Annotated in this window: 51 protein-coding genes (1 of these 51 running past the window's edge); 39 read left to right on the top strand and 12 right to left on the bottom strand. The window is 52.5% G+C overall.

Going from position 1 to position 57,671, the window contains the following annotated elements; all coding sequences use genetic code 11:
- The 9 genes from HMPREF1141_RS15765 to HMPREF1141_RS15725 form a co-directional block, all read left to right on the top strand.
- Nucleotides 1–304, top strand: the end of a protein-coding gene (locus HMPREF1141_RS15765; protein ID WP_009066364.1) for an alpha-L-fucosidase. It extends 989 nt beyond the left edge of the window; only the last 304 of its 1,293 coding nucleotides appear in the window; its start codon lies beyond the left edge, outside the window; its stop codon occupies nt 302–304.
- A gap of 14 nt (nt 305–318) precedes the next feature.
- Nucleotides 319–1,473, top strand: a complete 1,155-nt coding sequence (gene nagA / locus HMPREF1141_RS15760) for an N-acetylglucosamine-6-phosphate deacetylase (protein ID WP_009066414.1) — start codon at nt 319–321, stop codon at nt 1,471–1,473.
- A gap of 64 nt (nt 1,474–1,537) precedes the next feature.
- Nucleotides 1,538–2,140, top strand: coding sequence for a class I SAM-dependent methyltransferase (locus HMPREF1141_RS15755; protein ID WP_009066264.1), 603 nt, complete (start codon nt 1,538–1,540; stop codon nt 2,138–2,140).
- 293 nt (nt 2,141–2,433) lie between these two features.
- On the top strand, nt 2,434–3,297 hold the full coding sequence (locus HMPREF1141_RS15750; RefSeq protein ID WP_035317326.1) for a response regulator: 864 nt from the start codon (nt 2,434–2,436) through the stop codon (nt 3,295–3,297).
- A complete protein-coding gene (locus HMPREF1141_RS15745; protein ID WP_035317302.1) occupies nt 3,288–3,749 on the top strand; it encodes a chemotaxis protein CheX in 462 nt (153 codons plus the stop codon). The genes HMPREF1141_RS15750 and HMPREF1141_RS15745 overlap by 10 nt, the downstream gene beginning before the upstream one ends.
- A gap of 310 nt (nt 3,750–4,059) precedes the next feature.
- A complete protein-coding gene (locus tag HMPREF1141_RS15740) occupies nt 4,060–5,070 on the top strand; it encodes an FkbM family methyltransferase (protein ID WP_009066381.1) in 1,011 nt (336 codons plus the stop codon).
- Nucleotides 5,071–5,297: 227 nt separating this feature from the next.
- Nucleotides 5,298–5,912 (top strand): TetR/AcrR family transcriptional regulator, encoded by a 615-nt coding sequence (locus HMPREF1141_RS15735; protein ID WP_035317323.1) that lies wholly within the window; start codon nt 5,298–5,300, stop codon nt 5,910–5,912.
- Between the two features lie 60 nt (nt 5,913–5,972).
- Nucleotides 5,973–8,633, top strand: a complete 2,661-nt coding sequence (gene ppsA, locus HMPREF1141_RS15730) for a phosphoenolpyruvate synthase (RefSeq protein WP_009066332.1) — start codon at nt 5,973–5,975, stop codon at nt 8,631–8,633.
- Nucleotides 8,634–8,753: 120 nt separating this feature from the next.
- A complete protein-coding gene (locus HMPREF1141_RS15725; protein WP_009066297.1) occupies nt 8,754–9,356 on the top strand; it encodes a uracil-DNA glycosylase family protein in 603 nt (200 codons plus the stop codon).
- A gap of 183 nt (nt 9,357–9,539) precedes the next feature.
- Here the strand turns inward: HMPREF1141_RS15725 and HMPREF1141_RS15720 are convergent, their stop codons facing one another.
- The 5 genes from HMPREF1141_RS15720 to HMPREF1141_RS15700 all read right to left on the bottom strand — a co-directional run bounded on the left by HMPREF1141_RS15720 (nt 9,540) and on the right by HMPREF1141_RS15700 (nt 16,222).
- Nucleotides 9,540–10,568 carry a tripartite tricarboxylate transporter substrate binding protein gene (locus tag HMPREF1141_RS15720; RefSeq protein ID WP_009066480.1) on the bottom strand — a complete coding sequence of 343 codons (1,029 nt, stop codon included), beginning with the start codon at nt 10,566–10,568 and terminating at the stop codon, nt 9,540–9,542.
- Between the two features lie 71 nt (nt 10,569–10,639).
- Nucleotides 10,640–12,166, bottom strand: coding sequence for a tripartite tricarboxylate transporter permease (locus HMPREF1141_RS15715; RefSeq protein ID WP_009066460.1), 1,527 nt, complete (start codon nt 12,164–12,166; stop codon nt 10,640–10,642).
- Nucleotides 12,167–12,186: 20 nt separating this feature from the next.
- Nucleotides 12,187–12,696 carry a tripartite tricarboxylate transporter TctB family protein gene (locus HMPREF1141_RS15710; RefSeq protein WP_009066455.1) on the bottom strand — a complete coding sequence of 170 codons (510 nt, stop codon included), beginning with the start codon at nt 12,694–12,696 and terminating at the stop codon, nt 12,187–12,189.
- A 725-nt stretch (nt 12,697–13,421) separates the two neighbouring features.
- On the bottom strand, nt 13,422–14,618 hold the full coding sequence (locus HMPREF1141_RS15705; protein WP_009066383.1) for a CoA transferase: 1,197 nt from the start codon (nt 14,616–14,618) through the stop codon (nt 13,422–13,424).
- 47 nt (nt 14,619–14,665) lie between these two features.
- A complete protein-coding gene (locus HMPREF1141_RS15700) occupies nt 14,666–16,222 on the bottom strand; it encodes an acyl-CoA carboxylase subunit beta (protein WP_009066464.1) in 1,557 nt (518 codons plus the stop codon).
- A gap of 193 nt (nt 16,223–16,415) precedes the next feature.
- Here HMPREF1141_RS15700 and HMPREF1141_RS15695 point away from each other — a divergent pair, with 193 nt between their 5' ends.
- From HMPREF1141_RS15695 to HMPREF1141_RS15680, 4 genes are all read left to right on the top strand, one after another.
- Entirely contained in the window at nt 16,416–17,339 is a 924-nt protein-coding gene (locus HMPREF1141_RS15695; protein WP_009066309.1) for a LysR family transcriptional regulator, read from the top strand.
- A gap of 685 nt (nt 17,340–18,024) precedes the next feature.
- On the top strand, nt 18,025–18,390 hold the full coding sequence (locus tag HMPREF1141_RS15690; protein WP_009066421.1) for a DUF4180 domain-containing protein: 366 nt from the start codon (nt 18,025–18,027) through the stop codon (nt 18,388–18,390).
- Nucleotides 18,391–18,759: 369 nt separating this feature from the next.
- Nucleotides 18,760–19,950: a GGDEF domain-containing protein gene (locus tag HMPREF1141_RS15685; protein WP_009066373.1), complete on the top strand. Its 1,191-nt coding sequence runs from the start codon at nt 18,760–18,762 to the stop codon at nt 19,948–19,950.
- Between the two features lie 131 nt (nt 19,951–20,081).
- The gene (locus HMPREF1141_RS15680; RefSeq protein ID WP_009066449.1) at nt 20,082–21,140 is read left to right on the top strand and encodes a YdcF family protein; all 1,059 of its coding nucleotides are present in this window, start codon (nt 20,082–20,084) and stop codon (nt 21,138–21,140) included.
- 273 nt (nt 21,141–21,413) lie between these two features.
- Here the strand turns inward: HMPREF1141_RS15680 and HMPREF1141_RS15675 are convergent, their stop codons facing one another.
- The 5 genes from HMPREF1141_RS15675 to HMPREF1141_RS15650 form a co-directional block, all read right to left on the bottom strand.
- Nucleotides 21,414–22,517 (bottom strand): methionine synthase, encoded by a 1,104-nt coding sequence (locus HMPREF1141_RS15675; protein ID WP_009066307.1) that lies wholly within the window; start codon nt 22,515–22,517, stop codon nt 21,414–21,416.
- A 562-nt stretch (nt 22,518–23,079) separates the two neighbouring features.
- On the bottom strand, nt 23,080–25,017 hold the full coding sequence (locus HMPREF1141_RS15665; protein ID WP_009066426.1) for an ABC transporter ATP-binding protein: 1,938 nt from the start codon (nt 25,015–25,017) through the stop codon (nt 23,080–23,082).
- Nucleotides 25,010–26,761: an ABC transporter ATP-binding protein gene (locus HMPREF1141_RS15660; RefSeq protein WP_009066379.1), complete on the bottom strand. Its 1,752-nt coding sequence runs from the start codon at nt 26,759–26,761 to the stop codon at nt 25,010–25,012. Before HMPREF1141_RS15660 ends, HMPREF1141_RS15665 begins: the two co-directional genes overlap by 8 nt.
- Before the next feature lie 6 nt (nt 26,762–26,767).
- On the bottom strand, nt 26,768–27,217 hold the full coding sequence (locus HMPREF1141_RS15655; protein WP_009066274.1) for a MarR family transcriptional regulator: 450 nt from the start codon (nt 27,215–27,217) through the stop codon (nt 26,768–26,770).
- Between the two features lie 310 nt (nt 27,218–27,527).
- Nucleotides 27,528–27,920: a pyridoxamine 5'-phosphate oxidase family protein gene (locus HMPREF1141_RS15650; protein ID WP_009066341.1), complete on the bottom strand. Its 393-nt coding sequence runs from the start codon at nt 27,918–27,920 to the stop codon at nt 27,528–27,530.
- Between the two features lie 139 nt (nt 27,921–28,059).
- Here HMPREF1141_RS15650 and HMPREF1141_RS15645 point away from each other — a divergent pair, with 139 nt between their 5' ends.
- The 8 genes from HMPREF1141_RS15645 to trpA all read left to right on the top strand — a co-directional run bounded on the left by HMPREF1141_RS15645 (nt 28,060) and on the right by trpA (nt 35,447).
- Nucleotides 28,060–28,398, top strand: a complete 339-nt coding sequence (locus tag HMPREF1141_RS15645; RefSeq protein ID WP_009066267.1) for a helix-turn-helix domain-containing protein — start codon at nt 28,060–28,062, stop codon at nt 28,396–28,398.
- A gap of 570 nt (nt 28,399–28,968) precedes the next feature.
- The gene (gene trpE, locus HMPREF1141_RS15640; protein WP_009066303.1) at nt 28,969–30,456 is read left to right on the top strand and encodes an anthranilate synthase component I; all 1,488 of its coding nucleotides are present in this window, start codon (nt 28,969–28,971) and stop codon (nt 30,454–30,456) included.
- Nucleotides 30,440–31,006 (top strand): aminodeoxychorismate/anthranilate synthase component II, encoded by a 567-nt coding sequence (locus HMPREF1141_RS15635; RefSeq protein WP_009066326.1) that lies wholly within the window; start codon nt 30,440–30,442, stop codon nt 31,004–31,006. Before trpE ends, HMPREF1141_RS15635 begins: the two co-directional genes overlap by 17 nt.
- 14 nt (nt 31,007–31,020) lie before the next feature.
- Nucleotides 31,021–32,046 carry an anthranilate phosphoribosyltransferase gene (trpD, locus tag HMPREF1141_RS15630; RefSeq protein ID WP_009066288.1) on the top strand — a complete coding sequence of 342 codons (1,026 nt, stop codon included), beginning with the start codon at nt 31,021–31,023 and terminating at the stop codon, nt 32,044–32,046.
- Complete coding sequence (gene trpC / locus HMPREF1141_RS15625) at nt 32,043–32,825, top strand: indole-3-glycerol phosphate synthase TrpC (RefSeq protein WP_009066281.1); 783 nt, start codon at nt 32,043–32,045, stop codon at nt 32,823–32,825. The genes trpD and trpC overlap by 4 nt, the downstream gene beginning before the upstream one ends.
- Nucleotides 32,822–33,463: a phosphoribosylanthranilate isomerase gene (locus HMPREF1141_RS15620; protein WP_009066478.1), complete on the top strand. Its 642-nt coding sequence runs from the start codon at nt 32,822–32,824 to the stop codon at nt 33,461–33,463. Before trpC ends, HMPREF1141_RS15620 begins: the two co-directional genes overlap by 4 nt.
- Before the next feature lie 23 nt (nt 33,464–33,486).
- Entirely contained in the window at nt 33,487–34,671 is a 1,185-nt protein-coding gene (gene trpB, locus HMPREF1141_RS15615; protein WP_009066330.1) for a tryptophan synthase subunit beta, read from the top strand.
- Nucleotides 34,668–35,447, top strand: a complete 780-nt coding sequence (trpA, locus tag HMPREF1141_RS15610) for a tryptophan synthase subunit alpha (RefSeq protein ID WP_009066442.1) — start codon at nt 34,668–34,670, stop codon at nt 35,445–35,447. Before trpB ends, trpA begins: the two co-directional genes overlap by 4 nt.
- 179 nt (nt 35,448–35,626) lie before the next feature.
- On the opposite strand, the gene HMPREF1141_RS15605 is transcribed toward trpA, so the two are convergent.
- Nucleotides 35,627–36,817, bottom strand: a complete 1,191-nt coding sequence (locus tag HMPREF1141_RS15605; protein WP_009066283.1) for an MFS transporter — start codon at nt 36,815–36,817, stop codon at nt 35,627–35,629.
- 88 nt (nt 36,818–36,905) lie between these two features.
- On the bottom strand, nt 36,906–37,112 hold the full coding sequence (locus HMPREF1141_RS15600; protein ID WP_009066472.1) for a ribbon-helix-helix domain-containing protein: 207 nt from the start codon (nt 37,110–37,112) through the stop codon (nt 36,906–36,908).
- A 173-nt stretch (nt 37,113–37,285) separates the two neighbouring features.
- Here HMPREF1141_RS15600 and HMPREF1141_RS15595 point away from each other — a divergent pair, with 173 nt between their 5' ends.
- The 18 genes from HMPREF1141_RS15595 to HMPREF1141_RS15510 all read left to right on the top strand — a co-directional run bounded on the left by HMPREF1141_RS15595 (nt 37,286) and on the right by HMPREF1141_RS15510 (nt 57,655).
- Nucleotides 37,286–37,498, top strand: a complete 213-nt coding sequence (locus HMPREF1141_RS15595) for a hypothetical protein (protein WP_009066466.1) — start codon at nt 37,286–37,288, stop codon at nt 37,496–37,498.
- 146 nt (nt 37,499–37,644) lie between these two features.
- On the top strand, nt 37,645–42,192 hold the full coding sequence (locus tag HMPREF1141_RS15590) for a pectate lyase-like adhesive domain-containing protein (protein ID WP_009066340.1): 4,548 nt from the start codon (nt 37,645–37,647) through the stop codon (nt 42,190–42,192).
- A 261-nt stretch (nt 42,193–42,453) separates the two neighbouring features.
- The gene (locus HMPREF1141_RS15585) at nt 42,454–43,290 is read left to right on the top strand and encodes an aldo/keto reductase (protein ID WP_009066353.1); all 837 of its coding nucleotides are present in this window, start codon (nt 42,454–42,456) and stop codon (nt 43,288–43,290) included.
- Between the two features lie 116 nt (nt 43,291–43,406).
- On the top strand, nt 43,407–44,075 hold the full coding sequence (locus tag HMPREF1141_RS15580) for an isoprenylcysteine carboxylmethyltransferase family protein (protein ID WP_009066375.1): 669 nt from the start codon (nt 43,407–43,409) through the stop codon (nt 44,073–44,075).
- 37 nt (nt 44,076–44,112) lie between these two features.
- Entirely contained in the window at nt 44,113–44,979 is an 867-nt protein-coding gene (locus HMPREF1141_RS15575; protein ID WP_009066387.1) for an EamA family transporter, read from the top strand.
- Between the two features lie 331 nt (nt 44,980–45,310).
- A complete protein-coding gene (locus tag HMPREF1141_RS15570) occupies nt 45,311–46,036 on the top strand; it encodes a GntR family transcriptional regulator (protein ID WP_009066351.1) in 726 nt (241 codons plus the stop codon).
- A 155-nt stretch (nt 46,037–46,191) separates the two neighbouring features.
- Complete coding sequence (locus tag HMPREF1141_RS15565) at nt 46,192–47,418, top strand: BMP family ABC transporter substrate-binding protein (protein WP_009066285.1); 1,227 nt, start codon at nt 46,192–46,194, stop codon at nt 47,416–47,418.
- 37 nt (nt 47,419–47,455) lie between these two features.
- The gene (locus HMPREF1141_RS15560) at nt 47,456–49,003 is read left to right on the top strand and encodes an ABC transporter ATP-binding protein (RefSeq protein WP_009066447.1); all 1,548 of its coding nucleotides are present in this window, start codon (nt 47,456–47,458) and stop codon (nt 49,001–49,003) included.
- A 2-nt stretch (nt 49,004–49,005) separates the two neighbouring features.
- Nucleotides 49,006–50,082, top strand: a complete 1,077-nt coding sequence (locus HMPREF1141_RS15555; RefSeq protein ID WP_035317318.1) for an ABC transporter permease — start codon at nt 49,006–49,008, stop codon at nt 50,080–50,082.
- The gene (locus tag HMPREF1141_RS15550) at nt 50,079–50,993 is read left to right on the top strand and encodes an ABC transporter permease (protein WP_009066403.1); all 915 of its coding nucleotides are present in this window, start codon (nt 50,079–50,081) and stop codon (nt 50,991–50,993) included. Before HMPREF1141_RS15555 ends, HMPREF1141_RS15550 begins: the two co-directional genes overlap by 4 nt.
- A gap of 43 nt (nt 50,994–51,036) precedes the next feature.
- On the top strand, nt 51,037–51,612 hold the full coding sequence (locus HMPREF1141_RS15545; protein ID WP_009066371.1) for an isochorismatase family cysteine hydrolase: 576 nt from the start codon (nt 51,037–51,039) through the stop codon (nt 51,610–51,612).
- Nucleotides 51,599–52,552 (top strand): carbohydrate kinase family protein, encoded by a 954-nt coding sequence (locus HMPREF1141_RS15540; RefSeq protein ID WP_009066355.1) that lies wholly within the window; start codon nt 51,599–51,601, stop codon nt 52,550–52,552. Before HMPREF1141_RS15545 ends, HMPREF1141_RS15540 begins: the two co-directional genes overlap by 14 nt.
- Before the next feature lie 27 nt (nt 52,553–52,579).
- A complete protein-coding gene (locus HMPREF1141_RS15535) occupies nt 52,580–53,338 on the top strand; it encodes a nucleoside phosphorylase (protein ID WP_009066401.1) in 759 nt (252 codons plus the stop codon).
- Entirely contained in the window at nt 53,335–54,129 is a 795-nt protein-coding gene (locus HMPREF1141_RS15530; protein ID WP_009066482.1) for a BtpA/SgcQ family protein, read from the top strand. The genes HMPREF1141_RS15535 and HMPREF1141_RS15530 overlap by 4 nt, the downstream gene beginning before the upstream one ends.
- A gap of 69 nt (nt 54,130–54,198) precedes the next feature.
- Complete coding sequence (locus HMPREF1141_RS15525; RefSeq protein ID WP_035317316.1) at nt 54,199–55,341, top strand: iron-containing alcohol dehydrogenase; 1,143 nt, start codon at nt 54,199–54,201, stop codon at nt 55,339–55,341.
- A gap of 5 nt (nt 55,342–55,346) precedes the next feature.
- Nucleotides 55,347–56,069, top strand: a complete 723-nt coding sequence (locus HMPREF1141_RS15520; protein ID WP_009066291.1) for a tryptophan synthase subunit alpha — start codon at nt 55,347–55,349, stop codon at nt 56,067–56,069.
- A 302-nt stretch (nt 56,070–56,371) separates the two neighbouring features.
- Nucleotides 56,372–57,067 (top strand): MBL fold metallo-hydrolase, encoded by a 696-nt coding sequence (locus HMPREF1141_RS15515; RefSeq protein WP_009066366.1) that lies wholly within the window; start codon nt 56,372–56,374, stop codon nt 57,065–57,067.
- An 87-nt stretch (nt 57,068–57,154) separates the two neighbouring features.
- Nucleotides 57,155–57,655, top strand: a complete 501-nt coding sequence (locus tag HMPREF1141_RS15510; RefSeq protein WP_009066443.1) for a nitroreductase family protein — start codon at nt 57,155–57,157, stop codon at nt 57,653–57,655.
- The last annotated feature ends 16 nt before the right edge of the window (nt 57,656–57,671 follow it).

Here is a 57,671-nt window from a genome sequence, read left to right as displayed (position 1 = left end):
CATTACCGGCTGCCGCGCAGCGGAGTACGAAAAGCCGGAGTGGGGAAGATTTACTCAGGGCCGGGATCGGCTGTATGCGCATATTTTCGACAGGGGAATTGGCCCGGTGATTCTGCCGGGAATGGCGGGCAGAATCCGTTCGGCGCGCCTTCTGTGCGATGGATCGGAGGTCAGCGTCGCCCGGCCGTGGAACCAGCCGGACAATGACTCGGATGCGTTTCTGAATCTGCCCAGCGGCCCTATGCCGGACGAAAGCGACACCGTTGTTGTGCTGGAACTGGAAAAAGGCGAAAGCCTTTTGTAAAGGAGGGAATCAGCTTGATTTTAAAAAATGCAAAGCTCTTTAACGACAGCTTTGAGATCATACGGGCCGATGTCGAGACAGACGGGGACAAAATTGCGCAGCTCGGTCCCGAACTGACCGGGACAGAGCACAGTATCGACCTGAGCGGGTGCGTGATCCTCCCGGGTCTTGTGGATATTCATATCCACGGCTGCGCGGGGGCAGATACTTTCGACGGTACGCGGGACGCCATCGAGCGCATGGCGGCGCATCTGGTGCAAAAGGGAGTGACCTCCTTCTGCCCGACCACCATGACGGGCAGTGCCGAGCAGATCGCCGCCGCACTTTCCGCTGTTCGGGATTGTATGGATCGCCCGCCGCAGGGCGCGGCCGTTCTCGGCGCGCACATGGAAGGGCCCTATCTCTCCGCGGGGAAAAAGGGCGCACAGCGGGGCGATGCGCTCCGTTCGCCGGATTTTGCGGAATTCCTGCGGCTGTATCATGGCTGCGGCGGTGCTATTCGCTTGGTGGACGTTGCCCCGGAATGCGAAAACGCACACGATCTTATCACCCGGGCCTCTGAGTTCTGCACGGTGTCCGTTGCCCATTCTGAAGCGGACTACGACACGGCGATGCAGGGCTTCCAGTGGGGGATCACCCACGCGACGCATCTGTTCAACGCGATGACAGGCTTTCACCATCGGCAGCCGGGGATCGTCGGGGCTGTGTTTGATTCTGCGGATGTCCGCGCGGAGCTGATCTGCGACGGGCTGCATATCCATCCGGCAGTGCTGCGCACGGCCTTCCGTCTGCTGGGGGAGAAGCGGAGCATCATCGTCAGTGATTCCATGCGTGCGGCGGGCCTGCCGGACGGGGAATCGGAGCTGGGAGGGCAGAAGGTTTTTCTCAAAAATGGAGAGGCCCGCCTGGCGGACGGAACGATTGCGGGTTCTACGACAAACCTGCTGGACGAAATCAAAAACCTGGTGCGGTTTGGCATTCCGCTTCGGCAGATTGTGCGATCGGCCACGATCAACCCCGCCGCCGCAATTGGAATGGATGGCGAGATCGGCTCGATCCGGGAAGGAAAACGGGCGGATTTTACCGTTCTGAACGAAGCGCTGGATCTGCAGCTGGTCGTTGTCCGCGGAAAAGTTGCTTATGAAGCGCCGCCTGCCGTCTCTTTTTAAGCCCTGCGGGCCATCTGAAACAGAAAGCATGCGATTTTTATGAAAGCAGATGGGAGACAAAATCATGGGGAATACAGACAAGTTTGAAATGATAGCCGATGTGTATGACACTCCGGAAAGAATCGAAATCGCAAAAGCGTCGGCAGATGCCATCCGCGAATATTTGGTTGATTCCAAAGAGAAAAATGCCATTGATTTTGGGTGTGGAACGGGTCTTGTGGGAATGAACCTGTTGAACGATTTTAGTTCAGTGCTTTTTCTGGATACATCACAAAATATGATTCATCAGATCAAGCAGAAAATTTCCGATTCGAATATTCAGAATGCGGATACCTTATGCTTTGACTTTGAAAAAGACAGCCTTTCGGATCTGAAGGTGGATTATATTTTTATGGTTCAGGTTTTGCTCCATATTAGCGATGTGGAATTGGTTTTATCAAGATTGTATCAGGTTCTGAAAGAGGGCGGACATTTACTGATCGTAGATTTTGATCAAAACGAAAAAGTAGTTTCAGAGATGGTCCATAGCGGATTTGATCAGGCGAAGTTGACGGATCGCATGACTAAAATAGGGTACAAAGGAATTCAATCCAAAACTTTTTATACCGGGAGTAAAATATTCATGGGGCAGGATGCCTCTTTGTTTATTCTGGATTCTCAGAAATAGAGTCGGATATGGAATCATGAAACAGGCAGCACCGCAGGTTTGCCTTCGTATGCAAGTAAGGTCATATCAAAGCAAGCTGTCAAGGGTCGATATGCTTTTTAAGGCTTTTGTGTCTGTAATACAATTTGAAAATCAAGTACCCTTTCAATACCAAGTCCAATTATAAGAGCTATGTTTTTCAAAAGACGAAAAACATAGCTCTTTTTTTGAGAAATTTTTATAATAATATGGTGATTATTGTTGAAAAATGTGGTATTTTTAATAATATCATAAAAGGAAAGTCGGTGTATTCTATGGTAGGAACGAAAGTTGTAATTGTTGATGACTCCTCTTTCTCAGTGGCATTTATGAAAAGCATACTGCAGGAAAATGGGTTTGAAGTGGTTGGATCGGCGGGAACATTGGAAGAGGTCAAAGAGGTGGTGAAAGAAACGAAGCCCTCTTTGGTAACGATGGATATGACACTTCCCGGTACGGATGGCTTTGAATGTATTCGTGCCGTTCATGAAATTGATGAAAGCATTAAAGTGATCGTTGTAAGTTCCATGATGGACGACGAAATTGTGAAAGAAGCAAAGGATCACAATGTGTCCGCATATGTACAAAAGCCTGTTGATGCGGATGAACTGATTACAGCCGTCAATAGAGTGATGGCTTCTGAAGAGCTATATGAGCTTTTGCAAAAGGAATATTTTTCGGTATTTAAAGAAGCTCTGCTGGACGGATTAAACCGAATGACAAAAACTCTTCTTACATATAAGGATGAATATTCGGATAAAAAAGAGTATCAATCGGAAGGCATGACGATTATCATCGGGATCATCGGCAAATTTTCCGGCAGGATGTTATTTGATTTATCCAAAGAGTCCGCAAATAAAATGGCGGCTGCGATGATCAGAAAAGAACCGGCCGATCAGGATGAAATGATAGCCGCACTTGGAGAATTTGCAAATATCGTATCCGGAAATGCATGCTCCATATTGAATCGAAAGAATAAGGCGTTCGGTCTGCGCGTGGCTCCGCCGACTATTTTACATGGGGACAGTGTTCTGATATCTGCTCCGAGTTTTCCCACAACGACCGCAATCGCAGATACTGTGTTTGGCGAATTGCTGCTGAACGTCGGTTTTCAAAGGGGGGATGAAAAGTGGATGTAAGACATGTGAATCCCTTCATTGAGTCCTTTACAACGGTCATGCCTCAGCTTGGATTCGGCAATATACAGAGGGGGAATTTGAGCGTAAAAGGGCAGGAATTAACTTATTCAGGGGTCATCATTATTGTCGGCATCGTGGGAGCCATAAAAGGCAACGTGGTTTACTGTATCGGTATGGAAGCTGCGAAAAAAATTGCGTCCACTATGATGATGGGCATGCCTGTCGATACACTGGATGAAATGTCGCGAAGTGCCTTATCGGAACTGACCAATATGCTGACGGCCAACGCTGCCACCAGCTTTTTCAATGCCGGAATCACAATGGATATTTCCACCCCCACATTGCTTTATGGGGAGAACATCTCTGTTAAGATGAGTTCGAATCAGGTTTTATGTATTCAGCTGCTCGCTGACGAATATCCAATTGAAATTAATATCGCTTTTGAAAACTAAAAGATGCTGCTTCTTTGGTTTACAAAATGGATATTAACTGACAATATCATCATGGTTTTCTCTCAAGGCGTCAAGGGACAAAGATGCCGCGGGAGAAAAGAGGAATCGCCGAATATTTCTGTACTGAATCAGTATGTAAAATGCCGCGGATAGTTATTTTGCTATTCGCGGCATATATTTTACAGCGCGTCAATTCTGACAGAAATATAGCCATAGTCCATGCCGCCTTCCATCAAAACCGCGCCACACCATTTGGTTCAAAGCCACATATGATAACAAGAATACACAATTTTAAGGAGAATGATAGAGAATGTCCACTCAGTCAGAATCTTCAGCAGCGAATGATTTTAACGATATCGATCATGCTTCCTCACCGGAAACACCGAACCAAATCGATTTGGAATTTGAAAGTCTGATGGAGTTTATGGAAGGAAAAGACGTTTCTCAAATGGCGGAGGCCATCAAACGAAATTTAAAGTATTTCAGCACAACAAATAACCGGGTATACAATAACACGGTCAACTTTATTAATGAGCATAAGCTCTGGGGGACTTATTACCCGGAGCAGGAAGATTATGAGCTTGCAGAAAACAGAGCCCATGCCTTTGTGGAGCACAGGGAGGATTTCAAATGGCTTTATCAAATCCTGAACGACTATCGCTCCAAACGGATACTCGTCAATATCCTTTACTACTGGCTTATGTCAGATCCCAAAAGAATCGATCAGATATATGACAAAACCTTTTCCCAGTATTTCGATCTCGATATTGTAAAATGCAGCAAAGATGAGGTCTTTGTAGATATCGGGGGATTTATCGGAGATACCCTCGTCAGTTATGTACAGACTTTCGGAAATGACTGCTATAAAAAACTGTATTGCTACGAGATAGCGCCCGCAAATATTGAATATATCGAAAAGAATATCGAGCTTTTCCATATTGATCATGTTGAGATCAAAGAAAAAGGCGCGAGCGACAGAAACGGCACGATGTATCTTTCTTCCAATGAGCTGTCTTCCATCAACCAGCTTTCTGAAAGCGGAGAGATGACCGTCCCGATTGTAAAAATCGATGATGATATTGAGGAAGACGTAACCTTCATCAAAATGGATATCGAGGGCGGGGAAGAAAAAGCCCTTTTGGGCTGTCTGGAAAAAATAAAGAAAAATCATCCGAAGCTCGCGTTAAGCGTGTACCACAATCACAAAGACCTTTGGAAACTGACACGCATGATTTATGAAGCCGACCCATCCTACCATTTTTATTTACGTTACTATGGGTCGCCGGTGTTTCCCACCGAATATATTCTGTACGCAATTTAGGCAAACCCTTTGCACTAGAAAGAAGCAGAGAATAAATGCTTCAGCTGCTTTAAGGCCCTGTTACTTCCCCATAATCATCAAGCGGATGCAAGTGGGGAAAGAGAACGAAATCGAATCACAACAAATACGAAAATATTTTTATCAAATCTATTGACCGAATCGGTTTATAGTGCTATCTTTAGCGTTATAAACCGATTCGGTCAATTGTGTTTGGGGGGTAAATGGATTTGGAACGATTTTTTTGTTTGCCGGAAGAAAAACAGAATAGTATCATTGATGCGGCGCTCAAAGCCTTTGGCATCAATGGATATAAAAAAACTTCCGTCAGTGATATCGCTGCCGCGGCGAGGATTTCAAAGGCGATGGTATTCCATTATTTTGGCACAAAGAAAACATTATACCTGTACCTGGTCGAGCTGTGCGGCAGGACGATGATGGCTGAAATCGATCGTCATTTCGACAACAGCGTTACGGATTTTTTTGACAGAATGAAGATATCGTCGAACATTGAATTTTCGGTGATGAAACAGCATGCTGCGATGCCTGCTTTTTTAGCCGGTATGTATTTTGAAAACGACGAAGAAGTAAAGGCCGATATCAAGAATATCATTGACGGCGGGGAAGACTTTAGAAATAGAATCGTTCTTGAGGGCGTGGACGTTTCAAAGTTCAAGGATACCGTAAACCTGAAATCTTTGATCAGGATGCTTCAATGGATAGCGGACGGTTTTACAAAGCAGCTGAACGTGTCGGAGCCTGATTTTGACAAATTTGAAAAAGAATTTGATGAATGTCTGGATATGCTCAGAAACAACTTTTACAAAGAAGAATATGTGGGCTGAACGTAAGTCACTCTGCGGAATCCACATCGCTTTCCGCCGGTAATCGTGAGGAGCATCTGTATGAAATCATACGTATTCAGTTTGAAAGACATGGATAAAACGCAGCTGGCAGTAGCCGGCGGTAAAGGCGCGAATCTGGGAGAGCTGTCAAGAATCGAGGGGATTCAGGTTCCCGAGGGCTTCTGTATCACCACCGACGCCTATGTCCGTGCTGTAGAGAGCAGCGATGAATTCAATGCTTTGGTGGGGAAACTGTCAAACCTGCAGACCGGGGAGCTGGCAAAAATAAGCGAGATGAGCGGGAAAATCCGCGGATTGATCGAAGCCCTCCCGATCCCCGCGGAGATAGAAGAAGAGATAACGGCATTTCTTGAAAAGTTTGGGGAGAAGAACGCCTATGCGGTTCGTTCCAGCGCAACTGCGGAGGATTTGCCGACCGCTTCTTTTGCGGGGCAGCAGGATACTTATCTGAACATCATCGGCAGGGACGAAATCTTAAAGCACGTAAGCAAATGCTGGGCCTCTCTCTTTACGGACCGCGCGGTGATTTACCGCATGCAGAATCAGTTCGATCACCGTAAAGTATCTCTTTCCGTGGTGATTCAAAAGATGGTTTTTCCGCAGGCTTCGGGAATTCTGTTCACGGCAGACCCTATCACGATGAACAGAAAGGTCACGTCCATCGATGCGAGCTTCGGGCTTGGCGAAGCATTGGTCTCCGGTCTCGTAAACGCAGATAACTATAAGGTGCGTGACGGCAGGATCATTGATAAGAAGATACCCACTAAGAAGCTGGCGATCTATGCCCTAAAGGAAGGCGGCACACAGGAGAAAAAGGTCGCGGCCGAAAACCAGAACCGGCAGGCGCTGACAGACCAGCAGATTCTGGAGCTTGAGAAAACAGGCAGACGGATCGAGGCCTATTTCGGCCGTCCACAGGATATCGAATGGTGCCTGTATGAGCATCAATTCTTTATCGTCCAAAGCCGTCCCATCACCACGCTGTACCCCGTTCCGGACAGAAAGGACGGGAAAAACCATGTCTATATGTCCTTCAGCCATCAGCAGATGATGACCGATGCCATGAAACCATTGGGACTGTCATTTTTCCAGTTAGGGTTTCAGGATAAGCCGGAGAAAAAGTCCGAAGAGGCTTTGTTCCTTTCAATCGGAGGGAGGCTTTATTTCGATCTGGCACACGATTTGTCTTCTCCCACAGGACGAAAAATCGTGCTCGCCTCTATGGGCAAGATCGACCCTCTCGTGCTGAATATGCTCAAGAGCCTGGTGAAACGGAAGGATTTTCTGAAATCGTTGTCGCGCAGCGGAAAAGGGTTCTTCAGCATGGGAACAGGGTACTTTTCCTGGGGGCTGGTCGTTCAGTCGATCAAGATATCCCGCGACAACGATGCATCCATCGTTCCAACATTAATGTCTCAAAATGAGGCATCTATCAGAGAATTGCAGCACAGGATGGAAAGCCTATCCGGAGAAGAATTGTTTGCCGCTGTTATAAGAGAGCTCAAGCACATGAAGGAAGCGGTGTGCGACCCCAAAAGCATGGGAGCGGTTTATGCCGGAACATTGGCGTCCAGCTGGATCAATAAGAACATGGAAAAGTGGCTTGGTGAAAAAAATGCTGCGGATTCGCTTTCCAAATCAGCAGCGAACAACGTTACTTCCGAAATGGGTCTGGAGCTGCTGGATGTGGCGGATGTCGTTCGGCAATCCCCGGCAGTGATGGAGTATTTGGGGCACGCGAAAGATCAAACCTTTTTTGAGGACCTGAATGGGCTGGAAGGCGGAGACGCCGTCAGTAAATCCATACAGGCGTATCTTGAAAAATACGGCATGCGCTGCCCGGGCGAGATCGATATTACCGGACCTCGTTTCAGCGAACAGCCGACCGCCCTCGTCCCTTCCATTCTCAGCAACATCAAAAACTTTGGGCCGGGCGCTCATAGCACCAGAACGGAACAGGGCCAACTGGAAGCAAAACGGAACGAACAGGATCTCCTGAACCGTTTGGAACAATTGCCCGGCGGAAAACAAAAGGCCAAGAAAGCCAGGGAGAAGATCAGCGTTTTGCGCAACTTCATCGGCTACAGGGAATACCCGAAGTACCTGATGGTCAGGTATTACTGGATCATTAAGCAGGCCCTGCTGAGGGAGGCCGATAAACTCGTGCAAAAGGGCGTGATTCGGGAGAGGGAGGATATCTACTATCTGTCTTTTGAGGAACTTCGTGAGGCCGTTCGTACCAACCGGGTGGATTACGATATCATCACGGAGCGGAAAGAGGAATATGAAACCTACACGAAGCTGACGCCGCCCCGCGTCATGACTTCCGAAGGAGAGGCGCTGTCTGGTGAATACGATACCGGGAATATCCCGAAAGGGGCTTTGGCAGGCATTCCCGCTTCCTCCGGAACCGTGGAGGGACGGGCGCGGGTTGTCCTGAAAATAGAGGATGCCCACATGGAGGATGGCGATATTCTGGTCACAACGTTTACCGACCCAAGCTGGACGCCGGTGTTTGTGTCCATCAAGAGCTTGGTGGCGGAAGTGGGCGGGATGATGACCCATGGCTCCGTGATTGCCAGAGAATACGGTCTGCCCGCGGTTGTGGGTGTGGAAAACGCTACTAAGCTGATCAAAGACGGGCAAAGAATCCGGGTAAACGGAACAGAGGGATACGTGGAAATTCTATCGCAGGAATGAACCAATATTGAGAGAAGCCCGAAATCCCGGCGTTCAGAGATCGATTTTCTATTGCCGGTGCCGAAGAACTTCAAACGATCTGAAAGCATTGCTTATTTTTAAGAGAGAAAGAGGAAAGAGATGGAGCAAAAAGGAAATAAAAACAAGCTGATTCACTTGCAAAATCAAATCTTGCAGTGTCGCTCGTGTCAGAACGTATTCGGGTTCGAACCGCATCCCATCGTGCAGGGAAACCACAACGCCAAAATCATGCAGATCAGCCAGGCTCCGTCCAAAAGTGTGCATGAAACAGGCAGGCCGTTTAATGATGCCAGCGGAAGAAGGCTGCGCGGGGAATGGTACCGCATATCGGACGAGGATTTTTATAATCCGGATCATTTTTACATTGTGTCAATGGCACATTGTTATCCCGGCAAGGCTCCGGGCGGCGGAGACCGTCGTCCGCCCAAAATTTGCTCTGAACAGTGGCTGTTGCGGGAGATGGAGCTTGTCGATAACGACATTTATATTATCATCGGCGGAATCGCGGCAGAGTTTTTCTTCCCTCGTGAAAAAATTACTGCATTGGCTTTTGAAGATAAACAGATCAACGGGAAGCCTGCCTATGTACTGCCGCATCCGTCCCCGCTGAATATGAAGTGGTTTAAGGACTATCCCGAGTTTACAGAGAAAAGAATTTTCGAGGTGCAGAAAGAAGTGCACAGGATACTGGGGATTTCATAATAAAGAACCCGGGTCTTCAGGGGTGTAATGCCGCGGCATTCAAATTGAGAATAGAAAAAGCTAATTGGAGTGCTTCAAAAGAAGCACTCCAATTAGCTTTGCAGGGAATCTTCCAATAATGGGGGAAAGACAGAACGAAGAGAATCTGTTTTCCATCTGAGCTTAAGAGTATAGAGCGGAGGATTACTTCTTTACCAGGCTCAGGTAAGTGGTGTACTTCTCTTTCAGTCCGTTGGAAAATTCGGCATATTGTTTGTAGTCCATAAAGGAGTTTGTCATATTGTTGCTGTTGATGAACTGCTTCCAATCCTCGGTCTCTGAGACGCGCCTGAACAGGTCGGAATAGTAGGCCTGAACGTTCTCGTCCAAATCTGGGTTCATTACGATACCGCGGCTCTGCTGATGATTCATGTCAACACCCAGTTCAAGGAAGGTCGGCACATCCGGCAGAAGCGACAGGCGTTCATCTGCGGAAGCGGCGTGCGGTGTTAAAGTGCCGCTTTTCATATGCTCTATAGATTCTGCAGGCGTGAGCACGGCCAGCTCCACTTGCCCGCCCAGCAGTGCAGTGAGCATTTCCCCAGCGGAATCGTAGGGTACATAAACCAGATTGATATCGTACAGGTCGTTGAGCATCGCCATGATGATGGCGTCGTCGGAGGCGATCCCGGTACCGGCATATTTCAGCTCGCCGGGGTGTGCTTTTGCATAGGCCACAATATCATCCAGGGATTTGAAGCCGAGGGAAGCGACAGAGGTCAGCACAACGGGGTCCTTGCACAGGTGCGCCACGAAAGAGAAGCTTTTTTCATCCGGGGTAAAGGGGGAGTTGCCGGTCAGGGGTTGGGTGTAGAAGCTGGCGGATGTCGAGGCCAGCGCATACTCATAGCCCTTGCCCTTTGAGGACAGATAGGTATAACCGACCACGCCGGATCCGCCGGGCTTGCTGACGGGAACAACATTCACAGGGCACAGTTTGTTTCTTTGAATGATATCAATGATCTTTCGCACCATAATGTCGTTGCCGCCGCCGGCAGCGAAGGGAATTACAAACTCGATGTCTTTTGTGGGAACCCACTCCTCAGCGGTACTTGCCTCCGCAGCCTGTGAGCCGCCGCTTTGATTTGCAGTCTGAGCACCGCCGCAGGCAACCAAAGACAGCATCATGGAAACAGCCAGCAGTAAAAGTAACCCTCTTTTTATCCTTTTCATCTTTGACTCCTCTCCTTTGTAGGGGACAGATTTTTTATATACACAGTTAGAAATCAAACTGTATATAGCGTTTAGGAATGGACGGCATTTTTATTCTTGCGATTCAAAAACAGGTTTTTCAGGGGAGCACTGAAGGCCATGAGGACAACGAGTACCAGAATGACGGCCGTAATCGGGCGGGAAAGCATGTTCAGGAAATTGCTGTCGGCGATAATCAGCGCGCGGCGCAGGCTGGATTCGGTGAGGGCGCCCAGTACCAGCGCAAGAACCATGGGGGCTGCGGGAATACCCAGCTTCTTCATAAAATATCCGAGAACGGAGAAAAAGACGGTCAGCCCTACTGTGAACATGGAGTTCTGCAGTGTATACGCGCCGATCAGGATAAAGGCGAGAACAACCGCGTTGAGCGTATGGGGCTTGACGTTGAGGATCTTGACGAACAGACCCAGGCAGACGCAGGCCAGAACGACCATGATGATGTTGCCGATATACATCGAGGCGATCAGTCCCCAGGCGGTTTCGGGGTGATCACTGAACAGAAACGGACCGGGCGTTACATTCATCATCATCAGGGCGCCCATCAGAACCGCGGTTGCAGCGGAACCCGGGACGCCAAGCGTCAGCATGGGGATCAGGGCGCCCGAAACGGCGGAATTGTTGGCGGCTTCCGGTGCTGCCACTCCCTCAATGCAGCCGGTGCCGAACTCTTTGCCCCGGTGCGAGGTGCGCTTGGCAAGATCATACGCAAGAAATGAGGCGACGGTAGCGCCGTTGCCGGGGATCATACCGAGGCCAAAGCCCAGAAACGTGCCGCTCATGATATGCGGCATACAGATCTTCCACTCTTTCTTATTGGGGAACAGGTTCCGAATCTTGAGTGTCGCTTTGTCCACGTCGATGTGGATTTCGTCCGCCTTGCTGGTCAGCATCAGTTCGGTCATGCCGAACACGCCCATGGCCAGGGGAATGAAGTCGATGCCGGAATAAAGGTTGACGTTCCCGAAAACGAACCTTTGCTGGCCGGTAATCAAATCCAGACCGATGACGGAAATGAACAGGCCCATCAGCGCTGCCAGAAACGCTTTGGAGAGGGACTTGCCCGCCATGCCGGCAACGGAAGTCAACCCCAGAAGCATCAGTGCGAAAAACTCAGACGCACCGAAGGTCAGCGCATATTTGGCGATGAAAGGCGCAAGAAACATGAACATAATCGTTCCGATGGTGCCCGCGATGAAGGAAGAAAACGCCGACATGCCGAGCGCCTTGCCGCCTTCGCCTCTGCGGGCCATCGGGTAGCCGTCCAGCGTCGTGCAGACGGAAGCCGCGTCGCCGGGAACGTTGATCAGAATAGCGGTGATGGAGCCGCCGTACATAGCGCCATAATAGATGCCGCACAGCATGATGATTCCGGAGGTAGGGTCCATGCCGTAGGTGGCCGGCAGCAGGATGGCAATACCGCAGGATGGGCCAAGGCCGGGCAGGGCGCCGATGAAAGCGCCGAGCACAACGCCGGCGAAGCAGTAAAGCAGGATGATGGGGTCGGCCATGAGCTGGAAGCCCATGCTCATATTGGAGAAGACTTCCGATATGTAGTCCATTTCATAAACCTTCTTTCTCTTTATATTCCGATAAGGCTATTCGGCATGGGAATGTTCAGCCCAACCACAAAGCACAGATAGAAGGCAATCAATGTGCCCGCAGCGACAAGGAGGGACTTCTTCCATGTCTCCTTGCTCAGAAACCGGCAGACCACCAGTACCACAACAAACAGGCAGACAAGCAGGCCGATCCATCGGTAAGCGATCAGCGTAAAAACAGAGAGGCCGGTCACAAACAAAAAGTTTGTCAGCTCGTTTTCATCAACAAGATTCTTTTCCAGCTCTGGGTCCTGCGCTCTGATGCGCCGCAGCGTGTTGACTAGGATGCCGATCCCGCACAGGGTGATGGCCGCACCGCACAAAACGGGGAAGAATCCGGCCCCGGGCAGTCCTTTGCTGAACAGGCTCAGGCTTTGAAACTTCGTAAGGATCAGGATCACGCAGCCACCCAGCATGGCAACGATACTCAGAGCAAGGTTTCCGGTCTTTGCAGTGACCTTCAACTGGATTTTTGGTACTTCAAATTTCATAGTGCCGCCCCCTTTTTTTGATTGGGCATGAGGTGAAAGCTCAAAACCATGTTGAGGGATGCTTTCATTATGTAACTCATTTTTGCATCAATCTCCTTTCTCCTTATTTTCCGCTGCCAGGCAAAAAGTGGATATCACCGCATAAGCATCTGTCACGCCCCCATAGAATAAAAATCAAAATCCAAGAAATATGTTTCTAAGACAGGAGCAAGCGCAGCCATCCTTTGCTCAAATTGAGAATCAAGACAATGTCCGGTTGCCGCAGATGTCTTCTGCTGTCAGCGAAGCTGCCGCAAGCGCACGGTATCTGGTCGTAGTCAGCCGCCGCCAAGGGTAAGAACCGTTGAAACAAGCTTTCTAAGATTTAAACAGATCCTTCGAAAGCTGGACAGGGCTTGGAAAACGATGCGGAGAAGCAGCGTATCAGGGGGATTCCAAGCCCTGTCTGAGCAGGCGACCGCATACCAAATTATGTACAGCCTACCCTTCTGAAAAATGGAAGCCTTGTGCTTTTTTAAAATGCTTTCATTCGGCAGGTATCCAATCGTTTCGCCGGTTTTCTTCATCTTAATCGGGAAAAACTTACCTCGTCAATCAGTTTTTTCATATCGGGGTTACCAATTTTTTTCTGTATCCACGCTTTCGTCTTTTTACGCAAATTGGCTTGCCCAAAAACCGCAGGTGCTTCCGTCAGGCGATGTCCCTTTCGGGAAAGATCGTGCGATTTATTTGCACAAAGGCTGATGACCGGCCAGCAGGTCGTCAATTTCTGCCTGCGGCATGTGCAGATACTCAGTGAGAACCTGACGGGTATGCTGACCCAGCGTAGGGGCCGGCCCATATTGAGTTAGCGGGTACTGGCTGAATTTGATGGGGTTGCCGGCCATTCTATATTTGCCTGCCACGGGATGCTCCGCCTCTACAATCATTTCCCGTGCAGCGATCTGTGGGTCGGCGCAGATCATGGTCATCGTGTTGATGCGGCCGTTGGGTACATCGAATTTCTCCAGCATTTTCTCGCATTCATCCAATGTGTATTGGCTGGTGATTCTGCTGATCTCCTCGGTCAGCTGCGCCCTGTTTTGCCGGCGGGCTTCCGCTTTGGAAAAGCGCGGGTCGTCAATCATATCCTCGCGGTTCAGGGCTCTGCAGAGGTCATAAAATGCGGCATCGCGCGAGCAGGTGATGATGATCTCACCATCCAGAACGGGAAAGGTGCCGAACGGAACGCTGGTAGGATGACTGTTGCCCACCCGTGTGGGATTTTTACCGGTGATGCAGGTGTTGATCACGGCGTTTTCCAGACAGGAGAAGGTTGCGTCCAGCATCGCTACATCGATAAACTGACCATTGCCGGTCTTTTCCCGGTCATACAGGGCGGCCGCCATGGCCCCGAAAGCATACAGACCGCTGACCACATCGCTGATGGAGGTTCCGCAGCGCATGGGGCGGCCGTCCGGCTCGCCGCTCAGGCTCATCAGGCCGCTCATGCCCTGGATCACCATGTCCAGCGCACCCCGCTCACGGTATGGCCCTGTATAACCAAAGCCGGAAATCGCCATGTGGATGATGCGGGGATTGATGGAGGATACCACATCATAGCCGAAACCCATCCGTTCCATGGTGCCGGGCTTAAAGTTTTCTACCAGAATGTCCGCCTGACGAATCAGCTTCATCAGGACGCGTTTGTCCTTTTCCGCTTTCAGATTTAAGGTGATGCTTTTCTTGCTGCGCTGGATGGACAGGTCGTAGATCCGCTCGCCGTTCAAAAACGGGCCGCTGGCTTTTGGGCGGTCGGGACGTTCGATCTTGATGACCTCGGCGCCCAAATCCGCCAGGATCATCGTGCTCAGGGGGCCGCTCAGGAACTGTGTTAGATCCACCACCGTAATGCCACTGAGCGGGCCGTGTTTTCCAGTCATAAGGATTCCTCTTTTCTGTATCGGTTTCTTCTGCTTGCGCAGTGCTTTCACAGGGGAATGTTGCCGTGCTTGCGTGCCGGCAGAACAACTTTTTTGTTGCGGAACATCTCCAGCGCACGGATGATGATGTGCCGGGATTGTGCCGGCTCAACGATATCTTCGAATTTGCCGAATTCCGCCGCCTTATAGGGGTTGACGAACTCCCGGGTATATTCTTCAATATACTGCCGGCGCAGGGCGTCCACGTCCTCTCCGGCCTCCCGCGCGGCTTTCAGCTCCTTTTTGCGGCAAATATCCACGGCACTTTCTGCGCCGACCACGATCATCTGCGCGGAAGGCCACGCAAAAATGATGTCCGGATGCAGCTCCCACGAGCACATGGCTGGGCGTGCACCGCCGACGACCTTGCCCACCGCCATAACGATTTTGGGAACTGTGGCCTCAGACCACGCGTAGAGCATCTTGGCGCCGTGGCGGATGATGCCGCCGAATTCCTGATCGATGCCGGGCAGAAAGCCGGGTACGCTTACGATGGACAGCAGAGGAATATTGAAGCAGTCGCAGGTGCGGATAAATCGGGCCGCCTTGTCAGAGGCGTTGATGTCGATGCAGCCTGCCAGACTTTGCGGCTGGTTTGCCACAACGCCTACGGATTTTCCGTTCATACGGATAAAGCCGGTGACAATGTTGGTGGCATACATGGCCTGTCTTTCAAAAAAATCGTGGTTATCGGCGATCTCCAGAATAATATCCTTGATATTGTAGGTTTTTCTCTCGTTGTCTGGAATAAAGGTATTGAGCATCTCGCAGCGGCGGTCGGGAGCGTCGGTACAGGGATAGGCCGGCGGCGGCTCCCGGTAGTTGGGGGGCAGATAGCTCAGCAGAACCTTGATCTGTTCAATGCAGTCGACGTCGTCCTCGCAGAAATAGTGGGAAACGCCCGAAAGTGTGTTGTGCGTTCTGGCGCCGCCCAGCGTTTCCTCGTCCACGGTTTCGCCGGTCACGTTTTTGATCACGGAAGGGCCCGTAAGAAAAGAGCGGCTGGTCCTGTCTACTGAAAAAACGAAATCCGTCAGGGCGGGGGAATAAACCGTGCCGCCTGCGCAGGGGCCCATAACAGCGGATATCTGTGGGATCACACCGGAGGCCATCACGTTGTTGTAGAAGATCGCGCCGTAAGAGGTGGCGGGGCCTTCCTGAATGCGGCCGCCGCCGGAATCGTTCAGACCGACGAAAGGGACGCCGGCATCCAGCGCCAGCTCCTGTATGCGCTTGACCTTCATGCCCTGCATTTCTCCCATAGCGCCGCCCAGAACGGTAAAGTCGTGCGCAAAGGCAAACACGCCGCGGCCATTGACCAAGCCGTATCCGGTCACAACGCCTTCGGCGGGTGTGTCGACCTTTTCCATTCCAAAATCATGGCAGCGGTGCTTCATGAAAATGTTGTATTCCTGAAAAGTGCCGGGGTCGAACAACAGGTCCAGGCGTTCCCGGGCGGTCAGCTTTCCGGCGGCGTGCTGCTTTTGAACGCGCTGCGGACCCCCGCCCTGCATGATTTTCGCTTTTTTTTCCAACATTTCCTGAATCCTGGTTGTGTTTTCCATATGTAAGCAACTCCTTTGCGGCAGTTCATCTTCCGGATCATTGCTGCAACTTCAGCAAGAAACCAAGGAATCTTTTTGCATTTTTATTATAAATAACGGTTTGATAAGTTGCAATTTCAATTTTCTTATATTACAATAACGTCAAAGTTATCAATTCGAACATCAGATAAAGTACTATGAGGGGTGCTATCCAATGGAATTGACGCAGCTACGCTATTTTCAGGTTGTCGCGCGCTATCAGCACATGACTCGGGCAGCGGCGGAACTAAACATCTCTCAGCCGGCGCTGAGCACCGTGATCGCACGACTGGAGCAGGAATTGGGAATACCGTTGTTTGATCGCAACAGCCGGGCCATTTTCCTCAATCAAAATGGGGAAGCCTTTTTACGCCGTGTCAATCGCATCCTTATCGAGGTGGACGATTCCAAGCGCGAATTGCAAAACATGGCGCAGGATTCGGACATGCTCATCTCTTTGGCGGTGACCAGCCCGCAGTTTTTGCAGGGGATGGATGTCTTTATCCGGCAGCATCCTGATTTCAAATGGCAGCAGCGAGTGGAAGAGATTCAGAATATCCGGTTCATGCTGCTGAGCGGCCAGATCGATCTGGCCGTGTCATCCCCCGGAATTTACGACGAGGACTTGATTTCTACCCTGCTGCTGCGCGATAAATTCATGATCGCCGTGCATCCGGATCATCCCTTGGCCAATCGTAAAAGCGTCTGCCTGACAGAGATCGCCAACGAGCGTTTTATCATGCTGCAAAAGGGGCTGCCCTTTCGCACGCAGACAGATCAGCTGTTCGCTGACCTGGGGATCACGCCCAACTATATCATGGAATGCGACCATCTGCTGCGCAGGGAGCTGATCAATGCCAATGTCGGCATCGGCATTGCCTCCAGTTCAGCTCAATTCCGCCATCTGTACGATCCGCAGGTCCGCTTTTTGGAGATTGAGGACGTACGACGCACCCGCAACGTGGTCTTGACCTGTCGAAAGAACAAATATATGACCAGGGCCGCCCGCGAGTTTGCCGCTTATCTGCAAAATAAATTTCAGGGTTACCGTAAACAGTCTCTGCAGCAGTTTCAAACGGAAGAGGAAGCATCTTTATGACAGATTTGGCGCGCGCTGTTTGAAGCAGTTTAATAACTTTCAAGTTATGGATTCATTTGAAAAACCAGATGAAATTCAGGTTTGTTTATGTCATAGCAATGCATAAAAATAAGTTTGTCAGTACCTGATGGCACCGGCAAACTTATTTTTATACCTTCTTATCTGTTTTTCGCAATGCAGCCCAATATAGAGCTCTCTGACTGGGGGCATCCTATCTCTGGCTATTTCTATCGATTTGACCCCGTCGGGTTCTCAGCTAATTCGATCGGTGAAACCCATTGGTTCTTGATGTCATCTGTCATTTATCCGCTGAGGACGGATATCAGAAAACCGGATTAAAAAGGATTCGTTATACCCGCCGTGGCTTGAATCCCGCTCTGCTCTGCCAGAAAGCTTCTGCTTTCCAATTTGTCATCCCCATTTTTATCACTGTTTTATGATTTTGAAACTGCGTTTTTGAAATAAACAGCGTATTTCCTCCCGCAATTGACTTTACGCGAGAAAAGTGACATGATAAAATCATCCTACCAGTTTGCGCGGCAGGGCCGGATAACCCGTACTTGACCTGGAAATCGATGTGCTCTGGGGGAAGCTCAGCAGTGGGCCGAGGAATTCTTTCCTTATGAGCCGAAGAAAGCCTTTGCGCCGCGCAGGAGCAAAAAAATTGTAAACCAAAGGAGAAGTTATGAACATTCAAAGAAAAGAGCTTAACGGGCAGGACTATGCCCTGATCAATTCACAAAGCCAGCTGATTTCGGATGTGCAGTCTGCGCTGGACCTGATGATGACGGTACAGTACGAGACCGGGTGCAGCCGTATCGCAATCTCGAAAGAAGCCTTCCCGGAAGAGTTTTTTCAGCTCAGCACCCGTCTTGCCGGGGAGATTCTTCAAAAATTTGTCACCTACCATATCCAGATCGCGATCATTGGTGATTTTTCAAAATATACCAGCAAGGCCTTAAGGGATTTTGTTTATGAGAGCAATCAGGGCCGCAGTGTCTTTTTCGTCGCGTCGGAGGAAGAGGCGGCACAAAAGCTGTGCAGAGTGTAGGTTTGTGTGCTGCTATGCTCTCGCATTTTATTGATCAATTATTATTTTCTGGAAATTTATGGAATAAATGAAGATTAACAATCGATTTTATGTTGAAAATTTGGAAAATAATGGATATAATAAGAATCGGTTTTATTTCTCTTTCCAAAGGAAGAATTCGCATCATTTGCTGCTGCAAAGTGCAGAGCAGGCTTTGAATCTGACCTTAGACCGGTGAAGGTGATTCGCGGTATGAAAGACAGTGGTGCACAGCGCCATCAGGCGGCAGCCGGATCAGAAAACAGCCTTCCAAAAACGCAGCACAGGCTGCTGAAAAGCATGTGCTGATGAGAGCGTGCGGTTTTCAGGGCCTGGCCGGGAGGGAACAAAGTGGGAACACGTTTTCTGCCATATGGGCAGGAAGAGAAGCAGGATAGATCGAATATAGAAGAAATCAAAAAAGAATACTCGAAGGTGGACCATGACTGGCTTTTGCTGCACTATCAAATTTCCTTTGCGCTTGTGGTGTTCGCAATGCTTTGTGAGTGTGCAGCGGGTGTGATCTTGTTCCATTACGACCTGATTTCGATTTCTGTGCAGCGCTATGTCTACAAGTATGTCGTTTTGCCCAGTGCGGCGAACCTTGCCTTCATTGTACTGGAGACAGTGGTGGTAAGGTCAGAGAAAATTTCACAGATCAAGAAAATCTATACGGTATCGCTGACATATGTTGCGATTTCGTTTGTTCTGTATACAGTGCACTGTGTCTTCCCGGCAATGTACTACACCTTTGCGGGCGCCATTATGCTGACCATCATTTATGCCCGTTACCGCGTAACCGTGGTCACGGCGGTCGTGGGAATAGGTTGCTTTGTGTTTTCCGAATTCTTTACGGAATGGGACCCGGATAAGGTCAATGCTCTTTCAGACTCCTCACGGATGGGCAATGTTTTGACCGCTCTTTTCGTTCTGCTGGCGTTTTCCGCCGTGTGCATGGTGACGATTCGTTTTGAAAAGGAACGGAACCAGATCAGCATCCAGAATTCGGTGGAGCGTTACCAGCTTTGGGAGAGCGTGCGCACCGATGATATGACGGGGATTTTTAACCGCAAGGCGCTGCACAATGCGTTTAAGGACATGGAGGACAGCACGGAGGAAAAGGTCTATATTCTGGCTGTGGTGGATATTGACCATTTCAAGCAGATCAACGACTGCTGGGGGCACCGTGTCGGCGATAATGTTCTGGTCAGCTTTGCAGAGGTGCTTCGGGAAAACTGCGGGCCCTCCACGCCGTTTCGCTACGGCGGGGATGAATTCTGCCTCTTGTTCTGTGACGTCAGTATGACGGAAGCGGTAAACACCTGCAAAAAGATACAGGCAATGCTTGATCAGATGCCCTTTCCCGGTCATCCGGAATTAAAGCTGACGGCCAGCTTTGGCCTGGCGCCCTATTCTCTTCATATGGATGCGGTGCGTCTGTTTCTCAATGCGGATTATGCGCTGTATGAGGCAAAAAAGAAGCGTGATTCCATTCATGTATACGAGCAGAGCAGCGATCATTCCGGCCGCTTTTTTGAATGACCGGTGAAATAGAAAACCGACGGGGAATACTATATTATTTGGACTTTTGCTGTCGCGGCGGACCGTTTTGGCCGCCGTGATTTTAGGTTAGAGCGGCGGTACGATGTGGACCACCGGACGAGGAGACTTTTATGGATACCAGACTGATTCTTCTGCTCCCGATTTTGCTGGCTGCCGCTGCGGGAACAGCGTGGTTTTTGTGGCAGTACCGAAAGGAAAAGAGAAGCCTCTGGCTGGGGATTTCCTTTCTGGCGGCATTGCTGCCGGTATTGGGGCTGTGCGCCGTCATTTTACTGATGCTGGAGAGCCAGCCGTTTGCATGGGGAATTCTTGTCATCGGCGGGGTTGCGTTTTTGGCGGCAATTTTGCTGTTCCCGTTTGCGCTGATCACCACTCTGCTGATTTCCGGTATTCAGCTGATCCGCAGGGAGGGCTTTTCTCTTTCTCATCTGCTTTCGCTTGGATTTGGGGTGTGCTACATTGCATACCTGGTGGGTTGGCCCATGCTGAGCGACATTCGAAAGGATGATTTTTGGAATTTTCTGTACGCGTATCTTTCCTTTGTATTCTTTGTCACCCTTTCGATTTTTGCGCTGTATACGATCAGCAGCTTTTTGAATTTGCTCCGAAACCGCCGGAAAACATACCGGTATATCATCGTGTTGGGCTGCGGATTGATGAACGGCACCGAGGTAACGCCGCTTCTGGCGGGCCGGATTCAAAAGGGGATAGAGGCATACCGTCAGAATCCCGGCAGCCGGCTGGTATTTTCCGGAGGAAAGGGAAGCGACGAAGCTCTCCCGGAGGGAGAGGCGATGAAGCGCTATGCCATGGAGAAAGGCATTCCGGAAGAGGATATTCTGGTGGAAGACCAGTCTGTAAACACCAGAGAGAACCTGCAGTTTTCTGATCAGCTGATTCAGAAGGACGCACAGGGGGATACGGGGAACCTGCTGGTGGTCACAAACCGCTACCACGTGTTCCGCGCGCTGCTTTTGGCCAAGCATCTGGGGATTCCCTGCGATGGGCGCGGCTCACGCACGAAGCTGTATTTTGCGCTCAATGCCTTTATTCGGGAATGGATCGCTTATCTGGTATTCTGGCGCAAAACATATGTCACCGTTCTGGGAATTTCCTTTTTTGCGCTCGGTGCCGGTTATCTGCTGAGCTGGTATCTGCGTCACCTGTAACCATATGAAAGAAACCGCAAAAATTCTGCCTTAAGACTTTAGAACAAAAAAATTAGGAAGGCACCCGCCTTCCTTTTTTCCTGGGAGAGATGAAGCTTCCCCTGAACGCATTTCTGCCGCTGTGATGTAGAAAATGCCGTACATACGCTTTGAGGGATGCGTCAAAAAACGCGGGGTCTTTCCGAAAGGAAGAGACCCCGCGTTTGTTACTGCACTTTTGGTTTGTTCCGGCTCGAATGTATCGCTGAAAAACCGATCATGCGTTTCAGAAAATCATAAGAAATCCTTGCAGGAAACGAGCAGGTCTATCTTTTTCCACTGCGTTTCCTCGTCGATACAATTGCCTTCCTCAACAGAAGCAAATCCGCACTGTGGGGATAAAGCGATATTGTCGCCCACAACGGCCTTCGCCTCTAAATATCTCCTTTTGATGTCATCGTAGCTTTCCAAAACGGGGTTCTTTGTGGAAATCAGACCCGCTACAAAGGTGACGCCTGTTCCTTTCAACACCGACCAGGGGGCAAAGGAGCCGGAACGCTCGTCGTCATACTCGACGAAAAAGCCGTCATAAGGAATCTGGCTGATAATCGGCGCCACGGAATCGTAAAAACCATTAAAGAGAGGATGCCCCTTGAAATTGCCCTTGCAGAAGTGATTGGCAATGATCATGTCGGCGGGCTTTCCCTCAAGAGCTTTTGTAGATACGCGCTTGAACCACTCCAGAACCTCAGCCTTTTCATACCCCAGAGAAGATACTTTCTTTAAGAAGTTCTCATCAATCATATAGGTCCAGGAGGTATCGTCGATTTGCAGATATCTGCAGCCATGCGCATATAGATCCTGAATGGCGCACTGATAAGCGAGGGCAATGTCCTCAATGAGCGCATCAATGTTGCTGCCGTAGTATGGAACTTCTTTGATACCCATCTGCAGGTAATTATCGACGAGGATCATGTTGGGGCCGGAAATACATTTTTTTGCTGTGACGCCCGGATACTTCTTTGCTTCCTGAGCCAGGAAGTCGAAGGCTTCAATCTCTGCGTGGGCGCGTTCCGCGTTATAAGAAATCTTTCCGTTGATATAGCCCAATTCAATGTGATTGACGACGCCGTTGCGCTCTTTTTCCAAGTGCTGGGTGGTAAAGCCCTCGAACTCCTTGAGCCAGTCCAGGTGCCACCACCTGCGCCGGTATTCTCCGTCGGTTACAAATTTCAGGCCATGGGCAACTTCTTTGGCAACCAGCTCCGCAATCGCCGTATCCTCAACCTTCCGCAAGTCTGCCAAAGAGATTTCTCCGCTCGCAAATTGGGCTCTTGCCGTTTTGACCTGCGCGGGTCTTAAAAAAGAACCCACGATATCGGATTTGATGTTTAACATAAGTACCCCCCTGTATTTGATCTTCTTGGGTCATGATAAAAGAGAAACTGCCGGAGCGGCTTGCCCGCGGCCGGAGCTTCCAATCGCTTTCTCAACTTAGCTTTTATTATTATTCATTATATCATAGAGAGATGATTTTACGGTAATACAAATAAGATATGGATAGATATAGTTTTATGCTTTATAGGAACGAGCGGCGAAAGTGCGGCAGCCCTACCACCGCAAGGGAGAAAGAGGCTGCGAGACTTCTTTTCCCTTCATCGCAATCTCGCAGTATTTCATTGGAGCCGAAGATGTCCCTGGAATCATGGGAAAATGCGTCCTCCGAATCGCTCCTGAACCTGATTGTGCCGGTGGGCGGGAGAACGACAAGAAACAGATCGTCAACAGGCCGGTTCCTCTTGGGAGCGGAAAATAACCTGCACAGCGCCAACTGCTGTTGGAAAAAACACGGACTGATCCGCTGTTTCAGCTCCTCCGAACAATAACATATTCTTATAATGCGATATGCAAAAACCGGGGACGCTTCTAAGGGAAGCGGCCCCGGTTTTCTATGTGTGCTTTATTCCAGCTCGAATGCGCCGGTGTACAGCTGATAATATTTGCCGCGCTCGGCAATCAGCTGATCATGGCTGCCGCGCTCAATGATACGGCCGTGCTCCAGCACCATGATCACGTCGGCGTTCTGAACGGTGGACAGACGGTGGGCAATGACGAACACCGTGCGCCCTTTCATCAGAGCGTCCATACCCTTTTGCACAATCGCCTCGGTTCGAGTGTCGATGGAGGAGGTCGCTTCGTCCAGAATCATCACGGGCGGGTCGGCCACCGCGGCGCGCGCGATCGAAATCAACTGCCGCTGCCCCTGTGAAAGGCCGCTGCCGTCGCTTTCCAGCACGGTCTGGTACCCCTTCGGCAGCATCCGGATAAAGCCGTCCGCGTTCGCGAGCTTCGCGGCCGCGATGCATTCCTCATCCGTCGCATCGAGCTTGCCGTAACGAATATTCTCCATCACGGTGCCGGTAAACAGGTTGACGTCCTGCAGAACAATGCCGAGCGAACGGCGCAGGTCTGCTTTTTTGATCTTGTTGATATTGATGCCGTCGTACCGGATCTTTCCGTCGGCAATATCGTAAAAGCGGTTGATCAGGTTAGTGATCGTCGTTTTACCGGCGCCGGTCGCTCCAACGAACGCCACCTTCTGGCCGGGCTCCGCATACAGGGTGATGTTGTGCAGCACCGGCTTGCCCTCTTCGTATTCAAAATCCACGTCGTAAAAGCGGATGTCGCCGTTCAGGGGAGTGTAGGTGATGCTGCCATCGCTGTGCGGATACTTCCAGGCCCACATTTCGGTGCGCTCGCTGCATTCGGTCACCACTCCGTCGGTTACGCAGGCGTTCACGAGCGTAACGTACCCGTCGTCCTGCTCGCTTTCTTCATCCATCAGCTCAAAAATACGGGAGGCGCCGGCCAGCGCCATGATGACCATGTTGAACTGCATCGAGATCTGGCCAATGGGGTTGATGAAGCTGCGGGAAAGAGTCAGGAACGAAACGATGGTGCCGATCGTCAGCACATTGACCCCGGCCAGGCTCAGGTTCGGCAGACCGGCGATTCCCGCCGCGCCGCCGATCACCGCCAGCAATACATAGAGCATGTAGCCCATGTTGCCGACAACGGGCATCGTGATGTTTCCGTATTTGTTCGCTTCGGTTGCGCAGTAGCGCAGCTCGTCGTTTCTAAGGTCAAAATCTTCTTTTGTTTTGTCCTCGTGGCAGAATACCTTGATGACCTTCTGCCCATTGATCATTTCTTCAATGTAGCCGTTTACATTGCCCAGCGCCTGCTGCTGCTTGACAAAGAACGTACCGCTGCGCCCGACCAGGGTTTTGATGACCTTGAGCAGGAGCACGGCGAATACGGCGACAAACGCGGTCAGACCCACGCTGAGGTACAGCATGGAGAAAAACGCCGCGGCAACGGAAACGACAGAAGAAAGCATCTGCGGAAAGCTCTGTGAAATCGCCTGACGCAGCGTGTCGGTGTCGTTTGTGTAGCGGCTCATAACATCGCCGTAGGGGTGGGTGTCAAAATAGCGGATCGGCAGGCTCTGCATGTGGGTAAACATACTGTCGCGGATTTTTTTCAGTGTGCCCTGCTCCACGATGACCATCACCCAGTTATAGAACAGGGTGGAACAGATGCCGATCAGATACACGCAGCCGATGGAGAGAACCGCGCGGAACAGGCCGGAAAAGTCCGGGTTGACCTGCCCCAGCAGCGGAACAATATATTGATCGATCAAAGTCTGCAAAAACAGCGCAGAGGCCGCACTGGCGGCGGCGCTGATCAGAATGCAGATGCCGACGAGAATCAGGCGAAACCGGTATTCCGACATGTAAGAGAGCAGACGCTTGATGGTGCCGGGCTTAAAGCGCTGCATCGGCGGGTGCCCGGCCGGCTTTCTGCCGGTTTTGGCAGCGGCGGATTGGTTATTCATGAAGGGTTCCCCCCTTGTTCTGAGATTCATAGACCTCGCGGTAAATCGCGCAGGTTTCGAGCAGCTGTTCGTGCGTGCCGATCGCGTTGATGCGGCCGTCGTCCAGCACGATGATCTTATCCGCGTCCTGCACGGAGGAAACGCGCTGCGCGATGATGATTTTGGTGGTGTTCGGGATGTTCTCCCGGAACGCCTGACGGATCAGGCTGTCGGTTTTGGTATCGACAGCGCTGGTAGAGTCATCCAGAATCAGAATTTTCGGCTGCTTGAGCAATGCGCGTGCAATACACAAACGCTGGCGCTGACCGCCGGAAACGTTCGTGCCGCCCTGCTCAATATACGTGTCGTACCCGTCCGGGAACTCGCGGATGAAGCCGTCGGCCTGCGCAAGCTGACAGGCATGGATCATTTCCTCGTCTGTAGCCTTTTCGTTGCCCCAGCGAAGGTTCTCTTTGATCGTGCCGGAGAACAGCACGTTCTTTTGCAGCACCATGGCCACCTCGTTGCGCAGTGTTTCCAGGTCGTAATCCTTTACATTGACTCCGCCGACGGTTACAACGCCGCCCATCGGGTCATACAGGCGGGGAATCAGCTGCACCAGGCTCGATTTGGACGAGCCCGTTCCGCCGATGATGCCGACGGTCTGGCCCGACGCGATGGAAAACGTGATATCGTCGAGTACCGGTTTGTCGGTTTGCCGTGCATAAGAGAAGGTGACGTCCTCAAAGGTAATGGAGCCGTTCGGCACGGAATAAACCGGGTTCTCCGAGTTTTTCAGGTCGCTTTCCTCGGTCATCACCTCTACAATTCTTTCGGCGGACGCGCGGGAGATGATGATCATGACGAATACCATCGAGAGCATCATCAGGCTCATCAGAATCTGCATGGCATAGGTAATCAGACTGGCCAGCTCGCCGGTGGAAAGGCCGATCGCCGCGTTGTTCCCGCTGGCGACGATCTCTTGCGCGCCAAACCACGAGAGCAGCAGCATGCTGGCATAAAGACACAACTGCATCAGCGGCATGGTAAAGGCCAGACGTTTTTCCGCTTTTGTAAAGTCATTGAAGATCGTTTGAGAAACGTCGGCAAACTTCTTCTCTTCAAAATCCTCGCGGATATAGGATTTGACCACACGAATGCCGTGCAGGTTTTCCTGCACGATGTTATTCAGCCGGTCATAGGTGCGGAACACCCGCACAAAGATCGGGTGAACGCGCGACATAATCACGAACATGCCCAAACCGAGCACCGGGATGGTCGCAAGGAAGATCAGCGACAGCTGTGCGTCGATCCGGAACGAAAACATGAGCGCGAACACGATCATCATCGGCGCGCGCACGGCAAGACGCACCAGCATCTGGTACGCGTTCTGCACGTTGGTCACGTCGGTGGTCAGGCGGGTGATGATGCTCGCGGTCGAAAACTTATCGATGTTGGAAAACGAAAAGTTCTGTACATTGTAAAACATGTCGTGGCGCAGATTTCTGGCAAAGCCTGCCGAGGCGACCGCCGCGCTGCGTCCGGCCAGAATGCCTGTAACCAGCGAAAGCGCCGCGGCCAGGATGAGAACAAGACCCATCTTGAGCACGTAGGACATGTCCTTTTGATTGATTCCGTTATCAATCAAAAATGCCATGATAGTTGGAATCACAATTTCGAGGATGGATTCCAAAGTAACGTATATCGGTGCGAGAATCGTTTCCTTTTTATATTCCCGCACACTAGACAGAAGTGTTTTGATCATGGATTGTTATTGCTCCTCCTGCAGATTGGTTATGTTGGTTTTCATGCGTTCCAAATAAGAAAGCAGCGTTTTGATTTCCTCCTCCGTAAAGCCCTGGATGAGGGTATACTCCATTTTTTTGGCATCCTCCAGCATCAGTCCCCGGATTTCCAGCGCCTTTGGGGTCAGCACAATTTTTTTCAGGCGTGCGTCCTGCGCAACGGCCTGCCGCTCGATCAGCCCCTTTTGCTCCATCAGGCTCAGCACCCGGGAAGCGGTGGAACGGGTAATGGTGAAATAGTCCTCAATGTCTTTCTGGTAGATGTCCTGGCCGGCCCGGTCGGCGACAAAACTGATGATCCAGCCGTTATTGCCGGTAACGGTTTCAATCTCCTTCCGGTGAGATGAAAATTCAAAATAACGCCGGATCATATTGTTCAGAGAGCGAAGCTCCCGGCCGACCCTCATTTTATTCATGGGGCATATCCTTTCCAAAGTAAATTGTTTGATATAAAACTGTTGTGTGTACAACATTATATTCAAAATCAAATCATGAGTCAAGAGAAAAAGTGATAAAACATACGCCCCAAAATGAATTCTAATTTGTCGAAATAATACTGAAACGCAGAAGAATTCAGCAGGCTGATACAAGCAAAATCGGGTCTGCAGGGAGATGATGATTTTGCACAGGAAAATCAGGCTACTTTCTAGGATTACCGAATTGTTCCAATAAAAAACAGCAGGCCAATTTGGCCCGCTGTTTTTTATTGGAACATCGAAACGATGCTTAGAACTGAATCACTTTCGGCTCTTCGGTAAAGGAGCAAATGGTGGCGGTGGCATTTTCCAGGTAGAAAACGACCGTGTTGCCGTCATCGGCACTGTACATTTTTTTCAGAGAGGGGTATGCGTCCAGCATGTGCTGTCTTGCCTGTACGCGGTCATCTTCTACCGCGGTCGCTGTAAGGCGAATCCAGTTTCCGCCCGCCATGCCGCTGATTTCAATTTTGGGATTCTCTTTCATCTGGCGGTACACGTTTTTTACCTTGCCGGTTTGGATGTACAGCTTGCCCTCAAAAATCTCCGCCGTGCCAAAGGGGCGCACGCGCGGCTGATCGCCGTCGGTGGTAGCCAGATAATAGGTGCTGCATTGTTTCAAAAATTCGCATACTTCCTGCATGAGTCATGCCTCCGTTTTCTTTTGATTGACTTATGGTTTATTTCCTGCTACCATTGAAACATAGTACAAAACAGAATTCAAGTACGATCATTTTGTATCGTAAGTATCTTTTTAGATACTAAAAGGGAGCTTTGATAAAATGGATCAGGATTTGTTCGGCATCTGCCCCTATGTGACAGTGCAAAAGCTGCTGACGGGGAAATGGACGCTGTTGATTTTATATCATTTGAGCATGAAAACGATGCGCTTTAACGAGCTGCAGCGGGCACTGCCGCGCCTGACGCAGGCCACGCTGACAAAGCAGCTGCACATGATGCTGGAAAACGGCCTGATTGAGCGCACGGTGTACAACCAGATCCCGCCGAAGGTGGAGTATTCGCTCAGCCAGCTCGGCCGGGATTTTGAGCCGGTTCTGGACGCTGTGGGTGTGTGGGGGAAAGAGTATATCGCCTGCATCAAAGAAAAAGAGCTTCAGTAACAGTATTTCCAAACTCTGCGAACTTTCTTTGGGTGTTATTTTCGCGTTTTTTTGATTTTCTTTTACTTTGTGAAAGATGCAGAGAATCAATCGAAGATTTTTTTCTGGATTGGTCAATGCGTTACAGAAAAACTGCCCATGGAACAAAAAGCGGGGTTTTGAATATTGTATTCAAAAGAGTTCTCACTTCTCTTTTGTGAAACAGACTATTGACAGGGTTGTATTTTTGTGTTACTTTAAGTAAAAATTTGATAACCAAACCGTTGATGCGGAGATAACGGTGATCATGTTCTTACAGAGAGCCTGCGATGCTGAGAATCAGGCAGAAAACAAGTCATCAAATGGACCGCTGAGGGCGCAGTCAAAGGGGCAACCCGAGTATTCTGCGACGAGAAGGCATACGTTAGTTGCCGGGGATATGTTAGTATCCTGCTAAGAGCACGGTCGTTGTATCGTGAATCAGGGTGGCACCGCGAGCCTTTTAGCTCGTCCTTGACAAAGTAATTGTCAGGGGCGGGCTTTTTTGTCGTCTCTGGCAGAAAGTAATCTGACAGAAAGGCATGATGAAACATGGCAAATCCCGCGTTTTCAGAAGCAAAACGGCTGGCGCAGTCGGGCAATTTCAAAATCATCCCAATCAGCTGCGAGCTGTACGCTGACCGGATCACCCCCATGGAAGCACTGCGAAAGCTGAAAAATGTCAGCAGCCACTGCTACCTGCTCGAATCGGCGGAGAGCAGCCGCGTGTGGGGCCGGTACACGTTTCTTGGGTTTGACCCCGCGCTGGAGCTGAGCTGTACAGACGGCATGCTCACCCTGCGGGCCGGTTCCTCCATCACGATGGAAACAAAGCACCCGAAAGAGATCATACGGCAGGTGCTCGCGGATAACCGCAGCCCGCGTATGGAAAACCTGCCGCCCTTTACCGGCGGGCTCGTCGGGTATTTTTCCTACGATTACATCAAATACGCCGAGCCGTCCCTTGTGCTGGACGCAAATGACGAAGAGGGCTTTCAGGATGTAGACCTGATGCTGTTCGACAAGGTAATCGCATTTGACCATTTCCGGCAGAAGATCATCCTGATCGTGAACGCGCGGTGCGACCATATGGAAACAGAATACCGCCGGGCAGAGATGGAGCTGAAAAAGCTTCGCGAGCTTCTTCTGAACGGTGCGCCGAAGCAGGAGGCCCCCGGGCGGATGACCTCGCCGGTGCGCGCGTTGTTCGATGAGCCTGCCTACTGCGCCATGGTCGAGCGGGCGAAGGAGTACATCCGCGAGGGGGATATATTTCAGGTGGTGCTCTCGAACCGGCTCGACGCGGACTTTGAGGGAAGCCTGCTCGACACCTACCGCGTTCTGCGCACAGTGAACCCTTCGCCGTATATGTTTTATTTTTCGAGTGACGACATCGAGATCGCCGGCGCTTCTCCCGAAACGCTGGTGCGCCTGCAGAACGGCGTGCTGCACACCTTCCCGCTGGCCGGCACCCGCCCGCGCGGCAAAACGGACGAGGAAGACAAACGGCTGGAACAGGAGCTTCTTGCGGACGAAAAGGAATGCGCCGAGCACAACATGCTGGTCGATTTGGGGCGCAACGATATCGGCAGAATCAGCGAGTTCGGCAGTGTGCAGGTGGAGCAATACATGCAGATCGAACGCTTTTCCCACGTGATGCACATCGGCTCTACCGTGTGCGGAACGCTCCGAAAAGACCGTGACGCGGCGGACGCGATCGACTCGATTCTACCTGCGGGTACGCTTTCCGGCGCTCCCAAAATCCGCGCCTGCGAGATCATCAATGAGCTGGAAAACAACAAGCGCGGCATCTACGGCGGGGCCATCGGCTACATCGATTTTACCGGGAATCTCGACACCTGCATCGCGATCCGTATCGCCTACAAAAAGAAGGGTAAGGTGTTTGTCCGCTCCGGGGCCGGAATCGTGGCCGACAGCGTGCCGGAGAACGAGTACCGGGAATGCATTCAAAAGGCCAGAGCCGTCATCGGCGCGCTGGAGGCCGCACAGGGAGGGCTGAAACATGATTCTGCTGATTGATAACTACGACAGCTTTTCGTATAACCTGTATCAGTTTGTCAGTACGAATTATCCCGACATCCGCGTTGTGCGCAACGACGAGCTTTCGGTGGAGCAGGCAAGGGAGCTGGCCCCCTCGCACATCATTCTCTCGCCGGGGCCGGGCTACCCGGGGGATGCTGGCATCTGCGTCGAGGCCGCGAAAGAGCTGGGGCAGACGATCCCGCTGCTCGGCGTGTGCCTGGGGCATCAGGCGATCTGCGAGGCATACGGGGCAACGGTCTCCCACGCGAAACAGCTGATGCACGGCAAACAGTCCGTGGTGACGCTCGATACGGATTGCCCTCTGTTTTCCGGGCTTCCCAAACAGATCAAGGCGGCGCGCTACCACTCGCTTGCCGCCATACACGATACGATGCCGGAATGCCTCGCTGTTACCGCCGAAACCGACGACGGAGAAATTATGGCCGTGATGCACCGCGAGTTCCCGATTTACGGGGTGCAGTTCCATCCGGAATCGATCCTGACCGAAAACGGCATGCAGATTATTCAGAATTTTCTTGCACTGTGAAAGGAGCGCTTGTCATGATTAAAGAAGCAACCTCGAAGCTGATCGACCGAAAAGACCTGACCTACGACGAGGCCCGGGCCGTCATGGATGAAATCATGAGCGGCGGCACATCGCCGGTGCAGACCGCGGCGTTCCTTGCGGCGCTCTCCGCCAAGGGCGAAACCATTGAGGAGATCACCGCCTGCGCCGCCGGGATGCGTGCACGCGCGCTGCCCGTGGAATATACGGATGACCTGCTCGAGATCGTCGGCACCGGCGGGGACGGCTCGAACTCGTTCAATATTTCTACCACCTCCTCCATCGTCATCGCAGCGGGTGGGGTTCGGGTAGCAAAGCACGGCAACCGTGCGGCCTCCTCCCGCAGCGGCGCGGCGGATTGCCTGGAGGCGCTGGGCGTGAACATCAGCCTTTCTCCGGAACAGTGCGTTTCGCTGCTGCAAAACGTCGGCATCTGCTTTTTATTCGCGCAGACCTACCATTCTTCCATGAAATACGTCGGCCCCGTTCGTAAAGAGCTGGGCATCCGCACCATTTTTAATATTCTCGGTCCGCTGACAAACCCCGCTCATGCGAATTTGCAGGTGCTGGGCGTGTACTCCGAAGAGATGGTGGAGCCGCTGGCCCATGTGCTGCACAATCTGGGCGTGCGGCGCGGCATGGTGGTCTACGGGCAGGATAAGCTCGATGAAATTTCCCTGTCCTCGCCGACCACTGTCTGTGAATTCAACGGCGACGAGTTCACCACCTATGTGATTCACCCGCAGGATTTCGGCCTGACCCCGTGCGAGAAATCCGAGCTGGTCGGCGGCACACCGCAGGAAAACGCGCAGATCACGCTCGATATTTTAAACGGGGCAAAGGGTGCAAAACGCGATGCGGTGCTGCTCAACGCGGGCGCGGGGCTGTATGTTGCGGGCAAGGCCGCTTCCCTCGAAGCTGGAGTCCGTTTGGCGGCAGAGTTGATCGACAGCGGCAGGGCGATGGCAAAGCTGCAGGAGTTCATTCTGGAATCGAACCGGAAGGAAGAGGCAGCGTCATGATTCTGGATGAAATCGCGGCCTATGCCGCACAGCGCGTGGCACACGCCAAGAAGCTCGTTTCACCCGGGGAATTGCGTGAAGCGGCACTGAAACTGCCCAAGGGCGATTTGAGATTTACAAAGGCCCTGCAAGCAGATGGGATGTCCCTGATCTGCGAGGTGAAAAAAGCTTCCCCCTCCAAGGGGATTATTTCAGAAGAGTTTCCGTACCTTGTCATCGCAAAGGAGTACGAGGCTGCCGGGGCGGATTGCATCTCCTGCCTGACGGAGCCAAAGTGGTTTTTGGGGTCGGATGATATTTTCCGCAACATTCGAAATACGGTTTCTACTCCGATGCTGCGCAAGGATTTTACGGTGGACGAATACCAGCTTTACGAGGCCAAGGTTCTGGGGGCCGACGCGGTGCTGCTCATCTGCGCGCTGCTCGATACGAAAACCATTGAGCGGTATCTCGGCATTTGCGATGCGCTGGGCCTTTCCGCTCTGGTTGAGGCACACGACGAAACGGAAATCGAGTCGGCAGTACAGGCCGGGGCGAAAATCATCGGTGTAAATAACCGCAATCTGAAAAACTTTACGGTTGATTTTTCGAACGCCGCCCGCCTGCGGGAGAAGATCCCGGCAAGTGTCCTGTTCGTCGCTGAATCCGGCGTTACGGGAGCGGCGGACATTGCCCGGCTGAAAGCGTCGGGGGCCGACGCGGTTCTGGTGGGCGAAGCGCTGATGAAAGCGCCGGAGCGCCGCGCGGCGCTCCGGGAATTCAGGAGGGCTGCACAATGACGAAGATTAAAATCTGCGGGCTGTTCCGCCTGTGCGACGCCGAATACATCAACGAGGCCATGCCGGATTACGCGGGCTTTGTCTTCTTTGAAAAAAGCCACCGCAACGTGACAATGCAGCAGGCTGCACAGCTCAGAAAGAGTATTCATCCATCCATACCGGCTGTCGGAGTATTTGTGAATGCCCCGCAGGAGCAAATCATATCGCTGTGCCGCGAGGGAGTGATCCAGATCGTCCAACTGCACGGCGGTGAAAGCGCGAAATATATCGGGCGGCTGAAAGCGCTGATTCCCGGCGTGCCGATCTGGCAGGCCTTTCGCGTGCGTACGCCGGAGGATTTGACGGTGGCACAGCAAAGCACAGCCGACCTGATTTTACTCGACAACGGTTATGGCACCGGCGAAACGTTCGACTGGTCGCTGATTTCGGGCATGACCCGCCCCTTCCTTTTGGCAGGAGGATTAACACCGCAGAACATCCCGCAGGCGATTGCGCGCTTTGCACCCTATGCGGTGGATATCAGCTCCGGCGTGGAAACGGAGAAGCAGAAAGACCGCGATAAAATCCTCGCCGCCGTCGCTGTGGTGCGCGGGACAGGGAATGAGGATACGGAAAAACCACAAAACCAGCCGGAGTAATCCGGCGAAAAGGAGTGAGCAGAATGTCTAAAGGAAGGTTCGGAGTTTACGGTGGCCAATATATTCCCGAAACGCTGATGACCGCCGTTATCGAGCTGGAGCAGGCTTATAACCATTATAAAGACGATCCGCAGTTTAACGCGGAGCTGACAGAGCTATTCAACAATTACGCAGGGCGGCCTTCTCTGCTGTACTTTGCAGAGAATATGACCAAGCGCCTCGGCGGCGCGAAGATTTACCTGAAGCGTGAGGATTTGAATCACACGGGCGCGCACAAGATCAACAACGTGCTGGGGCAGGTGCTTCTGGCGAAAAAAATGGGCAAAACACGCGTGATCGCCGAAACCGGTGCGGGCCAGCACGGCGTGGCCACCGCCACCGCAGCCGCGCTGATGGGTATGGAGTGCGAAATCTTCATGGGTGAAGAGGACACGAAGCGCCAGGCGCTGAATGTGTACAAAATGCGCCTGCTTGGCGCGAAGGTGAACCCCGTCACGAGCGGCACGGCAACACTCAAGGATGCCGTTTCGGAAACGATGCGCGAATGGGTGGGCCGGATCGCCGACACACACTATGTACTCGGCTCTGTGATGGGCCCGCACCCGTTCCCCACGATCGTGCGCGATTTTCAGGCGGTGATTTCCAAAGAGATCAAGGAACAGATTCTGCAAAAGGAAGGGCGTCTGCCGGACGCGGTTTTGGCCTGTGTGGGCGGCGGCTCCAACGCGATCGGCGCGTTTTACCACTTTATCGGGGATTCTTCCGTACGGCTGATTGGCTGCGAGGCCGCCGGGCGCGGCGTGGAATCCTTTGAAACGGCGGCGACGATCGTCACCGGCAAGCTCGGGATTTTCCACGGAATGAAATCGTATTTCTGCCAGGACGAATACGGGCAGATCGCGCCGGTCTATTCGATTTCCGCCGGGCTCGATTACCCGGGTATTGGGCCGGAGCATGCACACCTGCACGACATTGGCCGCGCGGAATATGTAGCGATCACCGACGACGAGGCCGTGGAGGCATTCGAGTACCTCTCCAGAACGGAGGGCGTGATTCCCGCCATCGAGAGCGCGCACGCCGTCGCGTATGCGATGAAGCTTGCGCCGACGATGGCAAGGGATCAGATCATCGTCGTGAATCTTTCGGGCCGCGGCGATAAGGATTGCGCGGCCATTGCGCGGTACAGAGGGGAGGAGCTGAGCGAATGAGCAGATTAAAAGAGGCATTTGCAGGCGAGAAAGCATTTGTGGCGTTTCTCACCTGCGGCGATCCCGATTTGGAAACGACAGAGCGGCTGATTCAGTCCATCGCCGAAGCGGGCGCGGATGTGATCGAGCTGGGGATTCCCTTTTCCGACCCAACGGCGGAGGGACCCGTCATTCAGGCGGCAAACCTGCGCGCACTGTCAAACGGAGTGACAACGGATGACATCTTTCAGATGGTGCGCCGCGTGCGAAAGACAGTTTCGGTTCCGCTGGTGTTCATGACTTACGCGAACGTGGTGTTTTCCTACGGCACGGAGCGCTTTCTCAAAACCGCCTCCGAAATCGGGATGGACGGCCTGATTCTGCCGGATGTGCCGTTTGAGGAAAAGGAAGAGTTTGAACCAGTCTGCAAACAGTACGAGATGGATTTCATCTCGTTCGTTTCGCCTACCTCCCACGACAGAGTCAAACAGATTGCAAAAGAGGCTGAGGGGTTTTTGTACTGCGTATCCTCTCTGGGCGTTACGGGAGTCCGATCAGAGCTTTCGTCTGGGATTGGCGAAATCACCGCTCTGGTTCGCGAGGTGACGGATACCCCCGCCGCGATCGGCTTCGGAATCTCCACCCCCGAGCAGGCGGAAAAAATGGCAGCGATCTCCGACGGTGTGATCGTCGGCTCGGCCATTGTCAGAATCGTCGGGCAATATGGAAGGGGAGCCGCTCCGCATGCGGCAGAATATGTAAGGCAAATGAAAGAAGCGGTTTGCCGTTTGGGCTGAACTGCCCTACGTTCCAAACGCGTTGCTGTAAAACAAATTTTTTATTAAAAGAAAATATAAAAGAAAAAAGCATGCCCCGATTCGGCTGATAAAGCCGTTTGAGGGCATGCTTTTTTTGCCACAGCGGGCAATGTGTTTTGATAATGACCGTTACCGATCGATCCCGCAATCAGCCTTTTTTAGGAATGCGAATTCTGTGCAACTTTTTCTTTTTTGTCCTCTTTCGACAAAGTGTACGACATCACCGCCGGTATAATAGAAATCGCAGTGATGGCATAAATTGCCGCCATCAGGCCGAATTTGTCGGCCAAATGCCCCAAGAAGGGCGCCACCATTCCGCCGATGCTGACCGAAAGGCCCAGGGTAATTCCCGAGGCCAGGCCCATGCGGTTCGGCAGATATTTCTGCCCCAGTACCACCGTCAGGCTGCTGGGGGAATACAGCGCGTATGCAACCGGAATCAGAAGCAGAACCGCCGGCGTAATAGCACGAACCATTGCCAGAGCAGCCAGTGCCGGCAGCAGCAGGGTGAAGCCGATACGTGTGATTTTAACAAATCCAAAGCGGTCGCCCAGCCGGCCGCCGATCAGTGTGCTGGCGGCTCCGATTATAAAATAGAAACTCAGCAGGGTGCTGCCCATGGATTCGGACTGCTGCAGTACCTGAATAAAAAAGAGCGGAAGAAACGTGTTCAGCCCGCAGAACACGATGGAACGGCCAAACAGAAGCAGGCTGAGCAGGGTAAAGGGAACCCATCTGTCCGGCTCGGCCGGTTTTTCGGGAATGATTTCCGAAGAGCCCTGTTCCGATGGGGCCTGATTCATTTTCTTGATCTGAGACAGAATCGTGATCGCCATCAAAACACAGGGAACCGCAAGGATCGCTGTCCCCTTGAGCCCAAACAGCGAAATCGACACCGTAGCCAGAATCGGCCCTACGGCAAATCCTGCGTTGCCGCCGAACGAAAAGATGCTGACGCCCGTTCCCTTTTTTTCGCCGGAGACTTTATTTGCCATTCGGGCGCCTTCCGGGTGGAATGCCGCAACGCCGACGCCGCTGATCATAATCGACACGAACAGAAGCCGGAAGTCAGAGAGAAAACCGGCTGCCGCCATTCCTCCGCCGGCCAGCAGTACGCCGATTGCCATCATCCATGGCCGGGGCGTTTTGTCGGCAAGATTCCCGAATACTGGCTGTATGATGGACGAAACCACGGTGGAAGCCAGTACAAGCGTTGCGACCTCCGCATAGTTAAAATGGTAAGCCGCAATTAAAAAAGGAAGAATCGCAGGAAGTGCCCCCTGGTTCATGTCGGTAAATAAATGTCCTGCAGAAAGTAAATATATGTAGCGGCTGTGATTCTGCTGCAATAAAAGACCCCCTTTTGCTGATGAAATACGGAAAAACCAATTCCTAAAGCCATCACTTTGCCTTGCGGCAAAGTGATGAAGATAAGAGTTATTTTGATTGGTCGGTTTCTGATACCTCAGGAACTGCTTTTTGTTGCTTTTCACGCTCTTTCCGCAAAGATTCCAGACCCAGGCGAATGAGCTCTACAGTTGCTTCCGAACGGGTCTGAAAGCGGTGCTCAAAGCGAAAATCTTCAATTTGCTTGAACAGGTCATTGTCAACAGAAACAGAGTACCGCGGCCTGTCAGTAGCCATTTTGATCACCTCATGCTGATTATACACCAGTGAACCAAAGCTGTAAAGATATCTGAACTTTTCTGGAATAAGTTGGGAAGATACCACACCAATAGTTGACAGTGAATCAGTGAACCTATATAATGAGGGAAATTATAGGTTCAGTGAACCACCGGCGAGAGGGGGTGGTAGATATGGCTGTGGAAAGAAAGCGCTACACAATTTCTGTTCCTCTGGAGGTAGAAGCGGAATTAAATGAGCTCAAAAGGGATAGGTACTGCCAGACAACAAGAAATGAGATGTTTCGCGATTTACTGGTACGTGGATTAAGCACCTTGCAAATGGAACAAATAGGGGAAAAGACGATTCAGGAAAGAACGCCTGAAAGCAAGATCACCGAAGGGTGAAATCAACTGCTACAAAAGAAGCTTGCTTTTGTATGAATCATTTTGTTCGTGTTCTAAGGAACACGGATGTAATCTGCACGTTTTGTTTTTGATGAAAATGCTACTCTTCGGCAATGCCGAAAAAATAAAAGCAAGGAGTGTGTTAAATGAAGAAAAAATTGGCCAAGCCGCTGTCAGTGCTTTTGGCAGCAGCTATGGTGGCAGGTGTCGCCCAGACGGGCTTCCCTCGTGTTTATGCGGCGGTGGGGGGCGACGAGGACGCATCCGTATGGCCCGCAGCGGATTGGGACGGCCCGGCGGGGGATTCAGATGGAGTTTTGATTGGGAATACCGAGCACAAATTTTCTTTTTCCTTTGAGGCAACGGGTAGTGCGAAGCTGACCGAACTGGAGCTCGACATTTATCTGAATGACGACGCAAAAGAGATCCCTGACGACAAGGACGACAAGGAGGGACTTCTAGGGAAAGATTACGAAAAGGCTATAAAATTCAACCTTCCCAGTTTTGAGGAGAATAAAGACTTTTCTTCAAAAGAAATTGAAGAACTGATTACACATTGGCTGGGGAAAATGAAAAATGATGATTCAAGAGCCAATACCATCACTTTTCTGAAGGCCGCGGGCGTTACGTTTAGTGGAGATAAAGGAGAGGAGAAAGTCAGCTCTGCAGCCGGGGTAGACATTTCTTATGAAGGCGACAAAACCAATGGAACCTGGTCATTTACGCTCGACACAACCCAGTTGAAGAAAATCGAGTTCCTCGTAGAGGCGCATACAGATAATGAGGATATCTTCTGGGGTAACAATAATTTTATGCTTTTCGATGGGACTGAGGCTTATCTCTATACAATTGAGGAGGGAGAAACCGAAACGGAGGTCGGTACTGCAGCTGATCTGAAAAGCGCGCTGGAAGATGGCAATTATGATACTATCCGGCTGACGAAAGATATAAAAATACCGGCCGGCGAAAATCTTGTTGTGACAAATCCGGTTACGATTGACGGACAATCTCATAAGTTGTCTTTTACTGGATTGGATAACCAACCGAATGATGTAAATGACGCATTGGTGATTGCGGCAGAAGATGTAACCGTGAAAGACCTGGCTGTGGATGCGGGTCTGGGAGAGCTCAAATTAAAGTGGAAAGGTGTGTATGCTATTCAGGCATATGACACCACAGGTGTAACACTTGAAGGAGTTACTGTTTTCGGCGCAAACAGGGGAATCTATGTCAACAGCTCCGAGGTTACACTTGAAGGAGAGATCGATGTTTCTGGCAACGGCTTTGGCGGCATCGAAGTTTCCAATGGGCAAAATGTTGCGGGCAACCCTGAATTGACAGTAAATGATGGCACAACCATTGTTAACAATGATGAAGCCTACGGAATGCCCACTGTTTTGGTAGACGAAATCACAGCCCTTGGTGGTAAAGATGCGGCATCCGGCTGTGTGAAGCTTCCGAACGATTTTGAGGTGCTTCCAACCATCATTCCCGAACTGCCGGACCAGCTTCATTATTATCTGGACGAAGTTCATATGTATGATCCAAAAGCAGTTGCAGCAGTTAGTACTGAAGATGAACTAAAAAATGCACTTAAAGAGGACAGTATTGATTTTATCAGGCTGACGAAAGATATCACAGATATTTCGGGCAGCATTACGGTAAAGCAAGAAGTTGTCATTGACGGCGACGGGCACACACTGTCTTTTACCGGGTTAAAAAAATCTGATACGGGTGCCGATGATGCACTGATTATCGCAGCAGACAATTCAATCGTGAAAAACCTGACTGTGAATGCGGGTCTGCAAGATCCGAAAACCTGGAGCGGTATTTACGCGGTTCACGTGTATAATGCAAAAGATATTATTTTAGAAAATGTAACGGCAGCCGGCGCGAATGGCGGCATTTTGGTCAACAGCTCCAATGTTTCGCTGGAAGATAATATCAATGTTTCCGGCAACGGCTTCGGCGGCATTGAAGTCTCAAAAGGAGCTCATTCTGTTGGCGACCCGCTGTTAAAAGCGGAAAGCGCATATTTCATCAATGAATCGGAAAAAAACGGACTTCCGACGATTTGGGTGGACGATACAAATGATATTGGTGCAGCGGCAGAACTGGTAGAAGTGCCAGACGACACCTTTACAACGGTTTCATTCGCCGAGGGTAACACAAAGCAGGTTCATTATTATTTGAATGAGGCGAATACCAAAGCCCCACAAAAAGTAACGAATGCGAATGAACTGAACGCGGCACTGAATAACCCGGAAATTGCGGTGATTCAGCTGGAAAATGACATTTCCCTTTCCGGTGGGGCGTACCTGGATATTGCACGCCCGGTGGTGCTGGATGGGCAGAATCATGCACTAAGGTTCTCCGGCCTAGAGGCTCTGGATGCGGCTGATCATAATGACGATGCTGTGATTATCCGAGCAGCAGCTGAAGGCACCAAAATTCAGGATTTGACCGTGGACGCAGGGCTGAAAACTCCCAAGGCTTGGGTCGGCACTTATGCAATTCACGCTTATAATACAAGAGAGGTCACTCTTTATAACGTGAAAGCAACCGGGGCCAACGCCGGTATTCTGGTGAATAGTTCCGACGTTACGCTCAAAGGAGAGATCGATGTTTCCGGCAATGGCTTCGGCGGCATTGAGATTTCCAAAGCGAATGAATCGGCAAAGGATCCTTATCTCAATGCGGAGGAAGATGCATCTTTTGTCAATGGTACAGAAGCGTATGGGATTCCCACCCTTTGGGTTGACGGTACAGCGGACGAGGAAGATGCAGGAAAATGGCTGGCCGTTGAAGAGGATACTTTTACAGCGGTTTCCGTTTCCGGCGATAGCAAACAGCAGGTTCACTATTATCTGGATCCGGCACATTCCGAACCTGTTCAGTCTCCGAAGATTACAATAGAAAGTATTCCAGAGGACATGGTGCCCACAGAGAGTAAAATAGCGGAAACCGAAACGGGGAAGATCGATGTATTTTCAAATAATGGTCGTACGCCCGTTCAGGTATCGCTCACCAAGGGCAGTGAAAATTACAGCCACGTGCGTGTCGTCGTATCCCTTGAAAAAGATGGGAGCAAGGCGACCGACGGGATTCAGTTAATCGCTCAGGATACAAATCATGCTTGGTGGAATATTGTAAAAAGCGGCTGGGGCCCCGGTGCGGGCTTCGAATTACCGGACAAGAAAACCACAACCGATGTGTATCTGGTGGCGTATGAGCCGGGAGAATACACGGCCAACATCCAACTGATCGATGTGAGCGATAAGAATAATGTTGTTGTTTTAGCAGAGAAAAGCGCCTCCATTACGGCGGTGGCTCCTGAAATTCTCCACACCGTAACTCTGACGAATGGCGGAACGGGCTCTTCGGGAGGCGGCTCTTATGCAGCCACTGCGACGGTCTCCATCAATGCCGGTACCCGCAGTGGATATAGCTTTAACGGATGGACTGCGTCTCCTGCAATCACATTTGCCAATGCGGCGAGTGCAGTCACAACCTTTATTATGCCGGCTGGAGATGTCACCGTCACAGCAAACTGGAAATCCAACAGCAGTTCCAGAGACGATGACGACAGCAGTTCCGGCGGCTCTTCCTCTAAACCGTCTGCCGGTAATCAGGATACCTCCGGCACAGTAACCACGAACCCTGCCCCGGGCGGCGGCACGGTAACGACCGTTACCACTCAGCCCAGCAGCACGGTGGTAACCGGCGGTGCGGCACAGATTACCGCAGCGGTGCCCGACAGTGCGGCGGCTGCAATTGCTTCGGCCACACCGCAGAGCCCCGCGCAGGTAAGCATTTCCGTTCCCACAGCCGCTGTAACGCAGCAGCTGCAGAATGCAGAAGTGACTAGAGCTTCTCTTACGATTACCGTTCCTCCCGCTGTTGCGAACAACACCAACGCCAACGCACAGGTTGTTGTAAATGCCGATGCGGGCCTTCTGAACGCAGCGCGGGTTGCGGGGAAAGATCTGGAAATTACCATTCAGAACGCACAGACCGGCAGAACGGCCTATGCGTGGAGTTTCAGCGGCTCCGCTTTGGCACAGGCCACGGAAATCAGAAGCCTGAATCTGGCGCTGTCGGTACAGCCTACCTCCAGCGTTCCGGCTGCGCAAAGTGCTGCCCCCTCCAGTGCGGGGATTGTGCTGCGTTTTGCGAATAACGGTCAGTTGCCGGCTCCGGCCACCGTTACGGTCGATGTCAGCAGCCAGGGCTATCAGCCCGGCCAGGTGCTGTATTTCTATTACCTGAATCCCAATACAGGCAGGCTGGAGGCAATGAACAACGCGCAGCCGGTCACTGTGAATGCGCAGGGGTATGCGACCGTTACGGTTACGCACAATTCCGATTTCGTTCTGCTGCCGAAGAAGCCAGGCTCTTTGACGCTGGATACAGTCAGCTATACCCTGCCCAAGGGAGAAGCATACGAGATCGGAGCAAAACTGGCAGGGGAAGGCGCGACTTTGAAGGTGACCCCCTCCAGAAGCGGAATTGTGAAGATCGAAAATACCAAGAGCGGCAATTATAAGGTGATCGGCCTGACAAACGGAATCACGTATGTGTCGTTTGATGTGTATTCCGGCGGGAAGCTGGTTTCCCACTCTTCCGTCAAAATTACGGTGCAGAGCAGCGGCAAGGCCCAGGGCGTGGCCGGCCGCCGCGTAATGAATTTCTAAATTCCATTCAAAGCATTTGATTCAGGCAGGCCCTCCCGAATGCCCGGGGGGGCCTGCCTTCTGCTTGACCAGAACGGCAGCGTTTGAAAGAAAAGGTAAAATTTCAGCAGAGGTTGGAATCCCCTTTTCAAACTCTTTCCGTTCAATTTCCAATTTCTGTTATGTTTGCTCGTTGACAAACGCTTTTCTCGTTATTATACTGAATGTGAAAAATGGATGTGGCTCCCAAAAGGGAGACAAACAATTCAGGAGGTGTCTGTTATGAAAGCAAAAGAGTTTATCCTGAACGACGGTATGAAACTTCCGCCCATCGGCCTTGGTACTTACAGGCTTAACGGAAGAGAGGGAGTGAAGGCGATTCAGCGTGCTGTGGAAATCGGTTACCGCTTGCTGGATTCTGCATTTAACTATGAAAATGAAGGTGCTGTAGGCGAGGCGGCCAGAACCAGCTGTGTGCCGAGAAGCGAGCTGATCGTTACCTCGAAGCTCCCCGGTCGTCACCAGAAATACAGGGAAGCCCTGCTGACCATTGAGGAATCGCTTTACCGCGGGGGACTTGATTATTACGACATCTACCTGATTCACTGGCCGAATCCGAAAACGGGCTTGTACGTAGAAGCCTGGCAGGCAATGATCGAGGCGAAAAAGCGCGGCATGATCCGTTCGATCGGCGTGTGCAATTTCCTGCCGGAGCATCTGGAGCGCCTGACTAAAGAAACAGGAGTCACGCCCAGCATCAATCAGATCGAGCTGCACCCCTATTTCAATCAGGAGGAGCAGCGGGGGTGGGATGCAGCCCACGGCATCGTGGATGAGTCGTGGAGCCCCCTCGGGCGTGCGAACAGCGTTTTGCAGGACCCGGTGATCGGGGAAATCGCGAAAGCGCACGGCAAGAGCATTTCGCAGATCATCCTGCGCTGGCACGTTCAGCTCGGTGTGCTGCCGATCCCGAAGTCATCCGACCCTGCCCGTCAGAAGGAGAATCTCGAGGTGTTCGATTTTGTCCTTTCTGAGGAGGAGATGCAGAAAATCTGCGCGCTCAGCCGCCCGGACGGCCGAACCGCCAATCAGGACCCCAGCGTCTACGAGGAATTCTGATTTTACTGGGAAACATAGAAAACGCCGCACAGGGGCATGCTTTTGCCTGCGGCGTTTTCGTTTTCTTTCTCACTCAAAAGGATAACTTTGTACAGAAAAAGAGGGGGAGTGAAGAATTGGTTGGAAAAGCGTTTTGCGGCGCCTTGTTTCTGCTTGCTGTTCTGGGGGCACTGCTATTTGTTCCGGCGGGCACCTGGAACTACCCGGCCGCATGGATTTACCTGGCTGTGTTTGCTCTGTCCGTACTGTGGATTACCGTGTATTTGTTCCGAACCGATACCAAGCTGCTCGAGAGCCGGCTTCATGTGGGGCTCATGGCGGAGCAGGAAGCAAGCCAGAAGGTGATTCAAAGCATTTCGGGCCTGTGCTTTTGCTCCGTTTATCTGCTGGCCGGGTTTGACCATCGATTTCACTGGTCGGCGCTTCCTTTGGGTGTCAGCATTGTGTCAGAGCTCTTTGTTCTGATTGGCTTCGGGATCGTTTTTCTGGTGTTTCGGGAAAACACCTATACCTCCGCGGTGATTGAAATACGGCAGGATCAGAAGGTGATTTCTACCGGCCCCTACGGAGTAGTGCGTCACCCGATGTATACCGGGGCCAGCCTGATGATGCTGTTTTCCGCGCCGGCGCTCGGCTCGCTTTGGGCCCTGGCGGGAGTTCTGGGGCTGATTGCCGCGATCGTTGTGCGTCTGTTGGACGAGGAGCGGTTTTTGCTCCAAAACCTGCCCGGCTACCGGGAATACTGCCAAAAAATACGGTACCGTCTGATCCCCGGGCTTTGGTGAGCCAGGCGATGCTTTCGCATGAAAGGGAGAAAATACCATGTGGGTTCTATTCGCATTTGGTTCTGCTCTGTTTGCGGGCATGACGGCCATTCTGGCAAAGATGGGTCTGCAAAAGGTGGATTCCGACCTGGCCACGGCCCTGCGCACGGTGGTTGTGCTGCTGTTTTCGTGGCTGATGGTTTTTCTGGTCGGTTCTGAAAGTACGCTCACGCTCGTTTCGGGGCGCAGTCTGGTATTTCTGATTTTGTCCGGCGGCGCAACCGGGGCTTCCTGGCTGTGCTATTTCAAAGCGCTGCAGCTCGGTTCTGTCAACCGGGTGACACCGATCGATAAAAGCAGCACGATCCTTACCATCGTGCTGGCGTTTTTATTCTTGAATGAGGTGCCCGGAACGTGGAAGCTGATCGGCCTTGCGCTGTTGGCTGCCGGAACGATTCTGATGGTTCAGCGCACAGGCGGGCAGGAAGCAGAACAGGCCAGCACGGGGAAATCGTGGATTTTTTACGCTGTGCTTTCCGCTGTGTTTGCCGCCCTGACGTCGATTCTGGCCAAGGTGGGAATCCAGGGGATCGAATCGAATCTCGGCACGGCGATTCGCACGATTGTGGTTCTGATCATGGCGTGGGGGATCGTGCTGCTGCGCAAAAAACAGGAGCATCTGCATACGATCGACCGCCGCAGCTGGCTTTTTATCGTGTTCTCCGGCCTTGCAACGGGATTTTCCTGGCTGTGCTATTACCGCGCTCTGCAGGAAGGCCCCGCCAGTGTGGTTGTACCCATCGACAAGTTAAGCATCCTTGTGACAATCGCTTTTTCACGCGTATTTTTGCAGGAGCGCCTGCCGAAAAAGGCGCTGGCCGGTCTGGTGCTGGTGGTTGGCGGAACTCTTTTGATGTTATTTTGAATCTATGCCCGCAAAAATGCCCCAGTGGTGAAAATTTTCACCACTGGGGCATTTTTGTCTGATAGGTACTATAGTACCACCCGCAGCAACGCTGGGAAAATCGGCGGATTTTAGAAAAGCAACAGGATATAGAAAGGCGGATTTTGGGAAATTAAGCAGCGGTTTTCATGGTTTTCATTTGCTTTTGCGATCTTTTCTATAAAAATATTACAAAAACATATTGACTTTTTGCATCTGCTTTACTATAATAAGCCCATACAACTGGTCATGACAACATGACGACATATCAGCATAATATGGCAGATTACAGAGGCGGAGCAGAGGGGTTTCTATGAGTGAGAGAGCGCTGAAATATTCGGTACTGAAGCATACCATCGTGGAAAATATCAATAACGAGGAATATAAAGTCGGGGAGCTGATCCCCAGTGAACGCGAACTGATGGAGATGTTCTCCGTCAGCAGGATCACTGTGCGCAAGGCGATCGACGACCTTGTGAATGAGGGCTATCTGTATCGGGTGCAGGGCAAGGGCACCTATGTCAAAAGCGAAGAGATGTCGCACGACCTGTTCTCCATCACCAGCTGTACGGAGGACATCAAGGCCCGCGGCATGACGCCCAGCACCAAGGTGGTCAGCGCTGTGGTGCTCCCGGCAGACCGCCGGCGTATGCGCACGCTGCAGATTCCGCAGGACAGCCTGGTGTTTCGGCTTGAGCGTATCTATTATGCAGACAATTCCCCCATCAACTACACGACCACCTGTCTGCCGATGGACCTGTTCCCCGGGCTGGATCAGTATGATTTCGGCAAGGAATCGCTGTATTCCGTCATCGAAAAGAAGTATGGGGTGAAAATCACCCACGCCCGCCGCATGCTCGAAGCGGTTCTGGCGCATGACAAAACCGCCGAGTATCTTGGGGTAAAGGCGGGCGAGCCTCTGATTCTGTTCCGATGCAATACCTATGGGGAGATCAATGGACAGGAACGGGTGATCGAGACCTTTAAGTGCGCGTACCGCACCGACCTTCATAAGTTTTATATCGATCAGGTCCGCTAGCAGAAAGCGGAAAGATCATCCGGAATCCTGGCAACTTTGTGGAAATCGGGCCGTTAAAGTAGAGTATCTCGGGGAGGCGTGCTTTGGCGGCCGTTTTCATATTTTCACGGCATACATAAAACAAATTGAATTGATGTTCAGGAGGTTATGAGAGAATGAAACGCAGTAAAAAAATCCTTTCCGCAGTTCTTGCCCTTGTAATGACTGCCTCGGTAGGCTTTACGGGGTGCGCTTCTCAGTCGGGTACGGCATCCTCCGGAGGAGCTTCCTCCACAGCAGCACCGGCCGCAGACAAAAAGGTGGCCCTTCTCTGCTCCGCAGCGGGCGCAAACGACAACGGCTACAACCAGACGGCGATCAACGGCCTCAATCAGCTCAAGGATGAGCTTGGCGCAGACGTCAAGGTTGTCGAAGCGACCACAGACTACCCCGGTACACTCAAAACCCTCGCACAGGCGGGCTACAAGCTGATTTTCTCCCTGGAATACGACTTTACGGCGCTGATTGAAGGCGTCGGCGGCGAAAAGCCCCTGGCAGAACAGTTCCCCGACACCACCTTTGTGGTATTCAACGCCAACCCCAATTTGGATAAGGACGGCAAGGTCATTCACAAGAACGTGATCTCCGTCATGTTCAACGTCAATGAGGCTTCGTTCCTGGCCGGCGTTCTCAGCGTGGCGGTGAACGAGAATGCTTCGGTTCTGCTTGATCCCTCCAAATACTCCTTTACCGCTGTGCCCGACGGCCGTAAGGTCGGCTTTATCGGCGGCACGCAGTCTGCCGGTATCGAGGTATTCAGTTACGGCTTCGCCGAGGGCGTAAACTACGAGGCGAAGAAGCTGGGCAACGACGTGATCTACACCATGTATTCCACCTTTGACGCCGGTTTCTCCGACACGGCGAAGGGCGCCACCACAGCCGGTACCTATTACGGTGAGGGAGCCAACATTGTCTATACAGTAGCCGGTTCCGTCGGCGACGGCGTGGACGCCAAGGCCAAAGAAGTCAAGAAGCTCTCCATTCAGGTAGATGCCAACAAGGATGCGTCGCAGCCCGGATACGTGATGACCAGCGTGCTCAAGAACACCAACGTTCCGGTTTATGAGCTGGGCAAACAGTATGTGGAAGGCACCATCGGCGAAAACGGCGGCAAAGAGATTTCTTACACGCTGTCTTCCGGCGCGACGGGAATCACAGACCTTTCCACCTTTGAAGCTGCGCTGAAAACAGACGACGCCGCAAAAGCCAAATGGAGCGAGATCAAAGCGGAGCTCGCGGATGCAGCCAAGAAGATCACCGACGGTTCGATCAAAGTGACGAACGCGCAGATCGGCGAAAAACTGGATCTGTCCACGCTGAGCAACGTGAAGCAGCCGAAGTAATTCCGTTTAAGTCGATACTGGAAAGGGCGGAATCAAAATGAACGTCATTGAAACGGTAGGCATCACCAAAAAGTTTGGGGAGTTCATCGCGAACGACAGAGTCGATCTCGCAGTGAAAAAGGGTGAGATCAAGGCGATCGTCGGCGAAAACGGCGCGGGCAAAACCACCCTGATGAACATGCTCTACGGCCTTCTCACGCCTACCAGCGGCAAAATACTGATCCAGGGACAAGAGGTTCATTTTTCATCGCCCCTTGACGCGATCAAAGCCGGTTTAGGGATGGTGCACCAGCATTTTAAGCTGGTGCCCAGCCTTACGGTGTGCGAGAATATCGTTCTGGGCATTGAAATGAATCGAGAAGTAAAAGGGGTGCGGCTGCCGTTCCTCAACGGCAAAAAGCAGCTGCAGCAGGTGCAGCAGGCGATCGACCGGTTCGGCTTTTCGCTGAACGCCGCCGACCGTGTGGAGGATTTGTCTGTTGGACTGAGGCAGCGGGTCGAAATTATGAAGATGCTCTATCGGGACGTGGATATTCTGATTCTCGACGAGCCGACCGCGGTGCTGACGCCGCAGGAGGCCGAGGAGCTGATCCAGAACCTGAAGGAGCTGAAAAAGCAGGGCAAAACCATTATTGTCATTACCCATAAGCTCGGCGAGGTGATGAGCCTTTCCGACAGCGTTACCGTGATCAAGCGCGGTAAGGTGGTGGGGAATGTGGATACGAAAGACACCAGCGAGCGCGAGCTGGCACAGATGATGGTCGGGCGCGACGTGGTGCTGCGTGTCAGCAAGGAACAGCACGAAATCTCCTGCGAGTCGGTGTACGAGATGAAAGACGTCACCACCACCGATTTGTCGGGAAAGGAAATCCTCAGCGATATCAGCCTGTGTTTACATAAGGGCGAAATCCTCGGCATCGCCGGAGTGGAGGGCAACGGCCAGAGCGAGCTGCTCAAGGTGCTGACCGGGCTGATGACGGTGACAAAGGGCCAGATTCTGCTGGAATGCGGTGATATTACCAACTGGTGGCCGGCAGATATCCGCGGGGCGGGCGTGGGGATGATCCACGAGGACCGCTACGCACAGGGACTGTGCCGCACCATGAATCTGAAAGAAAATGCGATTGCAGGCTACCACTGCCGCGGCGATGTGTGTACGCCCTCGGGGCTTTTGCGCGACCGCGCGATCTGCTACAAGCGTGACGATATGATCCGGGATTACGACATCCGTGTGGCAGACCCCGAAGGCGCGGTTTCACAGCTTTCCGGCGGCAATGCCCAAAAGCTGATTATTGCCCGGGAGTTTGCCTCGAACCCCAAGGTCGTGATTGCGTCCCAGCCTACCCGGGGCGTGGATGTGGGTTCGATCGAGTTTATCCACAATAAGATTCTTGATCTGGCAAAAACGGGGGTCGGCATCATTCTGATCTCGAGCGAGCTTTCCGAGGTCATGAGCCTTTCCGACCGCATCGCCGTGATGTATAAGGGCCGTATCATCGGCCAGGTGGATGCCGCGGGGGCGACCAAGGAAGAAATCGGCCTGCTGATGGCGGGCATTACGGGCAAGGAGGCGAGCAGCGCGTGAAGATGGAGAAAATCGTCCGGCAAACGTTCAATACGCTGCTGCCTGTGCTGTGCGCGTTTTTTGTCGGCGGAATCATCATCGTCTGCATCGGGGAAAACCCGCTGACGGTGTATGGGCTGATGCTGAAAAATACCCTGTTCGAATGGAAGGGCCTGATCAAAACACTGCATTTTGCCTCCCCCTTAATTTTGACCGGCCTTGCCATCGGCATTACCTTTAAAGCAAACATCTTTAATATGGGGGTAGAGGGTCAGATGCTCGGCGGCGCGTTTACCGCTTGCGTTCTGGGGTTCACGCTCCAGGGGCTGCCGTCCGTGGTGCATATCGGCGTCTGTCTTTTGGCGGGCGTTGTCTGCGGCATGCTGCTGGCGGTGATACCGGCGCTGCTCAAGGCGTATCTGCATGTGAACGAGATGGTCGTTACCCTGATGCTCAACTACGCGATCATCGAAATTCTGCGGGTGCTGTCGCAGACGATCTACCGCGACCCGGCCTCCGGGTATGTGTCCACTCCGCCCGTGCTGTCCTCCGCCATGATGAACCGGCTGGGCGGCACAAGCCTGACGGCGTTCTTCCCGGTGACGATGGTTGTATTTGTGCTGATGTATCTGGTGTTCAACAAATCCCGTTTGGGGTATGAAATCAAATCCATCGGCAGAAATCCGGAATTTGCAGAGGCCAGCGGCATGAACGTGGCGAAGAAGATCGTCGTGATGATGCTCATCAGCGGTGCGCTCAGCGGCCTTGCGGGCTCGGGCTTTATGCTCAGCGAAAAATTCAAGTACACCCTCGATTTTTCCGGTACCCCCGGCCTTGGGTGGGACGGCATGCTGATCTCTCTGCTGGGCGGGCACAGCCCCATCGGCATTTTGGTCGCTGCGATTTTTTATAGCGCACTGAAAACCGGCAGCGATACCATCGGCATCTTTACGAACGTACCGAAAGAAATCGTGGGCGTCATTCAGGGCCTTTTGATTCTGTTCTTGTCCATCCGCTTTATCGATGAACATACCACGCTGTTCTCGCGGCTGAAAGCAAAGTTTCCCTCCCGCGGCAAAAAGGAGGCGACCAGCGCATGAATTTTGAAAGAATGCTTTACGACATGCTTTCGTACAGCGCGCCGATCATCCTCTGCGTGCTGGGCGGCAACTTTGCGCACCGGGCGAACGTGCTGAACATCGCGCTAGAGGGCATGCTGCTGATGGGGGCTTTTACCTCCGTGCTGTTTGTGATGCTGACGAAAAATATCTTCCTCGGCATACTGGGCAGTATTATTATTTCCCTCCTGCTGGGGCTGGTTTTTAGCTTTATGAGCGTGACCAAGAAGGGCAACCCGATCATCGCCGGTCTGGCCATCAACCTGATCGCATCCTCGGTCAGCGCCTTTATTCTGAAAGCGATGAGCCTGCCGAACCTGAATGTAAACAGCATCGTGGATGTTGCGGCGCTGAAAATCCACATTCCGATCATTCAGAGCATCCCGTTTTTGGGTAAAATCCTCAGCGGCCATCCGTTCCTCACTTACCTGAGCTTCCTTGGTATTTTCATCATGTGGGTGATCATGTACCGCACAAAGTTCGGCGTGTATGTACGCGTTGTCGGTGAAAACGAAGAGGCTGCCGTCAGCGTGGGAATCCGCACCAACCGCATCAAATACGCCGCGATCCTGATCGGCGCGGTCTGCTGTGCGCTGGCCGGGGCAAACATGGCGCTGGAGAAAATGGCGCTCTTTACCAATAACATGAGCGCCGGAATCGGCTTCATCGCCATCGCCGCCATTTTCTGCGGCAAGGGGCAGCCGGTCAGAACGTCCCTGTATGCCATGCTGTTCGGCCTGATGCAGGCGCTGGCAATCAATCTGAACATTTCCGCCGGGCCGGCTTCGGGCCTGCTGAATACGCTGCCGTATTTTATGATCATCATGATTTTGGCGGTCGTTTCGGCCATGCAGCTCCGGAACAACCATGTGCGTGGATTTAAGGCGGAATGATCACCCCAACCGGTGAAAAAAGCAAAGCTGGGAGTGAAGCAGTATGAAGAAAACCGCGATTCTGGTCGTGGATATGGTATATGACTTTACCAACGAAAACGGGCTGGTGTATTACCCGCAGAACAAAGAGATTCTGCCGAGAATCCGGCAAGCGGTAGACATCTGCCGGCAGTACGGAGCGCTGGTGGTGTATTTGCAGCACTGCTACCGCAAGGGCAAGCCCGACAAAAATCTGACCTCGATGCGCCCGAACTGCATTGAGGGAAGCGGAGGGGAAGAAATCGACCCATCGCTTGAGGTTCTGCCGCAGGATTATGTGATCAAAAAGCGGCGTTACAGCGCCTTTTTCGGCACAGACCTTGATCTGGTGCTGCGCGAGCACGACATCCGCCGGGTGATTGTGGTCGGCACGAAAACAAACTGCTGTATCCGCGCCACGGTGACGGACGCCTATAATCTCGATTACGAGGTGCATGTGGTCCGCGACTGTGTGGCAACAAACGACCCGGTGGTCAACGAGGTGCACCTGACGGATATCCACAAGTATCTGGGGCACGTGCTGCCGCTGGGGGAATTGGAGGCGCTGCTCGCCCGGGAGGAAGCCGATGAAACAGTATGATGTTCTGACGAGCGGTTATGTCAGCATGGACCGCATCATCAAGGTGCTGTCGCCGCTGCGGGTGGGCTTTACCTCTCTGGTGGAAAACGCGGATAACGCGAAAATCTATTATGGCGGCTGCTCGGTGAATATCGCCTATGAGCTGGCACGCCTGGGAATGAAAGCGGTGCCTTATATCCGTGTGGGTGAGGACTGGCGGGAAATCGGGTTTTACGATTACCTGCATAAGGGCGGCGTCTGCATGGGCGCGATTGCTGAGGTGCCGGGCGAAACAACCTCGAACTGCTATTTGCTGGAAGACGCGGAGAAAGACCATGTTACGGTCTTTTATCCCGGCGCCATGCACGCCAAATATGCCGGGCCGATGGAGGACCACTGGTTTCAGGAAAGCCGTCTCGGCGTGATGACCGTCGGCTCTTACCCCGATAATCTGGAATTTTTGGAGCGCTGTGAGAAAAACGGCCTGCCGCTGGTGTTCGGCATGAAATCGGATTTCGACGCGTTTCCGCCGGAATTTCTGCGCAGGGTTCTGCGGTACAGCCGGGTTATCTTCGCCAATAACGCGGAGCGGGAAACCATTGAACGGCTGTACTCCATGCGTTCCATCACGGAGCTGTTTGAGCAGGGGAACGCGGATGTGATCGTCATTACCCTCGGCAGCCGGGGCAGCATCTGCTACCGAAAAACGCCGGAGGGCTACGATATGGCCGAAATGCGCATCGCGCGCTGTGAGCATGTCATAGACACCACCGGCTCCGGCGACGCGTATCTATCGGGCTTTTTATACGGGTATTTAAATGGCTATGAGCCCGTGGAATGCTGCAATCTGGGGAGTATCCTCTCCTCCTTTGTGGTGGAAAAAATGGGCTGCAGCACCAACGCCCCCGATCTGCAGCAGCTTTTGCAGCGGTACCGGGAGTTCCAGCAGCGGCAGCGCTGACGGAAAAGAGAAAGGAGCAACGATTGCGTGAAATCATTGTATTTGAAAGCAGATGAAAGCATCGCCCCCTACGTGATTTTTTCCGGCGACCCGTGGCGGGTGGAGGTGCTGGCCAAATATCTGGAAAACGCGGAGCATGTGGCCTTTTCGCGGGAGTTCAATACCTATACCGGCGAGTACCGCGGGATGCCCGTGACCGTGACCTCTACCGGTATCGGCGCGCCGTCGGCTGCCATCGCCATGGAGGAGATGTATGCCTGCGGCATGAAGGTCGCCGTGCGCATGGGAACAGTGATGTCGCTCAAAGACGAGCTGCTGGGGCAGTTTATTATTCCATCGGCGGCCATGCGGGAAGAGGGCACCAGCCAAACCTATGTGCCGGAGGGCTACCCCGCCGTTGCGGATATCGGCCTGATCGACTGCATGAACCGCACGGTGGCAGAGCACGGCAAGGGATACTATAACGGCATCAACTGCACGATGGACGGTTTTTATTCGCAGATGAAGGAGTCGCGCCTTTCAAAAGAGCGCGGCGTGGAAATTCCCGACACCTTTGCCCGGCTCAAACGCTTGGGCATCGCCGGGATCGATATGGAGAGCAGCTGCATTCTCACTCTGGCGTCGCTGATGGGCGTTCGCGCCTGCATTGTCACGCTGGTTACGGTGCTGGAGAATCTGAAGGATGAGCTGCGCGGACAGGAGAGAACCGACGCGGAGGATCTTCTCTGCCGCGTTGTTCTGGAAGGACTCTATAAGCTGCATCAGGAAGGAGCGCAGAAAGCATGAGCAAGCTGGATTTACTGGGAAAAGGACACCCGTTTATTATTGGTATGGTGCACTGCCGCCCGCTGCCGGGGAGCCCCCGCTACGAAGGCGATATGCAGAAGATCATACAGCTCGCCGTCGAGGACGCTGTTACGCTGGAAAAGGCGGGTGTGGATGCCCTTATCGTTGAAAATATGGGCGACGATCCGTTTTTGATCGAGCTCGAAACGGCACAGAGCACGGCGATGGCCGCCGTGTCGATGGCAGTGCGGCAGAGCGTGTCTCTGCCCATCGGGATCGACGCTGCCATGAATGACTACCGGTCTGCCATTTCGATTGCGCAGGCTATCGGCGGTGAGTTTGTGCGCATCCCCGTGTTTGTGGATACGGTGCATTACGGTGGGGTCGGCATCATTCCGCCCTGCGCGTCGCAGGCCGTGCGCTACCGCAAGGATCTGGGCGCGGAGCACATTCGCATTTTTGCCGATATTCAGGTCAAGCACACCACCGTGGTAATGCCGAACATCAGTCTGGAGGATTCCGCCCGCGCCGCGCAGGACAGCGGAGCGGACGCGCTGATCGTCACCGGCACGCGCATCGGGCAGGAAACACCGATCGAGATCATTGAGCGTGTGAAAAAGGTCGTCGGCCTCCCGGTTCTGGCGGGCAGCGGCGTCAACACGGGGAATGTGCGCGAGCAGATGAAGATCGCCGACGGCGCGATTATCGGCAGCGGCCTGAAAGAGGGCGGCGTGCTTACCAACCCGATCTCTTATGAGCTGACAAAAGCGCTGACAGACAAACTGCGGTAACACGCTCTGCCAAACGGCGTCGGGGAAAGGCCCCGGCCCCAAAAAAGAAAGGATGAGGCATATATGGCAATCATGAGGCCAATGAAGCTTGCGGGCAGCGAGCTGATGTTCGGAAAGGGCTGCCTGGAGCATGTAAAAACGATCAAGGGAACCCGTGCGATGATCGTGATGTCGGGCGGCAGCCTTGCGAGAAACGGCATTTTAGATAAAGTACGCGGCTACCTGAAAGAAGCGGGCCTTGTGTCCGAGGTATTCCAGGGCGTAGAGCCCGACCCGAGCTTTGCCACCGTGATGCAGGGCGCAAAAGCCATGCTGGAATTTGAACCCGATGTGATCGTGGCGCTGGGCGGCGGCTCCGCCATGGACGCGGCGAAGGGTATGTGGATTTACTATGAGCATCCCGAACTGACCAGCCTTGCGGACATCATGGCTCCGAACCCGTTCCCCGCGCTGCGCACAAAAGCGAGGATGGTCTGCATTCCGTCTACCAGCGGCACCGCGAGCGAGGTCAGCCGCAGCATCGTGATCACCGACGAGCACAAGGTAAAGCACGGCATCGGCAATATGGAGATGATGCCCGACATCGCGATCTGCGACCCCGAGGTAACGGCCTCGATGCCGAAAAAGATCACGGCGGAAACGGGTATGGACGCGCTGACCCACGCCGTGGAGGCGTATGTTTCGCGCAGAGCCAACTATGTCAGCGATACGCTGGCCGCACAGGCGGTGCGGGATGTGTTTGAGTACCTGCCCAAAGCGTATGAGGAGGGCGAAAATCTCGATTATCGCGAGAAAATGCAGAACGCTTCCATGGTCGCCGGCTTGGCGTTTACCAATGTTTCGCTGGGGATCGTCCATTCCATCGCGCATACGCTCGGCAGCTATTTCGGCCTGGCGCATGGCCTGGCCGACGCGGTGGTTCTGCCGTATATTATCTCGTATAACTCCGCGGACCCGGAAGCGGCCCGGCGCTACGGCGAGCTGGCGGCGCTGGCAGGCAAAACGGATTTTGCTGCCACGGTGTGCGAGCTGAATCAGCGGCTTGGAATCCCCGCTTCGATTGCGGAACTGGTTCCCGATCAGGCGGCGTACGAGGCGGTGCTGGCCCCCATGGCGGAAATGGCCCTTGCGGACGGCTGCACCAAAACGAATCCGATCATTCCGGATGCTTCCGGCTTTGCCGAGCTGTTCCAAAGAATTTATAAAGGATGAATGCCATGAAATTGATTTGCTACCTCTCAAACGGGTACCCCAATCTGGAAGAGAGCGCCAAAATTGCCGGAATCTATGCCGAGGGCGGCTGCGACATCATCGAGATCGACCTGCCCTCCCGCAATCCGTATCTGGAAAGCGAATACATCGCGGGGCGAATGGCATCCGCGCTGAGCGCATGCGACGACTATGAGCGCTACATGGAGAACATCCTGAAAATCCGGTCGGAACATCCCAAGGTAAGGCTCATCGTGCTTTGCTATGAGAATACCGTACTTGAAATCGGCGTGGAAAAATTCGCAGATTTCTGCCTGAATAACGGTCTCGAGGATCTGATCTTCGTAGGCCTTTCGGATGAAACCGCGAAAAACCGCCTGATCGAGCGCGGAATGCATGTTTCGTGCTATGTGCAATTCCCGATGCATCCTGAGGAAGTCGAATCCGCCAAACAGTCGAATGGCTTTGTTTATATGCAGGCAAAACCCGGCCCGGGGCAAATCAACCCCGAATACCCCACGCTGGCAGACTGCATCCGCCACCTGCGCGAAAGCGGCATCAGCCGTGAAATTTACTGCGGGGTTGGTGTTTCCACGCCGGAGGATTTCAAAATGGTGCAGCAATCCGGCGGCGACGGAGCCTTTGTCGGCAGTACCGTCTTAAAGCTTTACAATAAGCCTGAGGAGCTGAAAGCAACGATTCAAGCGTTTAAGCGTGCGGATCAGCACTAAGCTCCGGTCCCTGCGGCAAAGCTCCGCACGGGCTGGCACGCAGAATACTGAACATCCCTCGATGCCTCGCGATCCGCGTGCCGAAATTTTGATCGAGCCCCTTGCTGCAGTACTGCGGCAGGGGGCTCTTGTTGTTTCAAAGCGGGCCGCACGGGTAAAGTGCTCAAAAAGGGAGCTTGTTTGTGGGCGCAGTTTCTGAATCGACAGAAATGCTTTTGGCGGGTATAATAAAGACGGTCGGAAACGGCGGGCAGTGGGGTACATCAAAAGAATTTTAGATAGAAATAAAGAGGAACACAATTATGAACCAATTGACTGTATTCAATATCAGCGCCCAGTTTGGAGGGGCCCATGAAGTCATTCACCCGGTGGTTTTGCAGGATGCTTCTCATCTGGTACTAATAGACTGCGGCTATGTCGGGTTTCTTCCCCAAATCGAGCAGGCGCTCACGGAAAGCGGCTTTTCCGCCCGGGATTTGACCCACGTTTATATTACGCATCAGGACCACGACCACATGGGCGCGCTGGCGGATTTAAAAAGCAAATATCCGGGTATTCAGGTGGTGGCCGGTAGGGAAGAGGCCCCGTATATTTCCGGTGCGAAAAAATCCCTTCGCCTTGCACAGGCCGAAGCCACGCAGGAGCAGCTTCCGCCGGAACAGCAGGAATTCGGCAGGGCGTTCTGTGCGCTGCTGAAAAGGGTGCAGCCGGTTCCGGTGGATGTAGAAGTAAAGGACGGCGATGTATTGGACTGGTGCGGCGGCTGCATCGTACTGGCGACGCCGGGCCATACGCCGGGGCATACCTCGCTGTATCTGCAGGAATTCCAGACACTGATCACCGGGGACGCCATCGCGCTGGAAAATGGCGCGCCGGTACTCCCGAACCCGCAGTATACACTGGATATGCCCCGGGCACAGGAATCGATGCAAAAGCTTCTGGAATATGGAGCAAAGGAACTCATCTGCTACCACGGCGGCCGGTGGATTCCTGCCTGAACGCGAAGGCTTGCCGTGGTCCCGCCCATTCGGCGCGCGGAGCTTCGGTGTAAAATGGTATGATACACGGAACAGGAGGAAACGAGTATGAACTCAATTTTTCAGCGCAGGAGCATTCGGAAATACACCTCGCAGCAGGTTTCAGAAGAAATGATCGAGCAGCTGCTCAGGGCCGGCATGGCCGCGCCCTCCGCGGGCAACGAGCGGCCGTGGGAATTCGTCGTCATTCGCGACCGTGCGGTGCTGAACGAAATCCCGAAGTTTCATGCTTTCTCCAAAATGCTGCTGGAAGCCAGTTGCGCCATTGTGGTCTGCGGCGATATGAACCGTGATCAGCTCAACGGCTTCTGGGTGCAGGACTGCTCGGCGGCTGCACAAAACATTCTGCTGATGGCGCAGGAGCTGGGGCTCGGCGCCGTCTGGCTTGGCGTTTACCCGGAGCAGGGCAGGGTACAGCCGCTTGCAAAGCTGCTGCATCTGCCGCAGAATATTGTTCCGCTGTGTATCCTTTCCGTCGGCCACCCGGCGGAAAGCCGCGGCGAGATCGATCGATTCGATCCAGGCAGAATCCACAAAGACAGATGGTAAAAAGACCGGGCCGGGG

The organism is Clostridium sp. MSTE9, from assembly GCF_000277625.1.
GTDB lineage: Bacteria > Bacillota > Clostridia > Oscillospirales > Acutalibacteraceae > Faecalispora > Faecalispora jeddahensis.
The sequence above is the reverse complement of the archived record's forward strand: the minus strand, read 5'-3'. Positions and strand labels throughout refer to the sequence as shown.

Bases quoted from the DNA above. Each gene is read 5' to 3' on its own strand.
- HMPREF1141_RS15755 (WP_009066264.1), top strand. From the start codon at position 1,538: ATGGGGAATACAGACAAGTTTGAAATGATAGCCGATGTGTATGACACT.
- HMPREF1141_RS15750 (WP_035317326.1), top strand. From the start codon at position 2,434: ATGGTAGGAACGAAAGTTGTAATTGTTGATGACTCCTCTTTCTCAGTG.
- HMPREF1141_RS15740 (WP_009066381.1), top strand. From the start codon at position 4,060: ATGTCCACTCAGTCAGAATCTTCAGCAGCGAATGATTTTAACGATATC.
- ppsA (WP_009066332.1), top strand. From the start codon at position 5,973: ATGAAATCATACGTATTCAGTTTGAAAGACATGGATAAAACGCAGCTG.
- HMPREF1141_RS15725 (WP_009066297.1), top strand. From the start codon at position 8,754: ATGGAGCAAAAAGGAAATAAAAACAAGCTGATTCACTTGCAAAATCAA.
- HMPREF1141_RS15720 (WP_009066480.1), bottom strand. From the start codon at position 10,568: ATGAAAAGGATAAAAAGAGGGTTACTTTTACTGCTGGCTGTTTCCATG.
- HMPREF1141_RS15715 (WP_009066460.1), bottom strand. From the start codon at position 12,166: ATGGACTACATATCGGAAGTCTTCTCCAATATGAGCATGGGCTTCCAG.
- HMPREF1141_RS15710 (WP_009066455.1), bottom strand. From the start codon at position 12,696: ATGAAATTTGAAGTACCAAAAATCCAGTTGAAGGTCACTGCAAAGACC.
- HMPREF1141_RS15705 (WP_009066383.1), bottom strand. From the start codon at position 14,618: ATGACTGGAAAACACGGCCCGCTCAGTGGCATTACGGTGGTGGATCTA.
- HMPREF1141_RS15700 (WP_009066464.1), bottom strand. From the start codon at position 16,222: ATGGAAAACACAACCAGGATTCAGGAAATGTTGGAAAAAAAAGCGAAA.
- HMPREF1141_RS15695 (WP_009066309.1), top strand. From the start codon at position 16,416: ATGGAATTGACGCAGCTACGCTATTTTCAGGTTGTCGCGCGCTATCAG.
- HMPREF1141_RS15690 (WP_009066421.1), top strand. From the start codon at position 18,025: ATGAACATTCAAAGAAAAGAGCTTAACGGGCAGGACTATGCCCTGATC.
- HMPREF1141_RS15680 (WP_009066449.1), top strand. From the start codon at position 20,082: ATGGATACCAGACTGATTCTTCTGCTCCCGATTTTGCTGGCTGCCGCT.
- HMPREF1141_RS15675 (WP_009066307.1), bottom strand. From the start codon at position 22,517: ATGTTAAACATCAAATCCGATATCGTGGGTTCTTTTTTAAGACCCGCG.
- HMPREF1141_RS15665 (WP_009066426.1), bottom strand. From the start codon at position 25,017: ATGAATAACCAATCCGCCGCTGCCAAAACCGGCAGAAAGCCGGCCGGG.
- HMPREF1141_RS15660 (WP_009066379.1), bottom strand. From the start codon at position 26,761: ATGATCAAAACACTTCTGTCTAGTGTGCGGGAATATAAAAAGGAAACG.
- HMPREF1141_RS15655 (WP_009066274.1), bottom strand. From the start codon at position 27,217: ATGAATAAAATGAGGGTCGGCCGGGAGCTTCGCTCTCTGAACAATATG.
- HMPREF1141_RS15650 (WP_009066341.1), bottom strand. From the start codon at position 27,920: ATGCAGGAAGTATGCGAATTTTTGAAACAATGCAGCACCTATTATCTG.
- HMPREF1141_RS15645 (WP_009066267.1), top strand. From the start codon at position 28,060: ATGGATCAGGATTTGTTCGGCATCTGCCCCTATGTGACAGTGCAAAAG.
- trpE (WP_009066303.1), top strand. From the start codon at position 28,969: ATGGCAAATCCCGCGTTTTCAGAAGCAAAACGGCTGGCGCAGTCGGGC.
- HMPREF1141_RS15635 (WP_009066326.1), top strand. From the start codon at position 30,440: ATGATTCTGCTGATTGATAACTACGACAGCTTTTCGTATAACCTGTAT.
- trpD (WP_009066288.1), top strand. From the start codon at position 31,021: ATGATTAAAGAAGCAACCTCGAAGCTGATCGACCGAAAAGACCTGACC.
- trpC (WP_009066281.1), top strand. From the start codon at position 32,043: ATGATTCTGGATGAAATCGCGGCCTATGCCGCACAGCGCGTGGCACAC.
- HMPREF1141_RS15620 (WP_009066478.1), top strand. From the start codon at position 32,822: ATGACGAAGATTAAAATCTGCGGGCTGTTCCGCCTGTGCGACGCCGAA.
- trpB (WP_009066330.1), top strand. From the start codon at position 33,487: ATGTCTAAAGGAAGGTTCGGAGTTTACGGTGGCCAATATATTCCCGAA.
- trpA (WP_009066442.1), top strand. From the start codon at position 34,668: ATGAGCAGATTAAAAGAGGCATTTGCAGGCGAGAAAGCATTTGTGGCG.
- HMPREF1141_RS15600 (WP_009066472.1), bottom strand. From the start codon at position 37,112: ATGGCTACTGACAGGCCGCGGTACTCTGTTTCTGTTGACAATGACCTG.
- HMPREF1141_RS15595 (WP_009066466.1), top strand. From the start codon at position 37,286: ATGGCTGTGGAAAGAAAGCGCTACACAATTTCTGTTCCTCTGGAGGTA.
- HMPREF1141_RS15590 (WP_009066340.1), top strand. From the start codon at position 37,645: ATGAAGAAAAAATTGGCCAAGCCGCTGTCAGTGCTTTTGGCAGCAGCT.
- HMPREF1141_RS15585 (WP_009066353.1), top strand. From the start codon at position 42,454: ATGAAAGCAAAAGAGTTTATCCTGAACGACGGTATGAAACTTCCGCCC.
- HMPREF1141_RS15575 (WP_009066387.1), top strand. From the start codon at position 44,113: ATGTGGGTTCTATTCGCATTTGGTTCTGCTCTGTTTGCGGGCATGACG.
- HMPREF1141_RS15570 (WP_009066351.1), top strand. From the start codon at position 45,311: ATGAGTGAGAGAGCGCTGAAATATTCGGTACTGAAGCATACCATCGTG.
- HMPREF1141_RS15565 (WP_009066285.1), top strand. From the start codon at position 46,192: ATGAAACGCAGTAAAAAAATCCTTTCCGCAGTTCTTGCCCTTGTAATG.
- HMPREF1141_RS15560 (WP_009066447.1), top strand. From the start codon at position 47,456: ATGAACGTCATTGAAACGGTAGGCATCACCAAAAAGTTTGGGGAGTTC.
- HMPREF1141_RS15555 (WP_035317318.1), top strand. From the start codon at position 49,006: ATGGAGAAAATCGTCCGGCAAACGTTCAATACGCTGCTGCCTGTGCTG.
- HMPREF1141_RS15550 (WP_009066403.1), top strand. From the start codon at position 50,079: ATGAATTTTGAAAGAATGCTTTACGACATGCTTTCGTACAGCGCGCCG.
- HMPREF1141_RS15545 (WP_009066371.1), top strand. From the start codon at position 51,037: ATGAAGAAAACCGCGATTCTGGTCGTGGATATGGTATATGACTTTACC.
- HMPREF1141_RS15540 (WP_009066355.1), top strand. From the start codon at position 51,599: ATGAAACAGTATGATGTTCTGACGAGCGGTTATGTCAGCATGGACCGC.
- HMPREF1141_RS15530 (WP_009066482.1), top strand. From the start codon at position 53,335: ATGAGCAAGCTGGATTTACTGGGAAAAGGACACCCGTTTATTATTGGT.
- HMPREF1141_RS15520 (WP_009066291.1), top strand. From the start codon at position 55,347: ATGAAATTGATTTGCTACCTCTCAAACGGGTACCCCAATCTGGAAGAG.
- HMPREF1141_RS15515 (WP_009066366.1), top strand. From the start codon at position 56,372: ATGAACCAATTGACTGTATTCAATATCAGCGCCCAGTTTGGAGGGGCC.
- HMPREF1141_RS15510 (WP_009066443.1), top strand. From the start codon at position 57,155: ATGAACTCAATTTTTCAGCGCAGGAGCATTCGGAAATACACCTCGCAG.